This window comes from Providencia vermicola (assembly GCF_020381325.1).
Taxonomy (GTDB): Bacteria; Pseudomonadota; Gammaproteobacteria; order Enterobacterales; family Enterobacteriaceae; genus Providencia; species Providencia vermicola.
This window is the reverse complement of sequence record NZ_JAGSPI010000014.1, coordinates 1-51,495: the sequence shown is the minus strand read 5'-3', so window position 1 is coordinate 51,495 and position 51,495 is coordinate 1. Positions and strand designations below refer to the sequence as shown.

Genomic DNA, 51,495 nt, shown 5'->3' with positions numbered 1-51,495 from the left:
CTTATTGTGTAAGCATGATAAGCAGCCGAAAGGCGAAAGAATAAGTGGAGCGGTAGTTCAGTTGGTTAGAATACCTGCCTGTCACGCAGGGGGTCGCGGGTTCGAGTCCCGTCCGTTCCGCCACTTAATTTAGGGGCGTAGTTCAATTGGTAGAGCACCGGTCTCCAAAACCGGGTGTTGGGAGTTCGAGTCTCTCCGCCCCTGCCAGTTACCAATTAAGTAATAATAAAAGAAGTATCTATTGATAACCCGGTTATATTAATCGGGTTTTTCTTTATCTAAATTTTACGAACATCTTTTCATTATTGCACCTTATCTATTATTACCACTCTTGCTTTCTTCAAATTCTAACAAAAATGCTATTGATTATCACTTCTTAATGATTGATATATAATCAAATTATTCCATCGTATTAGTATGGCACTAAATTATTACTTATCTCTCTGGTCTGTTATATTTGAATACCAAGGAAAAGGGCGATATCAGAATAAAGAAATCCGCGCTTATGTATTTTGCTAAAAGGATTCAGAAAATTAAATTAAGGGTAAGGGTGCGATTGGAGTTGGTAGGCCCTTATTTATCAATAAAAACCTATCTTAGGCTCTATTTTAATAGCTTTTGAGTTCACCTTAAGCAGATAGAATATGTTTTAGGGTATTTAATACCATCATCGAGAAACAGAATGAGCAAATAATTCATTTTGCTTAATTAGTTTCGTGCAACGGCGCATTTTTTATTGGTGTTTTAATCAATTGATTAATAAGAGCCTGTTGATCATTTTTTTGTAACCATACTGCATAGAGTGGCTTACTTATAGGGGATTCTGACAGCGTTTTCAGTGCAGGATATTGATGTATCCAATGTGCGGGTAAAAATGCCGCTGAAAGTGATACAGGAAGTAATTGACGGGTAATATGAGCGGATGTCGTGATCATCACTGGTGTATCATCTTGAGTTAGTGCAGATTCATTTTTTGGATGAAAATCAGCCCCCCACTCTAGTTTTATGTAATTATAGTTTGTCAAAGCAATATTTTTTTGTGAAGCCATTAGTTGCAGCTCGATAGTTCCAATAATCGTACTTTCGAACTCATCCATTTTTGGCGGCTCAGTGGCAATGAGTAAATCTAATTCTCTTGAGTGTAGTTGTTTTACGAGAGACTGTCGGGTCGACACTCGCGCTTCTAATCGTAATTCATCATGCTGAGTATAAAGCGCTTCCACCCAGTCGGTGAGGTAGCCTTCCCACAGAGAAGCGGTAGCACCGACTGAAAGCTCTGTATGCTGTGATGCATGGGAAATTTCTTTTTTGGCTTGTAACCAGGTGTTCATCAACGATTCAGCATACGGCACTAATCGCTCACCAGCGGCAGTTAATCGAATATTATTTCTATGACGAGTGAATAAACTGGTGCCGAGTTGAGTCTCTAACTGTCGGATACGAAAGCTGACAGCAGATTGCGTTAAGTAGAGTGATTCCGCGGCTCTGCCAAAGTGCCTAGTCTTGCTAACCTCTAAAAAAGTTCTCAATAACTCGCTGTCCACATACATCTCCAATTATTTTTGTCGTGATGATTTAAATGTTTTGTTTTACAGATTGTCAATGCTGTCTAATACTCCGCGCCATATAGAGTTTGACTGCAATAAGTTAGGAGTGTGTCAGATGGCAGATAGCTTCATCACGACTAATCGTTTTTTTGATAATAAGCATTACCCACGTGGCTTTTCTCGTCATGGTGATTTCACCATTAAAGAAGCTCAGTTGCTTGAACGCCTAGGTCAAGCTTTTAACGAGCTTGATACCGGTAAACGAGCTGCACAAACTGACGAGGAAAAACTCTTCGTTGCTGTTTGCCGCGGTGAGCGTGAGCCAGTTACTCCAGAAGAAAAAGTTTGGGTAAAATACTCTAGTCGTATTAATCGTCCAAAACGCTTCCACACGCTATCTGGCGGTAAACCACAGATAGATCCATCGGAAGACTATACTGATACAGATGACTAATAACACCATCGTATAAGATAAGGGACTTCGGTCCCTTTATTTTGTACGGTGGATCATATCTTATTTCTCCTCTCCTCAGCTTACTTGTTTTTGCAAATGAAGCAATAACTTATCCATTGCTCTGTATCCAAGAGCTTCTAATAAATGCACTCGTTCAATATTTGAGCACTCTTTGAGATCTGCAATAGTTCGAGAAACCTTTAAAATCTTATGCCAAGCCCGGATAGAAAGACCTAATTTGTTTAGTGCATGTTCTAAGAATAAAGCATCTTTGGAGTTGAGAGCGCAAAACTGTGTAACTTCTCTTGATGTTAGTAAAGAATTGATTTTGCCTGCTCGTGCTAACTGTTTATTTCTTGCGTCAATGACGCGCTGTTGTATTTGCTCGCTAGTTTCTCCTTGAGGGTTTGGGGCGCTGAGTGAACCTATAGGCAACAAAGGAATTTCAATGGAAAGGTCAAATCGGTCCAAGAATGGGCCTGATATGCGGGAAAGGTAACGTAGAATAGATATTGGTGAGGAACGGCTCATTGCACCTTGATAGTGCCCTGTTGGACTTGGATTTAGTGCGGCAATAAGTTGAAAATTGGCAGGGTAACAGACTTTTGCTTTTGCCCTAGAGATACTAATTTCTTTTGATTCAAGAGGTTCTCTTAATGAATCTAAGACAGCGCGGCTAAACTCGGGTAATTCATCTAAAAATAAAATACCATGATGAGCGAGTGATATTTCCCCTGGTTTAGGTAGTGAGCCACCACCGATTAGCGCTGCCACTGATGCACTATGATGAGGAGCTCTAAATGGCCTTATTGGCCAATCTATAGCACTTTGAGTAGCATGACTTAAACTATGTAGCGAAGCGACTTCTAGTGCTTCCTGAGGCGTAAGAGCGGGTAATAGTGTAATGAGCCGGCTAGCTAACATTGTTTTACCTGTTCCAGGAGGCCCTAAAAGGAGTAAATGATGCCCTCCTGCAGCACAAATTTCGAGTGCTCGCTTCCCCTGTTCTTGGCCAATAATATCGTTGATATTATCTTCATTTTTAGCTGATGGGGATGGTTGATTTATCTGGCAGTTAAACTCAAGCTCATTGTTTTCATTAAAATAATGGCAGAGTTCTAGCAGTGAACTTACAAACTGAACGCTGTTATTGGGTAATAAATTTAATTGATGCCGATTTTTAGTTGAAATGATTAATATGCGTTGTTGTTTTAATGCGGCTTGTGCTGCAGGAATAGCACTGTTGACGTAACGAATATCGCCAGAAAGTGCCAGTTCACCTAAAAACTCATGTTTTTTTAACGCATCATGTGGGATCTGGCCTGATGAGGCGAGTATCGCAATTGCGATAGCAAGGTCGTAGCGACCACTTTCTTTTGGTAAATCAGCGGGTGCTAAATTTACCGTTATTTTTTTTGCGGGATATTCAAACCCACTATTGAGTAGCGCGCTCCTGACTCTATCCCTAGATTCTTTGACTGCTGTTTCGGGTAAACCGACTAATGTTAGCCCTGGAAGTCCATTACTAATATGTGCTTCAACAGTGACAAGTGGTGCTTCCATGCCTATCGAAGCTCTAGTGTAAACAATCGCTAGTGCCATAAAACCTCCGATATAAATAACAGAGTAATATTCTGTTAAAACTAGCTGACATTTAATGCATAAAAATACTATTTGCGAAGCCGCTCGATAATTTATTTGTTTAGTGACTTAGCTGTTTCATTTTTTTGGGGAGCGCTTTGGAGTGTTGGTATATCTAGCCTTGATGTTTATTTTGTCATTTTGTATTTTGATAAAGCATTGGATACGCTAAAGAAAAAATAATCAATTAGGTGACGTGAGATCGAACCATTTTCATTAAAAGGTCATGGGGGATGCCGCTGATTATGCTATCTAATTCATGGGTAATTACTGCTTTCTTATCATTTTTATAGCATATTATTTTGTTTTTTGCTTAATTGCATGAATTTGTTGAAGATAAATATTTTGATAATAAATAACCTAAATAAAAGTTGTCAAAATGATTTTAAAATGATACCTCTTTAATAAGGACAACAAATAAAGTTAAAAAAGTAAAACTCATGAACGCATTTATCCAAGCAGTTAGCCTAATTATTATTAGCGTGGTGGTGATTATTATCCCACCGTGCGGGGCTGCACTTGGACGACGAAGGCTAAAATAACAGCCAGATCTTACGAGAACCCCGCACCGAAAGGCGCGGGGTTTTTTTTGACACAAATTTTGTTAATCCAAAAAAAACATACAAAACATAATAAATACAAATAGATAAAAAGTAGGCAGACAGGAGAAAAGCATGAACGGAGCACAATGGTTAGTTCAAGCGTTGCGAACTCAGGGGGTTGATACGGTTTTTGGCTATCCTGGGGGAGCAATCATGCCAGTTTATGATGCATTGTATGATGGGGGGGTAGAACATTTACTGTGTAGACATGAACAAGGTGCGGTTATTGCGGCAATCGGATATGCACGCTCAACGGGTAAAACGGGAGTTTGTATCGCGACATCAGGCCCTGGTGCAACAAACGTCATAACAGGATTAGCGGATGCTTTGTTAGATTCCGTTCCCGTTGTCGCCATTACGGGTCAAGTGGCTTCTGAATTTATTGGGACGGATGCTTTTCAGGAAATTGATGTTTTAGGTTTATCTCTAGCTTGTACAAAACATAGCTTTTTAGTTGAATCGATAGAAGATTTGCCTCGCATTCTTGCTGAAGCTTTCGCAATCGCAAATAGTGGGCGTCCTGGACCTGTACTGATTGATATTCCGAAAGATATTCAGCTACAACACGCAGAGCTATCACCGTTCTTAATGCCAGTAGAGCAAGAAATGTCGTCCCCTGAGGTTGAGATACAGCAAGCGAGAACATTGTTGGAACAATCAGAAAAACCCATGTTATACATCGGTGGTGGTGTAGGGATGTCGGGTGCGGTTGCGGAGTTAAGGGAATTTATCGCCTACACTGGCTTACCCTCTGTTTCAACATTAAAAGGATTAGGCGCGGTAGACCCAGCAGATGAAAATTACTTGGGAATGTTAGGCATGCATGGCACGAAAGCCGCTAATATTTCTGTTCAACGCTGTGATTTGCTTATCGCCGTCGGAGCACGTTTTGATGATCGTGTCACTGGGAAATTAAATACCTTTGCACCAAATGCCAAAGTCATTCATATCGATATCGACCACGTTGAATTGGATAAATTGCGCCAAACCCATGTAGCCTTACACGGTGATGCAAAAGTGTTATTGCCAAAGTTAATGCTGAAAAAAGCCATTGCACCATGGCAAGCCGAGGTTCAGCAACTGAAAACAGAATTTGGTTGGCGTTATGACCACCCAGGTGAACCTATTTATGCACCACTCTTATTGAAACAATTGTCCGATAAAATGAAACCAAACACGGTTGTTACAACGGATGTAGGGCAACATCAAATGTGGTCAGCACAGCATATTACGGTGGATGCCCCTGAAAACTTCTTAACATCAAGCGGTTTGGGCACGATGGGTTTCGGTATTCCCGCGGCTATTGGCGCACAAGTAGCGCGACCTGAAGATACTGTTGTTTGCGTGTCTGGGGACGGCTCGTTCATGATGAATGTTCAAGAATTAGGCACCATCAAACGCAAACAATTACCCGTCAAAATTCTGTTATTGGATAACCAACGCTTAGGCATGGTTCGCCAATGGCAAGAGTTGTTCTTTGAACAACGTTACAGCGAAACGATATTAACAGATAACCCCGATTTTGTTGCTTTAGCCAGTGCGTTTGGCATTAAGGGGCAGCGTATTACGGATAAATCACAAGTAAATGCAGCATTAGATGAATTATTGAATAGCGAAGGTGCCTATCTATTACAGGTATCAATTAATGAATTAGAAAACGTCTGGCCACTGGTTCCACCAGGGGCGAGTAATGAAAAAATGATGGAGAAACCATTATGATGCAACATCAACTCTCGATATTGGCCCGTTTCCGTCCTGAGGTTTTAGAGCGTATATTAAGGGTCACTCGCCATCGTGGATTTAAGATAAATGCCATGAATATGGGACAATCATCCGATGGCGATAATGTTAATATTGAACTGACTGTAAGTAGTCAGAGGCCGTTAACCCAGCTTTGCGCTCAGTTAACGAAGCTTTCCGACATTACAGAAGTTGAAGTGCTACAACAAGAATCACGACTATTACGCACACAAAGTGCAATGTAAGGAAGATTAAAATGACTAAGAAAGCTGACTTTATTTGGTTTAACGGTGAAATGACGCCATGGGCTGATGCAAAGGTTCATGTTATGTCTCATGCTCTGCATTATGGTACATCAGTGTTTGAAGGCGTCCGTTGCTATGATTCTCACAAAGGGCCTGTCGTTTTCCGCCACCGTGAGCACATGCAACGTTTGCACGATTCTGCAAAAATTTACCGTATGCCTGTCAGCTATAGCGTAGAAGAGTTAATGGAAGCGTGTCGTGCGACTTTACGCAAAAACAACTTAGTCAGTGCGTATATCCGGCCATTAGTTTTTATTGGTGATGTTGGTATGGGGGTTAACCCACCAGATGGTTATAACACTGACGTCATCTTAGCTGCCTTCCCGTGGGGGGCTTATTTAGGTGAAGAAGCCCTAGATCAGGGGATTGATGCGATGGTTTCTTCGTGGAATCGCGTTGCACCGAATACCATTCCTACTGGCGCAAAAGCGGGTGGTAACTATTTATCATCTTTATTAGTGGGTAGCGAAGCACGTCGTCATGGTTATCAAGAAGGTATTGCTTTAGACGTTCATGGGTATCTCTCTGAAGGTGCTGGGGAAAATATCTTTGAAGTGAAAGATGGAATTTTATATACGCCTCCGTTCACATCATCTGCATTACCAGGCATTACTCGTGATGCGATCTTAACCTTAGCAAAAGATATGGGTATTGAAGTCCGTGAGCAAACACTATCACGTGAATCTCTCTACCTTGCGGATGAAGTCTTTATGACAGGGACTGCAGCAGAAATTACCCCTGTACGCAGCGTCGATGGTATCCAAGTAGGTATTGGTCGTTGTGGCCCAGTGACTAAACAAATTCAACAAGCATTCTTCGGCTTATTTAATGGTACAACGGAAGACAAATGGGGCTGGTTAGATCCAGTAAACCCTTAATAACTAAATTGAAATAGATGTTACAGGCGGACGTTCCCCGCCTGTTTTTAAACACGGGAGTTAAAGATATGCCTAAGTACCGTTCAGCAACAACAACACATGGTCGTAATATGGCGGGGGCACGCGCATTGTGGCGTGCAACTGGAATGACCGATGCTGATTTTGGAAAACCCATTATTGCAGTTGTTAACTCATTCACTCAGTTTGTGCCTGGTCACGTACATTTACGCGATCTTGGCAAACTGGTTGCAGAGCAAATTGAAAACGCAGGCGGCGTAGCGAAAGAGTTTAATACAATTGCGGTTGATGATGGGATTGCCATGGGGCATGGCGGAATGCTGTATTCCTTACCTTCCCGTGAGTTAATTGCTGATTCTGTCGAATATATGGTTAATGCGCACTGTGCGGACGCTATGGTGTGTATTTCTAACTGCGATAAAATTACCCCAGGTATGTTAATGGCGTCATTACGTCTTAATATCCCAGTTATTTTTGTTTCTGGTGGTCCGATGGAAGCAGGGAAAACCAAGCTTTCAGACCAAATTATTAAATTGGATTTAGTCGATGCGATGATTCAGGGGGCTAATCCAAATGTAAGTGATGCTGATAGCGAACAAATCGAACGTTCTGCTTGCCCAACCTGTGGTTCATGCTCTGGTATGTTTACGGCTAACTCCATGAACTGTTTAACTGAAGCATTAGGGTTATCTCAGCCAGGTAATGGCTCGTTATTAGCGACTCACGCTGACCGTGAGACCTTATTTATCAACGCAGGTAAACGTATTGTCGAGCTAACGAAACGCTATTACGAAAAAGATGATGAAAGTGCGTTACCTCGTAATATTGCCAATAAAGCGGCGTTTGAAAATGCCATGACCCTTGATATTGCGATGGGTGGCTCGACGAATACCGTTCTTCACTTGCTGGCCGCAGCACAAGAGGCCGATGTTGACTTTACGATGGAAGATATTGACCGTTTGTCTCGTCAAGTTCCGCACTTATGCAAAGTGGCACCAAGCACACAAAAATACCATATGGAAGATGTTCACCGTGCTGGTGGGGTTATTGGTATTTTAGGGGAGCTGAGTCGCGCAGGCTTGCTGCAAGAAAATGTCACTAATATTTTAGGGCTGACTTTCCAAGAAACATTGGCGCAGTATGACGTCATGTTGACGAAAGACGAAAGTGTTAAGTCTATGTTTTCCGCAGGCCCTGCGGGTATTCGTACTACTAAAGCATTCTCACAAAATTGCCGTTGGCCTTCGTTGGACACCGACCGTGAAAATGGCTGTATTCGTAACATTGAGAATGCATATAGCTTGGATGGTGGCCTGGCCGTACTGTCTGGAAATATTGCGGAAGATGGCTGTATCGTTAAAACAGCTGGGGTTGATGAGGGTAGCTTAACGTTCCGTGGCCCTGCAAAAGTATTTGAAAGTCAAGATGATGCAGTTGAATCCATCTTAGGCGGTAAAATCGTTGAAGGTGATGTGGTAGTGATCCGCTATGAAGGGCCAAAAGGTGGGCCAGGCATGCAGGAAATGTTGTACCCAACGTCCTACCTGAAATCAATGGGCTTGGGTAAAAGCTGCGCGCTTATCACTGATGGCCGTTTCTCGGGTGGAAGTTCAGGTCTTTCTATTGGCCATATTTCGCCAGAAGCAGCCAGTGGCGGCTTATTAGCGCTGGTTCAAGATGGCGATATTATTGATATCAATATTCCAAAAAGAACGATGGTGTTGGATGTTAGTGAGAGTGAGCTTAACCAGCGCCGTGAAGCGGAATTAGCCCGTGGTGATAAGGCCTTTACACCACGTGACCGTCAGCGTGAAGTGTCTTTTGCACTGCGTGCCTACGCTTCCTTAGCAACCAGTGCAGACAAAGGCGCTGTGCGCGATAAGTCAAAATTAGGGGGCTGATGTGGCAGCGGCAAAACCATTACCCGCAGCACCGACAAGTGCTGATTATTTAAAGGCGGCGCTCAGTGCGCCAGTCTATGAAGCGGCTCAAGTTACGCCGCTTCAGCAAATGGATAAATTATCTGCACGTTTAGGCAATACGATTTTAGTTAAACGTGAGGACAGGCAGCCTGTACACAGCTTTAAGTTACGTGGGGCTTACGCCATGATTGCCACGTTAACGGAAGAGCAAAAAGCCAAAGGCGTTGTGACGGCATCCGCGGGGAATCATGCTCAAGGTGTCGCCCTGTCGGCAAGCCGTGTGGGTGTTAAAGCCAAAATTGTTATGCCAGTGGCAACCGCGGATATCAAAGTGGATGCAGTTCGTAGCTTTGGTGGTGAAGCCATTTTACACGGTGCAAACTTTGATGAAGCGAAAGCGAAAGCGATCGCGATGGCGGCAGAAGAGGGGTATACCTTTGTCCCACCTTTTGATCACCCATCAGTAATTGCTGGGCAAGCCACGATTGCGCTGGAATTATTACAGCAAGATGTGCATCTCGACCGTATTTTCATTCCTGTTGGCGGGGGCGGTTTAATCGCGGGTGTGGCGGTTATCATCAAACAGTTAATGCCTGAAATTAAAATCATTGGTGTCGAAGCGGAAGATGCAGCGTGTTTGAAAGCGGCGTTAGAAGCGGGTCACCCCGTTGATTTACCTCGTGTCGGGTTATTTGCGGAAGGTGTTGCAGTTAAACGTATCGGTGATGAAACGTTTAGATTGTGCCAACAATATGTCGATGATGTCATCACGGTGGATAGCGACTCTATCTGTGCAGCATTGAAAGATATTTTTGAAGATGTTCGCGCAATTGCAGAACCATCAGGCGCTTTAGCGCTGGCAGGGCTGAAAAAATATGTCCAACAACATAACATCAAAGGTGAGCGTTTAGCGCATATTTTGTCTGGTGCGAACATGAATTTCCACGGGCTGCGTTATGTCTCTGAGCGCTGTGAGATTGGTGAACAACGCGAAGCGCTGTTGGCGGTGACGATCCCTGAGCAAAAAGGCAGTTTCTTACGCTTTTGCCAGCTATTAGGCCACCGAGCAATCACGGAGTTTAATTACCGTTATACGGATGCAGACCCTGACTGCGCCTGTATTTTCGTTGGGGTGCGCTTAAGTGGTCGTGATGGTGAACGCGCAGAAATTATCCAAGAACTCAGAAGCAATGGCTATGATGTTGATGATTTATCTGATGATGAAATGGCGAAGCTTCATGTACGTTACATGATTGGCGGTCGACCATCTAAACCGTTAGATGAAAGACTGTATAGCTTTGAATTTCCAGAGTCTCCAGGAGCGTTACTGCGATTTTTAGAAACGCTTGGAACCCACTGGAATATTACGCTTTTTCATTACCGTAGCCATGGCACGGATTATGGACGAGTGCTGGCGGCATTTGAACTTGCGGGGCCAGAAGTGCGCTTTGATAGGCACCTTGATGCACTAGGATATGAGTACCACGATGAGACGGGCAATCCTTCTTTTCGTTTTTTCCTAGCGCCACAAGATAGTCAAAAAACCTTAGATTGAGTTGTCTGGGAGTAGCTCCCAAAATGCTTTAATTAGTGGCTCACTTAGGCGTTTGCTTAATAGGCAAACGCCGAGTTCGAAGGGTTCCACCATTGAAATATTGTCGAGCTGTGAGATACGGCTACGGACAGGTTCAGGGCTATTATCCACGACGACACTTGGGATCAAGGCGATACCACAACCAAGGGCTACCATCGATACAATCGCTTCATGGCCAGACACCGTGGCGTAAATCACTGGGTTATTGATGTGATGGCGGCGAAACCATAATTCGATACGTTTTCGTGATGGGCCATGTTCTGGCAGGATAAACGGTACCGTTGACCAATCAGGTTCTGCTTCATTCACCATCGAACGTACAGCACAAGGCAGTGATGGCGCAATGAGCACCAATGGGATTTCACCAATTTTTGTGAAGCGCACATTGTCAGGTAAACGCTCAGGTTTGCCTGCAATACCAAGGTCTGCCTCGTGTGTTTCCACTTTTTCTACCGCATCCGCGGCATCGCCAGTGGTGAGCTTTATTTCGACTAATGGGTGCAAAGCACGGAATTTATCTAAAACTTGTGGTAAATGACTGTATGCTGCAGTGACTGAACAAAAAAGATGCAACTCACCACTGAGAGACGGGCTTTGTTGGTTAAGAGCATGCTGCAGTTGCTGATATTGCAACAAAGTTTGCTGGGCAAATTGTTTTAGGTGCTCCCCCGCTTGTGTGAGTTTGACCGAACGATTATCACGAACAAATAATGGGTGACCCAGTTGTTCTTCTAGGCGCTGGATTTGACGAGATAGCGTTGAAGGGCTGACATGCATGGCTTTAGAGGTGCGGCCAAAGTGGCAGCTCTGCGCTAAATGCAAAAAAAGTTTCAGATCACGAATATCCATTCTGCCCTCTGATAAAGTAATTAATCGTGTTGCGAATATTGCAACATTGTATTGTTAATATATCAATTTAAGCAATGCGAAACATCGCATATAGTAAATCCATAAACGCTTAAAAATAAGCGACAGGCAAATTAATGACCTGACATAATGAACACAACAGAACAATGGAGTATGACAATGGCGAATTATTTTAACACATTGAATTTGCGTGAGCAGTTAGCTCAGTTAGGCAAGTGCCGCTTTATGAAACGTGAAGAATTTGCGGACGAAGCTGGCTATCTGAAAGGGAAAAAAATCGTCATCGTCGGTTGTGGTGCACAAGGTCTGAACCAAGGCCTGAACATGCGTGACTCTGGTTTAGATATCGCTTATGCATTACGTGCAGAAGCGATCAGTGAAAAACGTGCTTCATGGCGCAAAGCAACTGAAAATGGTTTTAAAGTTGGCACATATGAAGAATTGATCCCAACGGCAGACTTAGTTGTTAACTTAACGCCAGACAAACAACACTCTACCGTTGTTCGTGCTGTTCAGCCTATGATGAAACAAGGTGCAGCTCTGGGTTACTCACACGGTTTCAATATTGTTGAAGTGGGTGAAGAAATCCGTAAAGACATTACTGTTGTGATGGTTGCACCAAAATGCCCAGGTACGGAAGTTCGTGAAGAATACAAACGTGGTTTCGGTGTTCCAACTCTGATTGCTGTTCACCCAGAAAATGACCCGAAAGGCGAGGGAATGGCGATTGCTAAAGCATGGGCTGCTGCGACAGGTGGTCATCGTGCAGGTGTTCTGGAATCGTCATTCGTTGCTGAAGTTAAGTCTGACCTGATGGGTGAGCAGACAATCCTGTGTGGTATGTTGCAAGCGGGCGCATTACTGAGCTACGACAAGATGGTTGCAGACGGTGTTGAACCAGGTTATGCAGGTAAATTGATTCAATTTGGTTGGGAAACTATTACAGAAGCGCTGAAACAAGGTGGTATCACGCTGATGATGGATCGTTTATCTAACTCTGCAAAGGTCCGTGCATATGCGTTATCTGAGCAACTGAAAACCATCATGGCACCACTGTTCCAAAAACACATGGATGACATCATTTCAGGTGAGTTCTCATCAACAATGATGGCTGACTGGGCAAATGACGATAAAAACTTGCTGACATGGCGTGAAGAGACAGGCAAAACAGCATTCGAAAATTACCCTGAATATGCAGACAAAATTGCAGAACAAGAATATTTTGACCATGGCGTTCTGTTAGTTGCAATGGTTAAAGCGGGTGTTGAGCTGGCGTTCGATACGATGTTAGAAGCGGGTATCTTAGAAGAATCAGCATACTACGAGTCTCTGCATGAACTGCCACTGATTGCGAACACCATCGCACGTAAGCGTTTATATGAAATGAACGTGGTTATTTCAGACACGGCGGAATATGGTAACTACCTGTTCTCATTTGCGGTTGTACCGATGCTGAAAGATTTTATGACCAAATTACAAGCGGGCGATTTAGCGAAGCCAGTTGCTGATAATGGCACAGATAACGCGCAGTTACGTGATATCAATGAAGCAATCCGTAATCATCCTATCGAGAAAATCGGTAAGACGTTACGGGGTTATATGACGGATATGAAGAAGATTTCAGTTGGAAGTTAATTTTTCGTCACTCTTCGCGTGATAGGTGCGTTGGCTGCATTCGGTTACCCTCAGGGATAACCTCTTTTGCCGCCTTCCTCTAACGCGGATAGTTTAGAAAAATGCATTATTGATATAACCACATCGCTCTGATGAATGATGTGGTTTTTTGTTTTTTATAAATAGAAAGGATCGTTGCTCAAGAGTTGGCTGGGTTTCTGCTACAATCGGTAGCGAGTTCCATTTTGAATAACTAAGTGATGTAGAGAAGCCATGCGATTAAACCCAAGCCAGCAACAGGCAGTTGAATTTGTCGATGGCCCTTGCCTTGTATTGGCAGGGGCTGGATCAGGTAAAACACGTGTTATTACCAACAAAATTGCACACTTGATCCGCCAGTGTGGTTATCAACCACGGCAAATTGCGGCTGTCACTTTTACCAACAAAGCCGCGCGGGAAATGAAAGAGCGCGTGGCACAAACATTAGGTAAAAAAGAGGCACGTGGGCTTATCATTTCAACCTTCCATACATTAGGTTTGGAAATTATTAAGCGTGAATATAAAGCATTGGGTATTAAAGCCAATTTTTCGCTGTTTGATGACCAAGACCAAATGGCATTACTTAAAGAACTAACGTTTGATTTACTTGAAGAAGACAAAGATCTGCTACAGCAGTTGATCTCTTCGATCTCAAACTGGAAAAACGATCTGATCTCACCACAACAAGTTGTTGGGCAAGCACGAACGGAAAAAGAACATCATTTTGCGGAGTGTTACCGCCGTTATGAATTACACCTAAAAAGCTGCAACGTATTGGATTTTGATGATTTAATCAGTAAGCCAACGCTTCTGTTATATCAAAATGAAGAAGTGCGAGAGCGATGGCAGCAAAAAATTCGTTATTTGCTGGTGGATGAATATCAAGATACCAATACCAGTCAATACCAACTTGTTAAGTTGCTGGTGGGACAACGCGCTCGTTTTACGGTGGTTGGGGATGATGACCAATCTATTTATTCATGGCGTGGCGCAAGGCCGCAAAACTTGGTGCTACTGAGCCAAGATTTTCCTAAGTTGAACGTGATTAAGCTTGAGCAAAATTACCGCTCTTCAGGCCGAATATTAAAAGCGGCGAATATCTTAATTGCAAATAACCCTCATGTATTTGAAAAGAAACTTTTCTCAGAGTTGGGCTACGGTGCGCCGCTAAAAGTTTTAACGGCAAACAATGAAGATCATGAAGCGGAGCGGGTGATTGGTGAGCTTATTGCCCATCACTTTATCAACAAAACAGAATACAAAGATTATGCGATTTTATATCGAGGTAATCACCAGTCGCGTATTTTTGAAAAAATGTTGATGCAAAACCGTATTCCATATCGTATCTCTGGCGGTACTTCATTTTTCTCACGTCCTGAGATTAAAGACTTACTGGCTTATTTACGAGTTCTGACTAACCCTGAAGATGACAGTGCTTTTTTGCGTATTGTGAATACCCCACGTCGGGAAATTGGCCCAAAAACGATTCAAAAGCTAGGGGAATGGGCGAATCAACGGGGAAAAAGCTTATACCAAGCCAGTTTTGATTTAGGGTTAGAGCAAACCCTAAAAGGAAAAGGATTAGAGGCATTACAACGGTTTACCCAGTGGATGGACAGTATTGTTCGAACGTCAGAGCGGGAGCCGCTGATTGCGGTGCGTGATTTACTGCGTGAAATGGATTACGAAAGTTGGTTGTATGAAACATCAACTAGCACTAAAGCTGCTGAAATGCGTATGAAAAACGTCAACCAATTATTTACATGGATGAGTGAAATGGTTGAGGGGGATGAACTGAACGACCCGATGACGCTTGGCCAAGTGGTCACGCGTTTTACATTACGGGATATGATGGAGCGTGGCGAAGATGATGAAGAATCAGATCAAGTTCAGTTAATGACATTGCATGCATCTAAAGGCCTTGAATTTCCTTATGTTTTTTTAGTCGGTATGGAAGAAGGGTTATTACCGCATCAAAGCAGTATTGACGAAAACAATATTGATGAAGAGCGTCGCTTAGCGTATGTGGGGATCACTAGAGCACAAAGAGAGTTGTTTTTCACTCATTGCCGTGAGCGCCGTCAATATGGTGAATTAATTCGACCTGAGCTTAGTCGTTTCCTACTTGAATTACCGCAAGATGATCTTGAATGGGAGCAACAGCGAAAAGTAGTGAGTGCCGAAGAGCGTATGCAAAAGGGACAATCTGCATTAGCTGATATCAAAGCGCGTTTAGGGCTAAATAAGAAAAGCGAGTCATAACCATTTATTGAGGTTCCACACTAGAGTGACTCTAGTGTGGAAATAATTAACAATTTGAACTGTTACGTTCTTCCAATTCTAGCATCCAATTTACATAACCTTGCCATTGCACTTCCTGTTGCAGGTTTTCTGCTCGCAGCGGATGTTCAGATAACCAGCGATATGGCAACACAATCGTGAGTCTATCTGCATTTGCATTCAATCTTAAAGCAGGCAATGTGTCATCGCGTCGACGGCTTGCAAAAATAATGGCTAACCGAAGTAAACGGCACAAAAAGTAGGCTTGTTGCATCGGTAGTGCATTTTGTTGGCTAAGCGGCGCTAAATCGACGGGGCCTTGCTGATTTTTTAATAAAGCCGCCAATAGCCGTTTTTGTGCAGGGGTATAGCCAGGTAAATCCAAGTGAGTGATCAAATAGCTGGCATGTTCAGAGCCTTTGCGAAAATCAACACTTAGGCCAATTTCATGCAACGCACATGCGCTTGATAATAAATCACGACAGCGGGTATCGAGTTGCCAATCTTTCGCCACTTGCAGATAAAAATATTCGGCTAACTGACGAACGCGGCTAGCTTGTTCGATATCCACTTGGAAACGACGCTGGATATTGCGTACAGTGCGAGCACGAATATCTTGCTCAATCGGCAATTCTAACATGCCATAAACGAGTCCTTCCCGTAGAGCACCGCCTGCAAGCGTCATATTATCAATATCTAGCGCTTCAAAAATGGCAATTAAAATGGATAAGCCGCTTGGAAATACTAAAGCACGCTCGAAGGTTAAACCTTCAATTTCAAGCTCTTCAAGTTTTTGGCATTGAATGGCTTTACGTTTTAGCTGCTGCAATTTAGGCAATGTAATAAGTTCATCCATGCCTTGTGCAATCATAATTTCTTGGATTGCTTGCACAGTACCTGATGCGCCAACACAGATTTTCCAGCCGTGAGCTTTTAAGGTATCGGCAACGGGTTCGATAACCTTTCTTGCTGCTGCTTGTGCGGCTGAAAAATTGTCTTCTGTTAAGCTTCTATCACTGAAATAGCGCTCAAGCCATGTCACACAGCCCATCTCAAGGCTATAGAGCTGCTGTGCTTTTGCGCCAGTTCCTGTTACAAGTTCAGTGCTTCCCCCTCCAATATCCACCACCAAGCGTTGGTCGGGGCCGCCTGTCGTATGTGCAACGCCTTGATAAATTAAGCGGGCTTCTTCTTCCCCTTGAATGACTTTAACGGGATTTCCTAGGATATTGCTGGCTTTTTCGATGAAAATATCGGCATTTTTCGCTAAGCGTAGTGTTGCAGTCGCGACCACACGAATTTGTGTTGTCGGAATATCTTGCAGATGTTCCGAAAAAAGTCGTAGACATTGCCAACCACGTTCCATCGCTTGTTCAGAAAGGTGATTGTTTTTATCTAACCCAGCAGCAAGACGGACTTTTCGTTTAACCCTAGAAATAACCTGTATGCTGCCAGCGGTTTCACGTACGACAAGCATGTGAAAACTGTTAGAACCTAAATCGATAGCAGCATAAAGAGAAGAAGATTTCAGCATAGCGTTTTTACTCAGCCTGGACGTTTATGGTTATTACGCGGACCATTGTGGCGGCGCGGTGCATTTGAATTGCGGCGCTGGCCTCCAGGGCGTGGGCGATGACGACGTTTAGGTGCGGGTAAGTCACTCAATAATGCATCGCTGTTATATTTACTCACTGGAATCGAATGTTGAATGTATTCTTCGATTGCAGGCAAGTTAAGTGCATATTCTTCACAAGCTAGGCTAATTGAATTACCACTTTCCCCTGCACGGCCAGTGCGGCCTATACGGTGAACGTAATCTTCACAGTCGTCAGGTAAATCGTAGTTAAAGACGTGGGTCACTGATGGAATGTGTAATCCACGTGCCGCGACGTCCGTCGCCACTAAAATATCTAAACTACCCTGTGTGAATTGTTCTAAAATACGTAAACGTTTTTTCTGCGCCACATCGCCAGTCAATAAGCCAACACGGTGGCCATCGGCTGCTAAATGTGCCCAAATATCATCACAACGGTGCTTAGTATTGGCGAAAATGATGCAACGCTCAGGCCACTCTTCTTCGAGAAGAGTCTGAAGTAAACGCATTTTTTCTTCATTTGAAGGATAAAAAAGCTCTTCTTTAATGCGATGGCCCGTTTTTTGTAAAGGCTCAACTTCAACGTATTCAGGGTTATTCATTTGCTCAAAGGCGAGTTCTCTCACACGATAAGACAGTGTGGCAGAAAATAACAGGTTTAGTCTGTCAGCGGCCTCTGGCATACGACGGAATAACCAACGAATATCTTTAATAAAACCAAGGTCGTACATGCGGTCAGCTTCATCAAGCACAACGACTTGAATGGCTGCTAAATCTACATGGCCTTGTTTCGCATAGTCAATAAGACGGCCAGTCGTTCCTATGAGGATATCGACACCGTTTTGTAACACTTTTAGCTGTTCATCGTAGCCATCTCCCCCATAAGCGAGCCCCATTTTCAGACCCGTATATTCTGCCAACTCTTTGGCATCAGAGTAAATCTGAACAGCGAGTTCACGAGTCGGTGCCATCATGAGTGCACGTGGCTGATTCGCTTTTTTCCCTTCAATGGCAGGGTGAGTTAATAGATAATGAAACGTTGACGTTAAGAATGCTAACGTTTTACCTGTACCTGTTTGCGCTTGTCCCGCAACGTCTTTGCCTTCGACAGTGAAAGGCAATGTTGACGCCTGTATAGGCGTGCAATAATTGAAGCCTTTCTTGTTCAGAGCTTCAATGACTTTAGGGTGCAATGCGAAGTCGGAAAACTTCTTTTCTGTCAAGTGTGCTTTACTCATAGTATGTTAGAATATCAGTTAACGGTTGGTTTACGAAAGTGTATCTTTTGAAATAAAGCATACTGCTGCCAATAATGTTACACTAAGTCTGCAAAAAGATGATTCTTTGGAGTACAACATGAGCGACAAAATTATACATATAACTGATGCAAGCTTTGAAACTGCAGTTCTGAAATCAAATTCACCTGTTCTCGTCGATTTCTGGGCAGCATGGTGTGGTCCTTGTAAAATGATCGCGCCTATTCTTGATGAAGTTGCTGAAGAATATACAGGCAAATTGACTATCGCAAAACTGAATATTGATGATAATCCGGCTACCGCTCCAAAATACGGAATTCGTGGTATCCCGACATTATTATTATTCAAAAATGGTAGTGTAGCAGCGACAAAAGTTGGTGCATTATCTAAAACGCAACTGAAAGAATTTCTAGACGAAAATCTGTAAGTTATCGTTATATGTGATCTAAAACGTTTAGCGGCGTATCTATTTTATCAAGAGAGTCGCTAGACGTCCTCATCTAAGCATGATAAGTTATCACTATTCCTCGTGTAGCACCCGTATGAATTACTCTGTATTCCATTGCTCTTATCTTATATATCAAGCTAGTTAGTTCAGTATTTTAATGATTTTTGATGATCAAAACTAATGGCACAATGATTTTAAATATGAAAACTGAGAACATAGACATTGAGTTAAGCACCCGCTAGATTCAATATTGTTGTTTCACATGAATTTTTCATATACCTTAAAGATAGCGCATAAGCAGTAGTATGACATAAGACGTAGTTAGATCTTCGGATGTAAAAACGTATCGGGAAAAATTTAGTGTGCAGGGAATGTGTTTTTAAATGCGAAACTGAACCTAAATTTGCGATCTTGGGATAGATGTTGTCCTAAATGTACAAAAAACTATTGCTAATGTTGTATGTGTTTCTAATAATATGCCAAACATCGTTCAGATGAGCTATGGTCATATGTTAAAACAGATTTAGCAGTAGCTAGCACAAATTTTTATGCATTGTTGTTGGCTTTATGGCTACCAACAGGGCAGTTAAGTTAAACTGGCACTTAATAAATAAGTTGCCGTCAATTAACGTTCATAGTTCGAGAATTACCCCGAGTTAAAGAACCCACCATTATGAATCTTACCGAATTAAAGAATACGCCAGTATCAGAATTGATTACGTTAGGCGAAAATATGGGGCTAGAGAACTTAGCCCGTATGAGAAAGCAGGATATTATTTTTTCCATTTTGAAGCAGCATGCGAAAAGTGGTGAAGATATTTTCGGCGATGGCGTACTGGAAATATTGCAGGATGGATTTGGTTTCCTCCGTTCCGCAGACAGTTCTTACCTCGCAGGTCCTGATGATATCTATGTTTCTCCTAGTCAAATCCGCCGTTTTAACCTACGCACAGGTGACACCATTTCAGGAAAAATTCGACCACCTAAAGAAGGTGAACGTTATTTTGCCCTCCTGAAAGTCAATGAAGTTAACTTCGACAAACCTGAAAACGCACGTAGTAAAATCCTTTTCGAAAACTTAACCCCATTACATGCAAACAATCGTCTGCGCATGGAGCGTGGTAACGGTTCAACAGAAGATTTAACGGCGCGAGTTTTGGACTTAGCTGCACCAATTGGCCGTGGTCAACGTGGGCTGATTGTTGCTCCGCCAAAAGCAGGTAAAACGATGTTGCTGCAAAATATTGCCGCTAACATTGCTCACAATTATCCAGATTGCGTTCTAATGGTTCTGTTGATCGATGAGCGCCCTGAAGAAGTAACAGAAATGCAGCGCTTAGTTAAAGGTGAAGTTATCGCTTCTACTTTTGATGAGCCAGCTGCGCGTCACGTTCAAGTGGCTGAAATGGTTATCGAGAAAGCAAAACGTCTGGTTGAACATAAAAAAGACGTCATTATCTTACTCGACTCCATTACACGTCTTGCTCGTGCGTATAACACCGTGGTTCCTTCATCTGGTAAAGTTTTAACAGGTGGTGTGGACGCAAACGCCTTACATCGCCCTAAACGTTTCTTCGGCGCTGCCCGTAATGTCGAAGAAGGCGGAAGCCTGACAATCATTGCAACTGCACTGGTTGATACAGGTTCGAAAATGGATGAAGTTATTTACGAGGAGTTTAAAGGTACAGGTAATATGGAACTGCATCTTTCTCGTAAAATTGCGGAAAAACGTGTATTCCCAGCGATTGATTACAACCGTTCTGGTACGCGTAAAGAAGAATTACTTACTTCACAAGACGAACTGCAAAAAATGTGGATCCTACGTAAAATTATTCATCCAATGGGTGAGATTGATGCGATGGAATTCCTCATTAGTAAGCTCGCAATGGCAAAAACTAACGAAGAGTTCTTTGATTTTATGAAGAGAGCTTAGTTGTTTTGATTTTTAGCTTCAACGAAAGGTGCCTACATGGCACCTTTTTTGTTTCTAGGTATCCGTATGACAGATTGGAATGAACACCGATATAAATATTAGTGTTCTTACAACAATGTTGATTCTGAAAGCTGGTAGATATTTTATTTCACATTTACTACCAATGTGAGTTTGGTGGACTAGTTTCTATTTAATATGTGAGTAATTGATTATTTACAATAAGTATTATTGGAATAATTTAACTTTATTTATCTGGTTTATGATTTCAATTGAAATTAATTTTTTGATTTATATTAAAAATATGAGGCGCTGTAGAAGTAACCAATTGATTAACTCCATTTCAGTGTATTGCTTTTATGGCATGCATCTTGCAGCTATTAAGTATAAAATGTGTCAGATTCCATTATTGAATGAGCAACACGAATAAAGTGTGTTTTTTAATAATGTTACAGTTATCTCTTTATGAATATAGATTCGTCTTATAGTAGATTTTATTACTAAGATGATAATGCAGTAGCGATTGCATTTTTATCGGCATTCGCCAATAAAAGTTTAGTATTGATAGTTAAATAAAAAATATTAAGAGAGTCAAACAGTGGACACCATACACTTTGTAACCAACCTCTTCTACGTCTTCTTGTTTTCGTTAGTTTTTATTTTCTTCGCCCGTATCGTTGCGATAAAAATCGGGTTAGTTGATAAACCTAACTTCAGAAAGAAACACGTAGGACTTATTCCTCTTGTTGGGGGAATATCCGTTTTCTTTGGGATCTGTTTTGCATTTTATATCACAGAGGAATATATCCCTCATAAGTGGTTATACATTGCAAGTGCGGGGTTATTGGTTTTTATCGGTGCATTAGATGACCGATTTGATATTAGCGTGAAGTTAAGAGCAGGGGTTCAGGCGATTGTTGCGGTCGTTATGATGACGGCTGCGGGGCTTAAACTGGAATCATTGGGTCATGCTTTTGGCCCGTGGGAATTAGTACTGGGTCCGTTTGGTTATATTGTCACTTTATTTGCAGTATGGGCGGCGATAAATGCCTTTAATATGGTGGATGGCATTGATGGGTTACTTGGTGGGCTTTCTTCAGTTTCCTTTGGAGCACTAGGTTTCTTATTGTATCAAAATGGTAACTATGCATTAGCATTTTGGTGTTTTGCTTTTATTGCAGCTATTCTTCCTTATATCCTTTTAAATTTAGGTGTATTAGGCCGTCGGTTTAAAGTCTTTATGGGGGATGCGGGAAGCACTTTAATTGGGTTTACGATTATTTGGATTTTGGTGGCTTCAACACAGGAAGAGGTTCACCCAATTAACCCAGTTACGGCACTGTGGATTATCGCTATCCCTCTGATGGATATGGTTGCAATTATGTATCGTCGAATCCGTAAAGGGATGAGTCCGTTTTCTCCAGACCGCCAGCACATTCATCATTTGATTATGCGCTCAGGTTTTACACCGAAAGGGGCTTTTGTTCTGATTACGTTGTCAGCCGCATTTTTAGCTTGCATTGGTATTATCGGCGAACGCTTATCATTTGTACCAGAATGGGTAATGTTGGCATTATTTTTGCTTGTATTTATGATGTATGGTTATTGCATCAAACGAGCTTGGAAAGTCGCCCGTTTTATTAAACGAGTTCGACGTAAAGCGCGCAGGGGTGCAGTACGGTAACGAAAAAACGAAAATAGAGGTTCTGTGCAGTGAATAACTCAGAAACACAACCGAGTCAGCATCAAACACCAATAGAGCCAGAGTTGGATATCCGTGGTTTATGTCGCTCCTTGTGGCAAGGCAAAGTTTGGATCGTTGCATTTGCCGTGATTTTTGCGGCAATTGCATTGGGAGCATCCTATTTTATGCAGCCCAAATGGAGTGCGACAGCGATTACGGACTTACCAACCGTAAATAATTTGGGAAGTTATTATTCTCAGCAACAGTTTCTGCGCAACCTCGATTCCCGTATTAATAGTACTGGGCAAGAAGGGCAATTGCCGACAATTGCAAAAGAAGCTTATCAAGAGTTTACTAAGCAACTCGGTTCTTACGATACCCGCCGCCAATTTTGGTTGAGCACAGATTATTACAAGCAACGGTTAGAAAATGATCCAAAAGCGGATGCTGCCTTATTGGATGAACTCATTAATGATATTGAGTTTACACCCGCTGATGAAGTGAAAAATCTAACGGATAGCATTAAATTAGTGGCTGAAACATCAACAGACGCAAACCAGTTGTTACGCCAATACACGCAATTTGCGAATCAACGTGCAACCGCGAATCTGAATGATGAAATTAAAGGCACTTGGGCAACTAAAATGCAATCAATGAAAGCGTTGGTTAAGCGTGAAGACATGGTGGCAACCGCCGCTTATGAAAGACGATTAAACGCGTTGGAACAAGCACTAAAAGTTGCTGAAAAACAAGGTATTGTGCGTAATCAAAGTGCAACACCAGTCGATGAAATCCCTGATTCTAAAATGTTTATGTTAGGTGCCCCATTATTACAGGCACAAATTGAAACATTAAAAGCAACGGGCCCAGATCATGACTCAGATTATGACCAGAACATCGCAATGTTATCAACATTAAGCGTTGGGCCTACTCTCCAAGATAATTTTCAAGCTTACCGTTATTTGCGTACGCCTGAAGATCCTGTCAAACGTGATAGCCCACGTCGAGCCTTTATGATGGTTCTATGGGGCGCTATAGGGTTATTAGTGGGTGCCGGAGTGGTACTTTCTCGCCGCCGTCCATCTTGATTTTGGGATAAGCCACTGACACATTTATCAGTGGCTTGATAAAGTCATTAAGATTAAATAAGCAGCACACTGCAAAAGATAAATATAAGAGAGTCATCGTGAAAGTATTGACTGTATTCGGCACTCGACCAGAAGCCATCAAGATGGCGCCGTTAGTTCATGCACTGGCGAACGATGCTGATTTTGAAGCAAAAGTTTGTGTCACTGCACAACATCGAGAAATGCTTGATCAAGTACTGAAATTATTTGAGATTACACCCGATTACGATCTCAACATTATGAAACCAGGGCAAGACTTAACGGATATTACCTGTCGTATTCTTGAAGGGCTGAAAGGTGTATTTGCCGATTTCCAGCCTGATGTTGTTCTTGTTCATGGCGACACTGCAACTACCATGGCTACGAGCCTTGCTGCGTTTTACCATCGTATTCCTGTTGGGCATGTTGAGGCAGGGCTACGTACGGGGAATCTTTATTCTCCATGGCCTGAAGAAGCTAACCGCAAAATTGCGGGGCACTTAGCAATGTATCACTTCGCCCCAACAGAAAACTCACGCCAAAATTTATTAAAAGAATCGATCCCTGATAGCCACATTTTTGTGACTGGCAATAGCGTGATTGATGCGCTGTTATGGGTGCGAGATAAAGTCATGAGCGACCAGCACATGATGGAAAAATTGGGTGCAAACTACCCATTTATTGACCCTAATAAGAAAATGATTTTAGTGACAGGCCACCGTCGAGAAAGTTTTGGTGGCGGTTTTGAGCGTATTTGCCACGCATTGGCTGACATCGCTCAGGCTCACCCAGATGTACAAGTTGTTTATCCTGTACATCTGAATCCAAATGTGAGTGAGCCTGTAAAACGTATTTTGCATGATATTGATAATATTATTTTAATTAGCCCCCAAGAGTATCTTCCATTTGTCTACTTAATGAATCATGCCTACTTGATTTTGACTGATTCAGGGGGAATTCAAGAAGAGGCGCCTTCTCTCGGCAAACCCGTTTTAGTCATGAGAGATACCACTGAGCGACCTGAAGCCGTTGACGCAGGGACAGTTCGCCTTGTGGGAACAGATACACAAAAAATTGTTAACGAAGTTAATCGGTTACTGACAGATGATGCGGAATATCATGAAATGAGCCGCGCACATAACCCGTATGGGGATGGTCATGCTTGTCAGCGTATTCTTACAGCATTAAAAAGTAATCAGGTGAAATTATGAGTTTTGAAACTATTTCTGTTATTGGCCTTGGTTATATTGGTTTACCAACAGCAGCAGCCTTCGCATCACGTAAAAAACAGGTTGTCGGTGTGGATGTTAACCAACATGCGGTGGATACCATTAATCAAGGGAAAATCCACATCGTGGAACCTGAACTCGATATCGTGGTGAAAAAAGCCGTTGAAGAAGGTCATTTAAAAGCTTTTACAAAGCCACAGCCTGCCGATGCTTATTTAATTGCTGTACCGACGCCATTTAAAGGTGACCACGAACCCGATTTAGCTTATGTCCGTTCTGCGGCAGAGTCGATTGCGCCTGTGCTGAAAAAAGGCGATTTAGTGATCCTTGAGTCTACCTCTCCAGTAGGTACAACGGAGCAAATGGCACAGTGGATGGCGGAAGCACGCCCAGATTTAACGTTCCCACATCAAGCGGGTGAAGAAGCGGATATTGATGTTGCTTACTGCCCAGAGCGTGTATTGCCAGGGCAAGTGATGGTCGAATTAATTAAAAATGACCGTGTTGTGGGCGGTATGACACCGAAATCTTCACTGCGAGCGAGTGAGTTATACAACATTTTCCTTGAAGGGGAATGCGTGATCACCAATTCAAGAACCGCAGAAATGTGCAAATTAACGGAAAACAGCTTCCGTGATGTTAATATCGCCTTTGCGAACGAATTATCATTAATTTGTGCAGAGCAAGATATCAATGTGTGGGAGCTGATCAGCCTAGCAAATCGCCACCCGCGCGTGAATATTTTACAACCAGGCCCTGGTGTTGGTGGCCACTGTATTGCTGTTGACCCATGGTTCATTGTTGCTCAAAACCCGAAACAATCACGTTTAATCCACACTGCACGTTTAGTGAATGATGGCAAGCCAATTTGGGTCGTTGATCAAGTGAAAGCGGCTGTTGCGGATTGCCTAGTGGAAACAGGCAAAAAAGCTAGCGAAGTGACGATTGCCTGTTTTGGTCTTTCGTTTAAACCGAATATTGATGATTTACGTGAAAGCCCAGCAATGCATATCACTAAAATGGTGGCGAACTGGAACCCAGGTAAAACTTATGCGGTTGAGCCACATATTGAAGAATTACCAACATCGCTGAAAGGCATTTCTGAATTAGTTTCAATTGAAAAAGCAGTGAATGAAGCGGATGTGATCCTAATGTTAGTTGACCACAATGTTTTTAAAGGCATTCAAGGTTCAGCAATCCCACAAAAATGGGTTGTGGATACAAAAGGAGTCTGGCGTTGAAACGCATTCTAATCACTGGAGGTGCGGGGTTTATTGGCTCCGCAGTGGTGCGTCATATTATTGAGAATACGAACGACAGTGCGATTGTTATTGACTGCCTGACTTATGCAGGCAACCTTGAATCCCTTGCGCCTGTCGCGAGCAGTGAACGCTATGCGTTTGAGCAAGTGAATATCTGCGACCGACAAGCACTTGACCGCGTTTTTGCTCAATATCAACCCGATGCCGTTATGCATCTGGCGGCGGAAAGCCACGTGGATCGCTCTATTGACGGCCCTGCCGCTTTTATTGAAACCAACATTGTGGGGACTTACACACTGTTAGAAGCCGCGCGTCATTATTGGTCTGCGTTAGATGAAGGGAAAAAAGCGGCATTCCGTTTCCACCACATCTCGACAGACGAAGTATACGGCGATTTGGATGGCCCTGAAGGTTTCTTTACAGAAACAACACCTTATGCACCAAGCAGTCCATATTCTGCCTCTAAAGCATCCAGCGACCATTTGGTGCGTGCATGGCAAAGAACTTATGGTTTGCCAACGATGATCACCAACTGCTCAAATAATTATGGGCCGTATCATTTCCCAGAGAAATTGATCCCCTTAATTATTTTAAACGCCTTAGCGGGCAAACCACTGCCAGTATATGGCAAAGGTGAGCAAATTCGTGATTGGCTGTTTGTGGAAGATCATGCACGCGCGTTACATTTAGTGGCAACAACGGCGCAGCCAGGCACAACTTACAATATCGGTGGGCATAACGAACGCCGTAATATTGAAGTTGTTGAAACCATTTGTGAGCTGCTTGAAGAGTTGCATCCGCAAAAACCACAAGGTGTAGCACATTATCGTGATTTAATTACCTATGTGAAAGACAGACCTGGTCACGACATGCGCTATGCTATTGATGCAGCAAAAATTGAGCGTGAATTGGGCTGGAAACCTGAAGAAACTTTCGAGTCTGGTATTCGCAAAACAGTGTTGTGGTATTTGAATAACGAAACGTGGTGGCGTCGTGTACAAGATGGCTCCTACGCAGGTGAACGCTTAGGCCTTGGCAATTAGGTGAAACCATGAAAGGTATTATTTTAGCAGGGGGATCGGGAACGCGTTTGCACCCAATTACCCGTGGTATTTCTAAACAATTATTGCCTATCTATGATAAGCCAATGATTTATTACCCGCTTTCAGTCTTGATGTTAGCGGGTATTCGCGACATTTTAATTATTTCGACTCCTGATGATTTACCGATGTTCAAGCGCCTATTGGGGGATGGACATGAGTTTGGTATTGAACTGAGTTATGCAGAGCAGCCATCACCAGATGGATTAGCACAAGCCTTTATTATTGGTGAAGAATTTATCAATGGTGATAGCTGTTGTTTAGTCTTAGGGGATAACATTTTCTTTGGCCATTCGTTTAGCCCAAAACTGAAATCAGTCGCAGAGCGCCCGCATGGGGCAACGGTATTCGGCTACCAAGTCATGGACCCAGAGCGTTTTGGCGTGGTGGAATTTGATGATAATTTTAAAGCGTTATCTATCGAAGAAAAACCGACAAAACCGAAATCAAACTGGGCGGTAACAGGGTTATATTTCTACGATTCTCAAGTGGTTGAATTTGCTAAGCAAGTCAAACCATCTGAACGCGGTGAATTGGAAATTACATCTATCAATCAAATGTATTTAGAGCGCGGGCAGTTAAATGTTGAACTGCTTGGCCGTGGTTTTGCTTGGTTGGATACGGGCACCCACGACAGCTTGATTGAGGCAGGTACATTTGTACAAACCGTTGAAAAACGACAAGGTTTTAAAGTTGCCTGCTTAGAAGAAATCGCATGGCGTAATGGTTGGCTAACCGACGAACAAGTCGCAGCTTCCGCGCAGCAACTGAAGAAAACGGGTTATGGGCAATATTTAGAGGATTTACTCCGTGTCCGTCCACGCCAGTATTGATGGTTTGCAGTGGGAGAGCGACTTCTTTCATCGCTCAACCGCAAAATTAAATTTCTCGGGGGAGAACCTCGAAACTGTCCTTGCTTATCAAATGGATGCGTACGATATCATCCAAGCCAAGGTGGCAGCATCTGAAACGTTATTGATTGATGACTTAACCAGTATGGGGTTTGCATTTGTCGAAGGTGAAATTGATTTTGCCCTCACTATTGGCACAGAAAATGCTTATCTAAAGGCGGGGTTAACGGTGGCAGATAGCATCGTTGCGGCGCAAGTGGATGACGTCCCTTTACTGCAACAAGCAGCTGCCTCTGTCTTTAGTAATAGCCGTTTTCGCGCGCCTTGGTATCGTGAAGGGGACAGCGGGCGGTTTTACGCGTTGTGGATAGAAAAAGCCGTGCTTGGTACGTTTGACCATACTTGCTTATTAGTCAAAGACGCCTCTGACCGCATTTTAGGTTTTGTGAGTTTGCGCCATATTGATGATGATACTGCACGCATCGGGCTTTTAGCGAAAGTGCCTGAGGCGCAAGGGCGAGGAATAGGTCGCAAGTTAATGTCTGCGGCATTCGACTGGTGTGTGCAACACCAAAAAAGACAGTTAAATGTTGCCACCCAAATCAGCAATGTTGCGGCATTAAATCTTTATTCACGTAGCGGTGCGGCGATTGCCAGTACCGCCTATTGGTTATACAGGGGACAACATGATTCCATTTAATAAACCACCCGTTGTAGGCACTGAATTAGAGTATATGAGACAAGCCATGGAAAGTGGCAAACTGTGTGGTGATGGTGGTTTCACAAAGCGTTGTGAAGAGTGGATGGAAAAACGTTTTAATTGCCCAAAAGTGCAGTTAACACCATCTTGTACCGCGTCATTAGAAATGGCGGCAATCCTGATTGATATTAAGCCTGGCGATGAAGTGATCATGCCAAGCTTTACCTTTGTATCAACCTCAAACGCATTTGTTCTGCGCGGCGCGAAAATTGTATTCGTTGATATCCGCCCAGATACCATGAACATTGACGAAACGAAAATCGAAGCGGCGATTACTGAGCGTACGCGTGCGATTGTACCTGTTCACTACGCAGGGGTTGCCTGTGAAATGGACACCATCATGGATATTGCCAAAAAACATGACCTATTCGTCATTGAAGATGCGGCACAAGGTGTGATGTCAACCTATAAAGGCAAGGCTTTAGGGACAATTGGCCACATTGGTTGTTACAGTTTTCATGAAACCAAAAACTACTCTTCCGGTGGGGAAGGTGGCGCGACGTTAATCAACGATAAAGACTTAATCAGCCGTGCTGAAGTGATCCGTGAAAAAGGGACAAACCGTAGCCAATTCTTCCGTGGGCAAGTGGATAAATACACGTGGCGTGATATCGGTTCAAGCTACCTGTTGTCTGATTTACAAGCGGCTTACCTGTGGGCTCAATTGGAAGAAGCAGACAAAATCAACGAACGCCGTTTATTGCTATGGAAACGTTACTACGAAGCGTTACAACCGCTGGCGGATGCAGGCCGTTTAGTATTAGCGACTGTGCCTGAAGGTTTAGAGCACAACGCCCATATGTTCTACATCAAACTGAAGGATGTGGAAGAACGTACTGAATTTAATGAGTTTATGAAATCCCACGGCATTTTAACCGTGTTCCACTACGTTGCACTACACACAAGTCCTGCGGGGCTCGAGTTTGGTCGTTTCCATGGTGAAGACAAATACACCACGAAAGAAAGTGACCGACTGGTGCGTTTGCCGATGTTCTACAACATGACGGATGCAGAACAACAAACCGTTATCGAACAGATTAAGGCGTTCTTTGCCTAATGTCGTTAGCTAGAGCTTCTGTTTGGACTGCTGGGTCTACCCTGATTAAAATTGGGGCAGGCCTGCTTATCGTTAAATTACTGGCGATTGCATTTGGCCCGAGCGGTGTTGGGTTGGCGGGGAACTTCCGCCAATTGATCACCGTTCTGGGTGTATTGTCTGGTGCGGGGATTTTCAATGGTGTCACAAAGTATGTGGCAGAGCACCATCAAGACCCCGCCAAGCTTCGTGCTGTTTTAGGGACATCATCAACGCTAATCCTCGGCTTTTCAACGTTATTAGCCATTGTTTTTTTATTATTCAGTGGTGCTATTAGTCAGGTATTATTTGATAGCCCTGATTATGCCTCTGTGATTTATGCCGTGGCATTTATTCAGATGGGGATAGCCTACGCAAACTACTTTTTAGCCATCCTAAAAGGTTATCGAGACGCATCGGGTAACGCTCAAGCTATCATTTTAGGGAGCTTAGTGGGTGTTGTTGCCTATTATTTGTGCTATACCTTGGGGGGATATGAAGGTGCGCTTGCTGGCTTAGCCCTTGTTCCAGCCTTAGTTGTCCTGCCCGCAGGCTTGATGATTATCCGCCGTAAACAATTTGCACTGTCAATGCTTAAACCCGCGTGGGACAAAGCTATTGCAACGCATTTAGGTAAATTCACTATTATGGCGTTATTGACGTCAGTGACGTTACCTGTTGCTTATATCATGATGCGAAATCTATTGGCGGAGCGTTATAGTTGGGATGATGTTGGGTTATGGGCGGGGGTTAGCACCATTTCAGATGCTTACTTGCAGTTTATTACCGCATCATTTTCAGTGTATTTGCTGCCAACACTTTCCCGTTTACAGCATAAAAGCGAAATTTCATCTGAAATTATCAAAGCATTAAAATTTGTCTTACCCGCTGTGGCGGTTGCCAGTTTTATGGTATGGCTCCTGCGTGATTTTGCCATTTGGCTGCTATTTTCTGAGAAGTTTACAGGAATGCGAGACCTTTTTGCTTGGCAGCTGGTGGGGGATGTCCTGAAAGTTGGCGCATATGTGTTTGGTTATTTGGTAATAGCCAAAGCCGCATTGCGTTTTTATGTTCTGACAGAAGTGAGTCAATTTGTGTTGCTGATGGGTTTTGCTCACTGGCTTATTCCTGAGCATGGCGCAGTTGGTGCGACACAGGCCTATATGGCCACTTATATCGTATACTTTATTTTATGTTGTTGCGTATTTTTGATTTACCGTAGGCGAGCATGACAACCTTAATACATGTACTGGGATCGAACCTCCCACACCATAATCAGACGGTTTTGACGTTTTTTAATAACGTAATTAGCCAGGAAATGGCGCCGTCACAAAAACTGCATTTTATGGTCGTAAGCGATGATGCGAGGATTGCTGACGCTTATCCGCAGCTCGAAATTGATGTTTTTGAGAGTAAAAAAGCCATTGCAAATAGTGTGATCACGCGGGCGAAAGCAGATCGCCGCACCCGTTTCTTCTTCCATGGGCAATTTAATGCACCGATTTGGTTGGCTCTGCTATTTGGCCAAATCAAACCTCACCAATTTTGGTGGCATATCTGGGGTGCAGACCTGTACGAAGAATCCAATTCGCTGAAATTTAAGCTTTTTTACGTTTTACGCCGTTTAGCACAAAAAAAAGTTGGGCATGTTTGTGCGACGCGTGGCGATTTATGTTATTTCCACCAGTCAAACCCTAAAGTACCAGCTTCGGTGCTGTATTTCCCAACACGCATGGATCCTGCTTTAACGATAAACGAGCGTAAGCCACGTGAAGGCGAGCAATTGACGATCCTACTCGGTAACTCAGGCGACCGTTCTAATCGTCATGTAGAGGCTTTAGGAGCGATTAAACAGCAGTTTGGTGATAAGGCTCGCGTGATTATCCCAATGGGGTATCCTGCGAACAACCACGTTTATATTCAACAAGTAGAAGACGCGGCAAATAGCCAATTTTCAGCAGGTCAGGTAGAAATCCTCAAAGAGCGTATGGAATTCAGTGATTATCTTAACGTGTTGAAGACCTGCGATCTCGGCTATTTCATTTTTAATCGCCAGCAAGGTGTTGGAACGGTTTGTTTATTAATTCAATTTGGCATCCCATTTGTGATCAGCCGCCAAAATACGTTTTGGCAGGATTTAACGGCACAAAACGTGCCTGTATTTTTTTATGGTGATGAATTGACGACCTCGCTGGTGGATGAAGCGCAGCGTCAAATGGCTTTGTTGGATAAAGCTAATATCGAATTTTTTGCGCCAAACTTTACTGAGGGGTGGAAAACCATTCTCAGTATCGCGGAGGGGCGAGCATGACGCTAATGGAATTAGGTGGCTTAGCGTTGGTCTACCTGATATCAATCATCTTTATTGGCACTTTGCTCTATAAAGAGTTTTTACGTGTTCGCTTTAACTTCAACATTTTCTTTTCAATGTTGTATTTATTGACATTTTATTTTGGTTTTCCGCTAACCTGCGCTTTAGTGTTTCAGTTTGATGTGGCGGTTGTGACAGCCGATTATCTTTTGTATGCGCAGCTTGCGGCGACCAGTTTTTATGCCATTTATTACGTGGCTTATAAAACGCGGCTATCGCGCAAAGTGGGGACTTCACGGCGTGCGCTGTTTAGTATGAACAAAGTCGAAACCAATCTCACGTGCATGTTATTAATCGCTATTGCGGTAGTAACAGTCGGCATCTTCTTTATGCAGAATGGTTTTTTACTATTTAAGTTAAAATCCTACAGCCAAATTTTCTCCAGCCAAGTTTCAGGGGTCGCATTGAAGCGGTTTTTCTACTTCTTTATTCCTGCAATGTTGATTGTATATTTCCTGCGGCCAACACAAAAACGCTGGATTTTCTTCCTTGTTAGCACTGTAGCCTTTGGTTTTTTAACCTATGTTATTGTGGGTGGGACAAGGGCGAATATCATTATCGCTTTCGCACTATTTTTATTTATCGGTATTGTCAGGGGGTGGATCACTCTGTGGATGCTGGGTGCGGCAGGTGTCGCCAGTATTGTTGGGATGTTCTGGCTGGCATTAAAACGCTATGGCTTGGATGTGAGCGGCTCTGAAGCGTATTACACCTTCTTGTACCTGACTCGAGATACGTTCTCGCCATGGGAAAACCTCGCTTTATTACTCAGCCATTATGATGAGATGGATTTCCAAGGGCTTGCACCGATTATTCGTGATTTTTATGTGTTTATCCCATCGTGGGTATGGCCAGAGCGGCCAGATACCGTATTAAACTCGGCGAACTACTTCACTTGGGAAGTGCTGAATAACCATTCAGGGTTAGCCATTTCACCGACTTTGATTGGTTCATTAGTGGTGATGGGTGGGGTGATTTTTATTCCGCTCGGAGCAATCGCGGTGGGGTTGATCATTAAGTGGTTTGACTGGATTTATGGCATGAGTTTGCAAGAGCCAAACCGCTATAAAGCCGCAATTATGCAGGCATTTTGCTTCGGTGCGATTTTTAACATTATCGTATTAGCGCGTGAAGGCGTCGATTCTTTTGTCTCACGGGTGGTTTTTTTCTGCTTAATTTTTGGGTTATGCCTGATTCTAGCAAAACTCTTGTATTGGTTATTTGAAAGTGCGGGGCTTATCCGCACAAAAACAGCTTCTTTCTTAAGAAGCCAACAACGTGAAAGTCGTTAAGGAAGCATCATGGAACCGTCATCAACTCAATCTTCATCTGTTCCTCAGTATTCGATTCGTGGACATAATATTTGGGGCTTCAAAGATATGGCCCACTTTTTGGATTATTTGTTTGCGAATGGTGAAACCAAAGCGGGTACTTTGGTCGCGATTAATGCGGAAAAAGTGATGATTGCGGAGAAAGACACCGCGTTAAATACCTTATTAGGCCAAGCCGAATATCTGTACGCAGACGGGATCAGCATTGTGCGTGCCATTCGCCGTAAATACCCAGAAGCTCAGGTTTCCCGTGTTGCAGGTGCAGATTTGTGGGAAGGACTGATGGAAAGAGCTGGGCGCGAAGGTACGCCCGTATTTTTAGTCGGTGGTAAGCCAGAAATCCTCGAACAAACCGAAAGTAAACTACGTGCTCAGTGGAATGTGAACATTGTTGGTTCGCAAAATGGTTATTTTACTGCCGAAGACCGCAGTGCTTTGTTTGAACGCATTCATGCGAGTGGCGCTAAAATTGTCACAGTCGCGATGGGGTCACCAAAGCAAGAACTCTTTATGCGTGATTGTCGTGTTATTCATCCAGACGCACTGTATATGGGTGTTGGTGGGACTTACGATGTTTTTACAGGTCATGTGAAGCGTGCTCCGAAAATGTGGCAAAATTTAGGCTTAGAATGGCTATATCGCCTATTATCACAACCTTCACGTATTACTCGCCAGTTTAAATTACTGAAGTTTTTAGGCTACTATTACGGTGGTAAGCTGTAAGTTTATTACTCAGGAATAACGTATTGATAAAGCGGGGTTTTTCCCGCTTTATTTTTGTTTTTTTATTATGTTGTTTATCTTTCCTTGCTGATTGCAAAATCACTCAGTGGCGTATTCGCTGGTCTCTTTCCTCAAATATTTCTATAATTCATCAAAAATAAATGTAGATCATGGTTTTTCTCTCTAATTTGGGTCTATGACATGCTTTTCAGTCGACGAGTCGGCTGTTTTTAATAAATTACAGTAATTATGACTAATTTCGTTCCAATTCACGCTGTGGTTTAACGATAATAATTGATGACAGGGGTATTTATGGGGAATCCACAACAGGGACTTCAGCGCGGGTTAGAAGCTCGGCATATTGAGCTTATTGCGCTAGGTGGAACAATTGGCGTTGGGCTATTTATGGGCTCTGCCAGTACGCTAAAATGGGCAGGGCCTTCTGTACTGCTTGCATACATCATTGCAGGTATTTTTGTTTTCTTCATCATGCGTTCCATGGGGGAGATGCTGTTTCTGGAGCCGGTCACTGGGTCGTTTGCTTCTTTTGGTTATAAGTATTTGAGCCCATTTTGGGGGTGCCTCACTGCATGGGGTTACTGGTTTATGTGGGTGGCTGTCGGGATCTCAGAAATTACCGCCATCGGTGTTTACGCCGAATATTGGTTCCCAGATGTGCCTCAGTGGGTATTTGCCATTGTTGCTGTGGTTTTGGTTGCACTAGCTAACCTTGCCGCCGTTCGTTTGTATGGCGAGTTAGAGTTTTGGTTTGCGATGATCAAAGTCACCACCATCGTGGTGATGATCCTGATTGGTTTAGGGTTAATCTTTTTTGGCCTTGGGAATAATTTCGAGCCGATAGGGCTGGCTAACCTGACGGAACATGGCGGCTTCTTTGCTGGGGGCTGGAAAGGATTTTTATTTGCGTTGTGTATCGTTGTGGCTTCTTATCAAGGTGTTGAATTAGTAGGGATCACCGCAGGCGAAGCGAAAAACCCGCAAGTCACGCTGAAAAAAGCGATCAATAACATTTTATGGCGCATTCTGATTTTTTATGTTGGCGCGATTTTTATTGTTGTTACCTTATTTCCGTGGACTGAAGTCGGGCAGCAAGGAAGTCCATTTGTCTTAACGTTTGCGAAAGTGGGGATTGTCTCTGCGGCAGCGGTGATCAACTTTGTGGTACTCACCGCGGCGCTGTCTGGGTGTAATAGTGGGATGTACAGTGGTGGCCGTATGTTGTACGCACTAGCGCAAAATAAGCAGCTTCCCAGCGGGCTACTGAAACTTACGAAAAACGGTGTTCCTGCACGTTGTGTTGGTTTTACAATATTGTGCCTCGTTGCGGGCTCTAGCTTAAATTATATTATCCCAAATCCAGAAAAAGTGTTTGTGTACGTGTACAGTGCAAGCGTTCTGCCTGGGATGGTTCCATGGTTGGTCTTGCTTACCAGTCAAATTCGTTTTCGCCAGCAAAATAAAGAAAAATTAGTGGGACACCCGTTTAAATCAATTTTATTTCCATGGGTTAACTATGCGACGTTACTCTTTTTGGCCTGTGTATTGGTGGGCATGGCGATAAACCCAGATACGCGGATGTCATTAATTGTCGGTGCACTCTTTTTAGGGGCAGTTTCCCTGCTTTATTTTTTAATTCAGGCGTTAAACGGTCGCAGTAAAAAAGCTTAGGCAAGATATTTTCTCGGTGATTTTATGCGTGTCGAGCAAAAAAGAGGGCAAAAATGCTCTCTTTCTCGGCGAAATGGATAAAAGGCAAGCAATCGATATTTTTATTTCAAAAAGGACTAGACAGCGGGTAGATAAATCCGTACTATCCTCTCCCGCAACGGCGTTAAGCGCCCGTAGCTCAGCTGGATAGAGCGCTGCCCTCCGGAGGCAGAGGTCTCAGGTTCGAATCCTGTCGGGCGCACCAGTTTTAGCACGTCGCTACGGTTGGCAAAATGACGTTGTATGTAGTATGATAGCAACGCTTTGAAAAAAGTGAAGTTATGGTGGCTATAGCTCAGTTGGTAGAGCCCTGGATTGTGATTCCAGTTGTCGTGGGTTCGAGTCCCATTAGCCACCCCATTTTTTTTGTGACATTGCGAGGGTGGCGGAATTGGTAGACGCGCTAGCTTCAGGTGTTAGTGTCCTATGGACGTGGGGGTTCAAGTCCCCCCTTTCGCACCACGAAAAAAATTGATGTGAAGCAGTACATTTCGGCGAGTAGCGCAGCTTGGTAGCGCAACTGGTTTGGGACCAGTGGGTCGGAGGTTCGAATCCTCTCTCGCCGACCAATTTAAAGAACCCCGCTTAATAGCGGGGTTTTTGCTTTTTAACGCGATGTTGATTTTTTCATACTCATTATTGGACGAGTTTACTCGCCATCTTTTAAACCCCTTCTTTTCTGTTCCTTTTGAGCGCATATTCGTCATTGATTCGCTATATCACACCATAATTTTTAACGCATTGTTTTTTATATGAAAAAATAAGTGTCGTAATTTTTATACAAACCTATACTTCCATGTCGCCAAAAAGAGACATTTTACCTGTTGATTTATAAGACTAAATTTATAAGTGGATTAAGGTGTCTCTATATTGAGACAAAGAAATACGCTTTCATTCATGCTAAAGATTAAAAAAGTGAAGTGAAGGGCTCGTGCAAATTTTCTGGGTTCAAAATACTCAGTAAAACTAAGATATACAGAAATGTTAGGAATGGCAGGGAAAAAATAGGATGATAGAAAAAGTTGGCACGCATCCTGCATTATTAAATATGTAGATGCTCATCTCACTTCTTATGATAGCAATGCTTCATAAACCCAGAGATGACGCAAAGCCGATTATCGGTGCCTATTGTCCAACTTAGATGATCAAGAGCTCATCCTCTTACCATCAACGAACGGGCGAAACGTTGAGTGAGGCACCATCCGTCTGTAGACCTGATTGTATTTTACACCTGCCTAGTGCAGGTGTTTTTTTTTGCATTTTTTATAGCAGGCCCCTTATTTATAGGAATAAGAGGCTGAAATCAAATAGGAAGACTAGTTTTTACCTTTGCTAAACCATTTGCTGAGCCAGCGAGTGATGTAGGTATAACAAAGAATAATAAACGTAATGATGAAAATATCTTTACTGAGATCTTCAGTATTAAAACCAATGATCATAATAAAAACAAAAGGTGATAAAACTAACAGAAGTAGGTCAAAAAAGATTTGCAAACGGTTTGGTGTCGCAATAATCCAGCGCCAAATAGCTTTAACTACATTCATATATATTTCCTAAATTCATTCAAGGCAAAAATGCATATAGTGTTTTATACACTATGTATTTGTTTTATGACATAGCTGAGCTTGTTTTGTTTGCAATGAATTGATTGTGTTTTTTTAGTGATATGCATTTCTTCACGCGGTATACCGACGATAATACTTTCTTTGTCTTTTTTAGATATTAATGGAGTCATAAAGCGGGGCGAAATAAAAACGCCACACACTGAAGTGGCGTTTTTATTTTGAGGAATAACTAAGTGCGTTCTTGTTTCAAGGAATGCGTTAGGGCCTCTTGGCGGATCTTAGCGGCTTCGTTTGGTTTATGTAGCTTATCGTAGGTATCGGCGAGCCATGAAGCATCTTGAACATCAAAGCGTTGTGCTAAAGCTGCTTTGAAGTAGGATTCTGCTTTTTCCCATTGGGCATTATGTAATGATAAAACACCTAATGTGCTGTTTAATAAAGGTGTAGCACCATTTTGCTTTTGCAGATGCAGTAACGTTTTCTCAATAGCTTCAGGGTGATCGCTGTTAACTTTTGGTATTAACAAGAGTAAGCGCTCATCATATTGTTGCTTTAAGCCATCAATAATCATTTTCTCTGCGCTTTTGGTATCACCACACTCAATCAAGTGTTCAGCCAAGAAGGCTTGAAGTGCGGTTTCGTGGCGGACACGGCGAGGTTGTGATTTCCACCAATTTTTAAGGCCATCACTTCCACCTTCAGCCATACATTGGTTCATTAACCCTTTGTAAGCTTTTAGTTTTAATGCATCAAGCTCGTCTTCATTATGAAACTGAACTTTTGCCATCACGGGAAGTAATTCGATCAATGCTTGGTAAGCGCCTGAACGTAAGTAAGCTTGTTCGGCAAGGCGTAGAACTTCGGGATGCCTTGGGGCTTTATCAATCAGTTTATCGATACCATTACGGGCAGCGTGGACTTCACCTTCAGCAAGCTGAATACGCACACGGCAAATATCGACAGGGAGTTGGTCACTACCAGCAGCTTCAGCCGCGCGGTCTAAATACTGGTGAGTGCGGAACTCATCACCACGTTGCTGCGCAGCTTCAGCGGCCATCAAATAGTTAATCACTGGCTGCTGAGAGAAATTAGCGTGCTTACTCATCAGCTTTTCAACTTGCTCAAAATCACCTTCAGCTAATTTCAGCAATGCTTTTTGAGTTTGAGTGTGGGCTTTATGGTATTTACGACCGCTTACCCATCCTTTCGTGCGTGAAGTGGTGCTCATAAAACGGCGATAACACCAGCCAAGGAATAGCAGTACAAATTGCAGCAAGATGAAGCCTAAAACTAAACTCGTGACGCTGGTAGTGATGTCATAATTATCTGTACGAATAAAGACATACCCTTGGTGACCCGCCAAGAGAGGGCCTAAGATCACACCTGCAATCAGGACCAGAAAGAGGATTAATACTTTAATCATCATTACCCCCTATTGCCCGCAGGCTCTGCGGATTCAAAAGGGTGCTCTGTATCCGACGTTTGTGCATCCGTAGCAGGTACAGCATCTTCCGCGGCTTTTGTGGTTTCTTTTACCGCTTCAGCAGCTGCATCAACTGCGCCATCAGTAGATGGGCTCGTTTCAGACTGTGAAAGCAAGCTGCGAACGCGTGTTTGCATCAGTTTTTCCAGCTTTTCTTGGCTTTCGAGTGCCTCTGGCATGTCAACATCAATAGGTTGATTGATGAGCTCATCAATGGTGGATAAAAACGCTTTCGTCGCTGGAGCCTCAGTATCAAAGTAAGCCCTTACCCATGTAGAAGCTTGTTCTAATGACTGCTTGTACGTTTCTTCTTGGTAACGAGGAACCGCTTGAGCGGCAATTAAAAGCTGAGAACGGATATTTTCACGTAAATAAATATCTTGGTTTGGCGCTAATAATGGTGCTTCTGAACCGTCACGTGCTCGGACCGTAATAAAGTCACTGGTAAAGCTTTTCCAACTACGCGACAAGTTTTGTTTCCAATCGGAAATATCATCACTCACATCACTGTTATTATCGTCTGTTGCATCACCGCTGTTTAAATCTGCGAGACGTAAGTTATCAACTTCATTACTGAGCTGGTTTAATTTTAAGATAATGCCGTCATAGTCAATTTGGTTAATCGCAGCCAGTTTTGCCATGTCATTATTGATGGATTTACGAATATCAAGCAGGCTTGGGTCGTTCATTTCCGCTAAGCTGGAGTCCGCGCTTTTTAGTAAAACAGCTGCAGTAACAGGGTCATGATCATTCCACAATTTACGGCCAGCCATTTTTACCATGAAATCCGCTTGGGCGATTAACCAGCTTTTGACATCTGTACTCGAAAGCGCCGTAACATGGGCTTGCAGCTCCTGCATACGGCGATTTAGCCTGTCTTCGTATTCAACTGCATGATTTTTGATATCTTTATTTGCGGCAATCAAGGCATCCACACGTTGCCTATCTGAGTTTTGCTGGTCAATTAAATCACTTAGCTGCTGTTTTAGTTCATTGTTTTCATTGACTAATTTTGCATTGCTTTGCTGAGTGAAATAATAGAGACCACCACCAATGGCGATGATAACCGCAATCGCAATAATCCCGCCTACGAGACCAGAACGTTTTTGTTCCGAAGAAGGCTTAGTTCCGCGATGAACTGTTGATTTTTCATCTGTTACTGGCGTCACCGTCTCGGTTGTTTTATCGTGTTCCGTCATAAATTAGCATCCCATATCGGTTGAGATTAATGCTTCAATTAAAGCATTATTATCTGCGCTATTCGCTACACAGACCTTCTGCCATCCACTTTGGCGGGCGAGATCTGCAATCCGTTCACTGACAACAAGCAGGCGGCGGGAAAACCACCATACCCGATATTCATCGGTGATTAATTCTTCAAGTAAGGCTAACATTTGCCCGCTGGTGATCACGACATCAGTAATATCGGTTTGCACCCATTTCTGATTGAATTGTGTTTTGTCGTAATGCACTGGCAACCTTGTGTAACACTCGCAATAATCAACGAGGGCACCACGTGAGCGTAATGTGGATGCGAGAAGCTCTCGCCCACCATTTCCCCGCAATAAAAGGGCGCGTTTACCCTCTAAAAATTGGAGTTCAGGAAGCGTTAGAAGTACTTCGCTGGTTTCCCCATGTTCAGCCCAACGCGCTATTTGCCCAGTCGTGTGCTGAAAATACTGCCCAGTAGAACGACCTATTCCATAGTAAGATAACTTATCAGACCAGCTACGTCCTATTTGTTCAAGTGTTAAATTTGCGTACTCGACTGCATTTTTGGACAAAAGAAAGACCAGGTCGTTCGTTTCTAAGGCATCTAGCTGGGTCGTTAAGGTATTGAGTTCAGCTCCTGGCCCAATACAAATTAAAGGAGCCGCATAAGCTTGCCCGCCTATTGAGGTAATTGCCGTTATCAGCTCTGAACCAGCGGGCTCAGGGCGTGTGACAAGGACTCTCATGCAGGTGGATTTCCTTTATAGACTTCAGCCAAAATTTCTCTCGCGCCTTGTGCTAACAGCTCTTCAGCTAATGAAATACCTGCTTGGCTAGCTTCTTGTGGCGCGATAAGGCGTTCACCGCGAATAATGACACTACCATCTGGCGCACCGACAAGGGCACGTAACCAAATCTTATCATCCTGCCAAATTGCATAGCTACCGATAGGCACTTGGCATCCACCTTCTAATCGCATATTCATCGCACGCTCTGCAAGTACACAAATAGAAGTATCATCATCGTTGAGTACCGCAAGTAATTCACGGGTTAGCACATCATCTAAGCGACATTCAATGCCAACAGCACCTTGCCCAACCGCTGGCAAACATTGTTCAGGTTCGAGCGCAGTACGAATACGCTCTTCAAGCCCTAAGCGTTTCAAACCAGCAACGGCGAGGATAATGGCATCGTATTCACCGTTATCAAGTTTTGACAACCGCGTGCCCACATTACCGCGTAAATCACGAATGGTTAAATCAGGGCGAAGCTCTCTGAGCTGGCATTGGCGGCGTAAGCTTGATGTGCCAACGATACTGCCTTTCGGCAAAGCGTCAATATTGTCATATTGGTTAGACACAAAAGCATCGCGAGGGTCTTCGCGTTCACAAATAGTGACTAAACCAAGCCCTTCAGGAAATTCAACGGGCACGTCTTTCATTGAATGAACGGCAATATCAGCACGTCCTTCTAATAGGGCAAGCTCTAGTTCTTTAACAAATAACCCTTTCCCACCGACTTTTGCCAGCGGGGTATCAAGAATGATGTCACCCTTGGTGACCATTGGGACAAGTTCAACCTGTAAGCCTGGGTGAAGCTGCTCTAATTTGTCTTTGACAAAGTGCGCTTGCCATAAGGCGAGAGGGCTTTTACGCGTAGCAATACGCACGATATTTGTTGATGTCATTTTGCTGTTTTCTCTGGCGAAAATTGCCGTGTATTAACCATACAATTGGCATTAGTTTTAACATGTTAAGGATTTTTTTTCCAGTTGGGCACAAAATCGCCATTCAGATTATTTGTAACAGATTTAGATTTGTAATCATGATGCAGGAAAGTGGTTCAAAAGATGATGACTTAAGATAGTTATTCGATCATTTCTTTAGCTTATCGTGCTATTTATTGCGTTGGCAGGAGGAAAAGTTATATAAATTTGTGTTGAAGCGTGCAAGCACAGGCTCTGTGCGTATTGTACTTAATATCGTTTTGAATTGTTGCTTTATTAAACAATTCACGTGAGTGATATTATTCCATTGAAAAACAAGGGATATTCTAGCGAGTTAAAAAATAAAAAGTCTTTTTATACAATATGTTGAAAAGCATTTTGTATCAAAAATAAGCGTATAAAATTATGTGATCTACTTTACCCTTTTGCTCCAAGGTGTTAAATTGATCACGTTTCCGACAATTCATTTGAAAACTTTTTTAAATCTATCTCTATCTGTTGGGTGCTGGGAAATTTCCAGATTTGTATTACATTCATTACAGTCAGGCGTAACCTTTGTATCTCTATATTGAAACCTTAAAGCAAAGACTTGATGCGATAAACCAATTACGGTTAGAGCGCGCGACGGCGTCTATGAGCGAGACTTTTTCTCAGGTTTATAGTTTGCTGCCAGTCTTGTTTCATTATCATCATCCAATGATGCCTGGTTTTATCGAAGGTAGTGTGCCCCATGGTGTGTGTTTTTTCTCCCCAGATACAGAACAAATGAAATGGTTAGGGCAATTTGAACGCTTCTTACCTATTGATTCAAGTGCAAATGGTGAATTACCGATCACTGGAATTTATTCGATGGGCAGCACATCTTCTGTTGGGCAGAGCCACTGTTCTGATATTGATGTGTGGGTTTGTCATCCATCATGGCTCGATCACGAAGAAAAACGTTTTTTGCAAAAAAAATGTACGTTAATTGAGCAGTGGGCGGCTTCTTTAGGCATTGATGTCACTATCTTTTTAATTGATGAAAACCGTTTTCGTCACCATGCAAGTGGGCATATTGGTGGGGAAAACTGTGGTTCAACGCAACATATCCTGTTATTAGATGAATTTTATCGCACAGCAGTGCGCATGGCGGGAAAACGTTTGCTATGGACGATGGTGCCTGTCGAAGAAGAGCAACATTACGATGAATACGTTATTGGGTTATATGCACAAGGTGTGTTGACGCCCAACGAGTGGTTAGATTTAGGGGGATTAGGCGAGCTATCCGCTGCCGAATACTTTGGTGCCAGCTTGTGGCAGCTATATAAAAGTGTCGATTCCCCATATAAAGCTGTCCTGAAAAGCATTTTGCTTGAGTCTTATTCTTGGGACTATCCGCATGGTAAATTGCTGGCAATGGAATTTAAACGCCATTTACATGCAGGTGAAATTGTTAGCTACGGTTTAGATTCATACTGTTTGATGTTAGACCGTGTTACGCGTTATCTCACTGAAATCAATGATTCTACCCGCCTTGATTTGATCCGCCGCTGTTTTTACCTCAAAGTCTGTGAAAAACTCTCTGAAGATGATGGCAATGCCTGCTCTGGTTGGCGCCGTGATGTGTTATCTCAACTCGTTGAGTCATGGGGATGGAGTGCGGAACGTTTAGCATTACTCGATTCGCGTAATCAATGGAAGATTGAACGGGTTCGTGAAGCGCACAATGAGTTACTCGATACGATGATGCAAAGCTATCGAAATCTTATTCGTTTTGCTCGTCGAAATAATTTAAGTGTTAGTGCAAGCCCACAGGATATTGGGGTATTAACACGTAAGTTATATGCGGCTTTTGAAGCCTTACCAGGTAAAGTAACATTGGTGAATCCACAAATTTCACCTGATTTAAGTGAATCTCACTTAACTTTTATTTACGTACCTGCAGGGCGCGCAAATCGCAGTGGTTGGTATTTGTATAACCAAGCTCCAAATATTGACGCGATTATTGGTCATCAGCCTCTTGAATATAACCGCTACTTGAATAAGTTGGTGGCGTGGGCGTATTTCAACGGGTTACTCACTGAAAATACGCAAGTGTATATGCACAATGGGCAGTCTCAGTGTGATGAGCGAAAACTGCTTGAGTTAATGCATGACGTTTCCAGCCACTTCCCGATCCGTTTGCCTGCACCCACACCAAAAGCGTTGTATAGCCCATGTGAAATTCGCCACCTTGCCATTATCGTTAACTTAGAAAAAGACCCAACGCAGGTTTATTCTGAACAAGTGGTACACGTGGATTTCAGAAAACTTGATATTTTTAGTTTTGGTGAGACACAACAATGCCTTATCGGCAGTATTGACTTGTTGTACCGCAATTCATGGAATGAGGTGAGAACCCTGCATTTCAGTGGTGAGCAGTGCATGTTAGAAGCGTTAAAAACCATCTTAGGTAAGATGCACCAAGATGCGGCACCGCCTGAAGCTGTTGAAGTTTTTTGTTATAGTGAGCACTTGCGTGGTCTGATTCGTACTCGTGTACAACAGTTAGTTTCTGAGTGTATTGAGTTGCGTTTATCCAGTAATCGCAATGATCCAGGACGCTTCAAAGCGTTGCGTATTGCGGGTCAAACATGGGGGCTGTTTTTTGAGCGCCTAAACGTTTCTGTACAAAAACTTGAAAATGCAGTCGAATTCTATGGTGCGATTTCGCATAATAAATTGCATGGTTGGCCAGTAAAACTGCAAGCAAAAAGTGATAATCATTTACCTGCAGTCGTTGATGGTTATGCAAGTGAAGGTATTGTGCAGTTTTTCTTTGAAAACACACCAGACAATACGGGCTTTAATATTTATGTTTTAGATGAAGCAAACCGTGTTGAAATCTATTCCCATTGCGAGGGGTCAAAAGAAGACTTAGTGCGTGATGTGAGTAAGTTTTACTCCTCTTCCCATGACCGTTTCACCTATGGTGCAAATTTCATTAATTTTAATCTACCTCAATTTTACCAAATTATTAATCAAGAAGGTAAAAACCAAGTGGTAGCGTTCTCTGGTGCGACGTGGCCGTTTGGTACAGAAGACGACAGTGATGAAACTGGGCATGATATGCGCTCAACGCTATTAGGGCAGCAACAAGCGCACTATTATTAAGGTGGATTGGTTCTTAATAACTAACCGGTTACCGTTTCTTAGAAAGAAAATGGCTCTTGGCTTTGAAATGCGATAGCCTCGGCTAATTTTGCTTTAAACTCATGACCTGAACGGTCACAAACCCAATTGCCATCTTGGTAATCATAGTGATACCCACCTTGTTTGGTCGCTAACCACATCTGGTGAAAGGCTTCCTGCTTATTAATAATGATCTTGCTGCCATCTTCGAAGCTCAAGGTCATCACGCCGCCATTAATCTCACAATCAATATCGGCATCGCCGTCATAATTATCTAAATGCTCTTCAATTGCGCTAAGCAGCGTTTCCGCTAGCTGGTGAAATTCACTATCATTCACGGTTAAGTTCCTGTTTGCTCACAATTATTTAATTGAAGTTATTATTGTTAATTGAAATTATAGGGGGGAACGAGCAGTGAGGGAAGCCCTTAAAATTTTCAGATTAAATTTAACCTAAAGTATATAATGTCAACATGCTTGATAAACGGACGTGATTTGCGGGTTCACTCCTGCTATTGTGTAAAAATATCAGATGTTAAAAGTGAGTATTACAGGCGAAAAAGAATGAAAAAAAGTTTAATTGGGCTGAGCGCACTTGTTGTTTTATTTACCCTTTCTGGCTGTGGCTTAAAAGGCCCACTTTATTTCCCACCAGAAGACAATGCTGCACCTACGCAAGCGTCTGATGTGCAACCTAGCGCTCCAAGCAGCTCGGCAAAAGAGCCTGCCCAAGCCACTAGTCAGCAGTAAGTTGTCGCTATGGAGCGTGAAATGCAATTCTCTAAAATGCATGGCTTAGGCAATGACTTTATGGTGGTTGATGGAGTAACCCAAAATGTGTACTTCTCCCCAGAAATGATTTGTCGCTTAGCCGACAGGCATACAGGAGTTGGCTTTGATCAGCTTTTGTTGGTCGAAGCGCCTTATGATCCCGATCTCGACTTCCATTATCGTATTTTTAATGCCGATGGTAGTGAAGTCTCACAATGCGGTAATGGGGCGCGTTGTTTTGCACGTTTTGTTCGCCTTAAGGGTTTAACTAATAAGCAAAAAATTAAAGTTAGCACCCAATCTGGACGTATGACATTAACCATTAATGAAAATGATGATGTTAGCGTTAATATGGGTGAGCCTGATTTCGAGCCGCAAAGAGTCCCATTTCGCGCTGTTAAAGAAGAAAAAACCTATATTATCCGCGCTCAAGAACGTACAGTATTATGCGGTGTAGTTTCCATGGGTAACCCGCATTGCGTTATTCAAGTGGAAAGCATCCATACTGCTGAGGTCGAAATTTTAGGACCTGCACTTGAAAGTCATGAGCGTTTTCCTGAGCGTGCTAATATTGGTTTTATGGAAATAGTTAGCGCAGAACATATCCGTTTGCGTGTGTATGAACGTGGTGCAGGGGAAACTCAAGCGTGTGGTAGTGGTGCGTGTGCCGCCGTTGCTGTTGGGATTTCTCAAGGTTTATTGGCTAAGCGAGTCAGAGTTGATTTACCAGGGGGGTCCCTTGCTATTTCTTGGGATGGACCTGGAACGCCTTTGTATATGACGGGCCCTGCGGCACATGTTTATGATGGAGTGATCCACGTCTAATCTTGAAAGGGCTAAGAGGATAGTATGGATAAAACTGAAAAAGCATCCGAACAAATTCATCAAATGGATGAACATAGTGTGATGCAGTATTTAAAGGAAAATCCTTATTTTTTTCTGCGCCATCCAACGCTTGTTGAGCAAATAAATGTGCCCCACGTAGTGAACGGAGCGGTTTCCTTGCCTGAGTTAGTGATGAGCCGTCAACGGATCAAAATTAAACAGCTTGAGCAAGATATCCGTTTTATGGTTGAACAAGCACATGAAAATGTGGAGCTTTTTGATGAGTTATTACTACTGGTGATTGAAATGTCATCATCAAAAAGTTTACAAGAAATGCTACAAGCGCTAAATCGTTGGGCAAAAAAGCTCGGCTTATCAGGTGCTTCGGTTCGTTTATTTAGTGATAGCTGGCGCTTGTCAGCCCCCCTCGATGCGCATCAATTAGTCATTTCCCGTCGCGTTTTTGAACCTGTGAGAATTCAACGGTTTGGTGAACGACGCAATTACCTTGGTCGCTTAAATGGCCCTGAAATTCAGTTGTTATTACCTGATGCGTTAAATGTCCGCTCTGTTGCGATTTCACTATTTGGCCAGCATGGTGAATCGGGAATGGTCATTTTTACTAGTCGTAACCGTGAACATTATCAGCATGGTATGGGTACCGTTATGTTAGAAAAAGTCGCGCAAATTCTTCCGAGGTTATTATGCCAATGGATAGAGCGCCTGTAGGTGTTCAGCCAGAAGGGCTGATGATCCAAATTGAAGCCTTTTTACGTTACCTGCGCGTTGAGCGTAGATTAAGCCCTGTAACGATAACAAACTATCGACGTCAGCTTAGTGTCATTGTTGAAATGTTGGTTTCGTTGAAAATTGATGAGTGGCAGAAACTCGATACTACGTTAGTTCGCAACATTGCAGCAAAAAGTCGAAAAGCTGGCCTTCAAGCAGCGAGCATGGCGCTACGGCTTTCTGCCTTAAGAAGTTTTTGTGATTGGATGGTTCATCAAGGTGAGCTGCCAGCAAACCCAGCAAAGGCGATTCAAGCGCCGAAGGCAAAAAAACGCCTACCGAAGAACATGGATGTGGATGAGGTTTCCCAGCTTCTCAATATGGATAGTGGTGACCCACTGGTTGTTCGAGACAGAACCATGCTCGAAGTGATGTATGGTGCAGGGTTGCGTTTGTCGGAATTGGTCGGGTTAAATCTCCGTCATCTTGATTTAACAACGGGTGAAGTCTGGGTGATGGGTAAGGGCAGTAAAGAACGCAAAATTCCACTGGGAAAAACGGCCGTAAGTTGGTTACAGCGCTGGTTAGAAATGCGTGAATTGTACGAACCTGAAGACGATGCTGTATTTATTTCAACCCAAAGTGGCAAGCGAATTTCAAATCGAAATGTTCAAAAACGGTTTGAGCAATGGGGCATCAAGCAAGGGGTTAATAGCCACATTAACCCGCACAAATTACGCCACTCTTTTGCAACACATATTCTTGAATCAAGTGGTAATTTACGTGGAGTGCAGGAACTTTTAGGTCATGCGAATTTATCAACAACACAAATCTATACGCACTTAGACTTCCAGCACTTAGCAAACGTTTATGATGTGGCTCATCCGAGAGCAAAGAGGGAGAAACCTTAATGCATTTTTACCGTCCGCTATCGCCAATTAAAGCGATTACGTTTGATTTGGATGACACGCTTTACGATAACCACCCTGTTATTGATAAAACGGAAGAAGAAGTTTTACGTTTTGTACGTGAATACGACCCGCAATTCAATCATTTTAGTAACGATGATTTATATGCTTTTCGTCGTTTAGTGGAAGAGCAAGAACCTGAAATTTTCCACGATATTTCACGTTGGCGCTGGCTTTCATCGAAAATGATGTTTTGCCATTATGGTTATTCGCGGGAAAATGCCGAAAAAGGTGCGGATGATATTATGGCGCACTTTACCTATTGGCGTAATCAAATAGATATCCCTGAATCAACACACAGAACATTGCTTCAGCTAGCGAAGAAAGTCCCACTTGTTGCTATTACTAACGGCAATGCACAGCCAGAAGCGTGTGGTCTGGGTGAGTATTTTCAGTTTGTTTTAAAAGCGGGTCCCGATGGGCGTTCCAAGCCTTTTTGTGATATGTACCGGTTAGCGGCACAGCGCTTAGATATCGAACCACAATTTATTTTACATGTGGGGGATAATTTACTCACAGATGTTGAGGGGGCGATTAATAGTGGCATGCAAGCTTGCTGGATAAACCCAAGTCAAAAAACACTGATGGAAGAAAAAGACGTTCGTTTATTGCCGCACGTTGAAATTTCCCAGTTGGAATCTCTCTTATCATTGGTATAATCATTTTTCATGTATAAAAACACAGTGGTGTTTGCCACTGTTTTGCTTTGATGGTAACTATGGACGTCTCTTATCTGCTTGAAGGTCTAAACGACAAACAGCGCGAAGCGGTTGCAGCCCCGCGTACCAATTTACTTGTTCTTGCGGGAGCAGGGAGTGGGAAAACGCGCGTATTGGTGCACCGAATTGCATGGTTGATGTCTGTTGAAAATGCTTCACCATTTTCAATTATGGCGGTGACATTTACCAACAAAGCCGCGGCTGAAATGCGTCATCGAATCAATCAATTGATTGGAAGCAGTGAAGGCGGTATGTGGATTGGAACATTCCATGGTTTAGCGCACCGTTTATTACGCCAACATTATATGGATGCTAATTTACCGCAAGATTTTCAAATTTTAGATAGCGATGACCAGTACCGGTTAATTCGTCGCTTGCTTAAAGCGATGAACCTTGACGAAAAGCAATGGCCTCCTCGCCAAGGCATGTGGTACATCAATGGCAAAAAAGATGAAGGCCTTCGTCCGCAACATATTGAAAGTTATGGTAACCCTGTTGAGGCAACATGGTTAAAAGTCTACCAGGCTTATCAAGAAGCGTGTGACCGCGCAGGGCTGGTGGATTTTGCTGAATTGTTGCTACGTGCTCACGAGTTATGGCTGAATAAACCCCATGTACTGCAACATTATCGTGAACGTTTCACCAATATTTTAGTGGACGAATTCCAAGATACAAATAGCATTCAATATGCGTGGATCCGTGTGCTGGCGGGTGAAACGGGCAAAGTCATGATCGTTGGGGATGATGACCAATCAATTTATGGCTGGCGTGGTGCGCAAGTTGAAAATATTCAGCGCTTCCTCAATGATTTTCCAGGTGCAGAAACTATCCGTCTTGAACAAAACTACCGTTCAACCAACAATATTCTAAAAGCCGCAAATACGTTAATTGCCAATAATAGCGACCGTTTAGGGAAAAATTTATGGACTGAAGGCGGAGACGGCGAACCGATTTCTCTTTATTGTGCATTTAATGAATTAGATGAAGCTCGTTATGTGGTTGGGCGTATTAAACAATGGCAAGAAAATGGCGGTGCTTTGCAAGATTGCGCTATGTTATACCGCAGCAATGCCCAATCTCGTGTACTTGAAGAAGCCTTAATTCAAAGTGCGATGCCATATCGTATTTATGGTGGCCAGCGCTTCTTCGAGCGCCAAGAAATTAAAGATGCGCTTTCCTATTTGAGGTTGATTGCGAATCGTAATGATGATGCTTCGTTCGAGCGTGTTGTGAATACGCCTACGCGTGGGATTGGCGAGCGTACGCTGGATACCGTTCGACAGACTGCGCGGGATCAGAAGCTAACACTATGGGAAAGTTGTGAGTACTTACTTCGTGAGCAAGTCCTTGGTGGTCGCGCAGCGGCTTCTATCGAGCGCTTTTTAGAGCTTATTGATGCGCTAGCGAAAGAAACCCAAGAAATGCCATTGCATGTTCAGGCAGATAGAGTGATTAATGACTCAGGCCTACGTGCAATGTATGAACAAGAAAAAGGTGAAAAAGCACAGGCTAGAATTGAAAACTTGGAAGAGCTTGTCAATGCGACTCGTGACTTCAGTTATCAAGAAGAAGACCAAGATCTCATGCCATTACAGGCTTTCTTATCTCATGCTGCACTGGAGTCGGGCGAAGGCCAAGCAGATGCTAACCAAGATGCGGTGCAATTGATGACACTGCATTCAGCAAAAGGGCTTGAGTTTCCAGTAGTGTTTATGGTGGGGGTGGAAGAGGGTATGTTCCCAAGCCAAATGTCGATGGATGAAAGTGGGCGCTTAGAAGAAGAGCGCCGCCTTGCTTATGTGGGGATCACCCGCGCTATGGTGAAATTGACAATTACCTATGCGGAAAGCCGTCGATTATATGGCAAGGAAGTTTACCATCGCCCGTCTCGTTTTATTGGCGAGCTACCGACTGAGTGTGTTGAGGAAGTGCGCTTAAGAGCAACGGTTTCCCGCCCTGTGAGCCATCAGCGGCTTGGTACACCTATTAGCCAAAATGATTCTGGTTATGCGTTAGGGCAGCGAGTGATGCATCCAAAATTTGGTGAGGGCACGATTATTAACCTTGAGGGAAGCGGGGAACACTGTCGCTTACAAATTGCGTTTCAAGGTCAAGGTATTAAGTGGTTAGTGGCATCATATGCGCGGCTAGAGAACTTATAGGGCTATTTTATTGGTATCAATACTGTCATATATATTTGGTAGTATTGGTATCTTTCAATAAATCCACATTATAAATACGTTAATTGAGATAATAAAAAAGTTTTATAGTATTTATATTAAGCTTACCTTTTCCTTTAATATATTAATACTATATTAGTATATTACCTCTACATGAGATAATGTCTGTCTCTTATACACATCCTGTCTCTTATACACATCTGACGCTGCCGACGAAGT

42 protein-coding genes and 6 tRNA genes are annotated in these 51,495 nt (G+C 43.1%); 37 read left to right on the top strand and 11 right to left on the bottom strand.

Features of this window, described 5'->3' with window-relative positions:
- Positions 1 to 46: 46 nt before the first annotated feature.
- Together KDJ85_RS18535 and KDJ85_RS18530 are read left to right on the top strand one after the other, a co-directional pair.
- Positions 47 to 123 (top strand) — tRNA-Asp (locus tag KDJ85_RS18535).
- An 8-nt stretch (positions 124 to 131) separates the two neighbouring features.
- Positions 132 to 207: transfer RNA gene (locus KDJ85_RS18530), tRNA-Trp, on the top strand.
- A gap of 497 nt (positions 208 to 704) precedes the next feature.
- On the opposite strand, the gene hdfR is transcribed toward KDJ85_RS18530, so the two are convergent.
- Positions 705 to 1,550, bottom strand: a complete 846-nt coding sequence (hdfR, locus tag KDJ85_RS18525; RefSeq protein WP_225820896.1) for an HTH-type transcriptional regulator HdfR — start codon at positions 1,548 to 1,550, stop codon at positions 705 to 707.
- 112 nt (positions 1,551 to 1,662) lie between these two features.
- Here hdfR and KDJ85_RS18520 point away from each other — a divergent pair, with 112 nt between their 5' ends.
- The gene (locus KDJ85_RS18520) at positions 1,663 to 2,001 is read left to right on the top strand and encodes a MaoP family protein (RefSeq protein ID WP_206083048.1); all 339 of its coding nucleotides are present in this window, start codon (positions 1,663 to 1,665) and stop codon (positions 1,999 to 2,001) included.
- Positions 2,002 to 2,076: 75 nt separating this feature from the next.
- On the opposite strand, the gene KDJ85_RS18515 is transcribed toward KDJ85_RS18520, so the two are convergent.
- Positions 2,077 to 3,603, bottom strand: coding sequence for a YifB family Mg chelatase-like AAA ATPase (locus KDJ85_RS18515; RefSeq protein ID WP_225820895.1), 1,527 nt, complete (start codon positions 3,601 to 3,603; stop codon positions 2,077 to 2,079).
- A gap of 479 nt (positions 3,604 to 4,082) precedes the next feature.
- Between KDJ85_RS18515 and ilvL the strand changes: the two genes are divergently transcribed.
- The 6 genes from ilvL (at position 4,083) to ilvA (ending at position 10,662) form a co-directional block, all read left to right on the top strand.
- The gene (gene ilvL, locus KDJ85_RS18510) at positions 4,083 to 4,184 is read left to right on the top strand and encodes an ilv operon leader peptide (RefSeq protein ID WP_071524553.1); all 102 of its coding nucleotides are present in this window, start codon (positions 4,083 to 4,085) and stop codon (positions 4,182 to 4,184) included.
- A gap of 132 nt (positions 4,185 to 4,316) precedes the next feature.
- Positions 4,317 to 5,963, top strand: a complete 1,647-nt coding sequence (ilvG, locus tag KDJ85_RS18505; RefSeq protein ID WP_225820894.1) for an acetolactate synthase 2 catalytic subunit — start codon at positions 4,317 to 4,319, stop codon at positions 5,961 to 5,963.
- The gene (gene ilvM, locus KDJ85_RS18500) at positions 5,960 to 6,229 is read left to right on the top strand and encodes an acetolactate synthase 2 small subunit (protein ID WP_206083054.1); all 270 of its coding nucleotides are present in this window, start codon (positions 5,960 to 5,962) and stop codon (positions 6,227 to 6,229) included. The genes ilvG and ilvM overlap by 4 nt, the downstream gene beginning before the upstream one ends.
- A gap of 11 nt (positions 6,230 to 6,240) precedes the next feature.
- On the top strand, positions 6,241 to 7,167 hold the full coding sequence (locus KDJ85_RS18495) for a branched-chain amino acid transaminase (RefSeq protein WP_219244983.1): 927 nt from the start codon (positions 6,241 to 6,243) through the stop codon (positions 7,165 to 7,167).
- Positions 7,168 to 7,235: 68 nt separating this feature from the next.
- Positions 7,236 to 9,086 carry a dihydroxy-acid dehydratase gene (gene ilvD, locus KDJ85_RS18490; protein WP_225820893.1) on the top strand — a complete coding sequence of 617 codons (1,851 nt, stop codon included), beginning with the start codon at positions 7,236 to 7,238 and terminating at the stop codon, positions 9,084 to 9,086.
- Position 9,087: 1 nt separating this feature from the next.
- Positions 9,088 to 10,662, top strand: coding sequence for a threonine ammonia-lyase, biosynthetic (ilvA, locus tag KDJ85_RS18485; RefSeq protein ID WP_225820892.1), 1,575 nt, complete (start codon positions 9,088 to 9,090; stop codon positions 10,660 to 10,662).
- Here the strand turns inward: ilvA and ilvY are convergent.
- Positions 10,654 to 11,550 carry an HTH-type transcriptional activator IlvY gene (ilvY, locus tag KDJ85_RS18480; protein ID WP_225820891.1) on the bottom strand — a complete coding sequence of 299 codons (897 nt, stop codon included), beginning with the start codon at positions 11,548 to 11,550 and terminating at the stop codon, positions 10,654 to 10,656. The genes ilvA and ilvY overlap by 9 nt on opposite strands.
- A gap of 177 nt (positions 11,551 to 11,727) precedes the next feature.
- On the opposite strand from ilvY, the gene ilvC reads away from it, so the two are divergent.
- Both ilvC and rep read left to right on the top strand, forming a co-directional pair.
- Positions 11,728 to 13,203, top strand: coding sequence for a ketol-acid reductoisomerase (gene ilvC, locus KDJ85_RS18475; protein ID WP_225820890.1), 1,476 nt, complete (start codon positions 11,728 to 11,730; stop codon positions 13,201 to 13,203).
- Between the two features lie 252 nt (positions 13,204 to 13,455).
- Entirely contained in the window at positions 13,456 to 15,483 is a 2,028-nt protein-coding gene (gene rep, locus KDJ85_RS18470) for a DNA helicase Rep (protein ID WP_225820889.1), read from the top strand.
- A gap of 46 nt (positions 15,484 to 15,529) precedes the next feature.
- On the opposite strand, the gene gppA is transcribed toward rep, so the two are convergent.
- Positions 15,530 to 17,035, bottom strand: coding sequence for a guanosine-5'-triphosphate,3'-diphosphate diphosphatase (gene gppA, locus KDJ85_RS18465; protein WP_225820888.1), 1,506 nt, complete (start codon positions 17,033 to 17,035; stop codon positions 15,530 to 15,532).
- Between the two features lie 11 nt (positions 17,036 to 17,046).
- A complete protein-coding gene (rhlB, locus tag KDJ85_RS18460; RefSeq protein WP_225820887.1) occupies positions 17,047 to 18,333 on the bottom strand; it encodes an ATP-dependent RNA helicase RhlB in 1,287 nt (428 codons plus the stop codon).
- 118 nt (positions 18,334 to 18,451) lie between these two features.
- On the opposite strand from rhlB, the gene trxA reads away from it, so the two are divergent.
- From trxA to KDJ85_RS18365, 19 genes are all read left to right on the top strand, one after another.
- Entirely contained in the window at positions 18,452 to 18,778 is a 327-nt protein-coding gene (gene trxA, locus KDJ85_RS18455) for a thioredoxin TrxA (RefSeq protein ID WP_206083068.1), read from the top strand.
- A gap of 694 nt (positions 18,779 to 19,472) precedes the next feature.
- A complete protein-coding gene (rho, locus tag KDJ85_RS18450) occupies positions 19,473 to 20,732 on the top strand; it encodes a transcription termination factor Rho (protein WP_219244974.1) in 1,260 nt (419 codons plus the stop codon).
- A gap of 595 nt (positions 20,733 to 21,327) precedes the next feature.
- Positions 21,328 to 22,413 (top strand): UDP-N-acetylglucosamine--undecaprenyl-phosphate N-acetylglucosaminephosphotransferase, encoded by a 1,086-nt coding sequence (gene wecA, locus KDJ85_RS18445; RefSeq protein ID WP_225820886.1) that lies wholly within the window; start codon positions 21,328 to 21,330, stop codon positions 22,411 to 22,413.
- A gap of 29 nt (positions 22,414 to 22,442) precedes the next feature.
- Positions 22,443 to 23,501, top strand: coding sequence for an ECA polysaccharide chain length modulation protein (wzzE, locus tag KDJ85_RS18440; RefSeq protein ID WP_047755910.1), 1,059 nt, complete (start codon positions 22,443 to 22,445; stop codon positions 23,499 to 23,501).
- 98 nt (positions 23,502 to 23,599) lie between these two features.
- Positions 23,600 to 24,730, top strand: a complete 1,131-nt coding sequence (gene wecB, locus KDJ85_RS18435; RefSeq protein ID WP_225820885.1) for a non-hydrolyzing UDP-N-acetylglucosamine 2-epimerase — start codon at positions 23,600 to 23,602, stop codon at positions 24,728 to 24,730.
- Entirely contained in the window at positions 24,727 to 25,989 is a 1,263-nt protein-coding gene (gene wecC / locus KDJ85_RS18430) for a UDP-N-acetyl-D-mannosamine dehydrogenase (RefSeq protein WP_225820884.1), read from the top strand. The genes wecB and wecC overlap by 4 nt, the downstream gene beginning before the upstream one ends.
- Complete coding sequence (gene rffG / locus KDJ85_RS18425; protein ID WP_225820883.1) at positions 25,986 to 27,053, top strand: dTDP-glucose 4,6-dehydratase; 1,068 nt, start codon at positions 25,986 to 25,988, stop codon at positions 27,051 to 27,053. The genes wecC and rffG overlap by 4 nt, the downstream gene beginning before the upstream one ends.
- Before the next feature lie 8 nt (positions 27,054 to 27,061).
- A complete protein-coding gene (rfbA, locus tag KDJ85_RS18420) occupies positions 27,062 to 27,943 on the top strand; it encodes a glucose-1-phosphate thymidylyltransferase RfbA (RefSeq protein ID WP_225820882.1) in 882 nt (293 codons plus the stop codon).
- The gene (gene rffC, locus KDJ85_RS18415; protein WP_225820881.1) at positions 27,921 to 28,661 is read left to right on the top strand and encodes a dTDP-4-amino-4,6-dideoxy-D-galactose acyltransferase; all 741 of its coding nucleotides are present in this window, start codon (positions 27,921 to 27,923) and stop codon (positions 28,659 to 28,661) included. Before rfbA ends, rffC begins: the two co-directional genes overlap by 23 nt.
- Positions 28,648 to 29,778, top strand: a complete 1,131-nt coding sequence (gene rffA, locus KDJ85_RS18410; RefSeq protein ID WP_225820880.1) for a dTDP-4-amino-4,6-dideoxygalactose transaminase — start codon at positions 28,648 to 28,650, stop codon at positions 29,776 to 29,778. The genes rffC and rffA overlap by 14 nt, the downstream gene beginning before the upstream one ends.
- Entirely contained in the window at positions 29,778 to 31,028 is a 1,251-nt protein-coding gene (gene wzxE / locus KDJ85_RS18405) for a lipid III flippase WzxE (RefSeq protein ID WP_225820879.1), read from the top strand. The genes rffA and wzxE overlap by 1 nt, the downstream gene beginning before the upstream one ends.
- Positions 31,025 to 32,107 (top strand): TDP-N-acetylfucosamine:lipid II N-acetylfucosaminyltransferase, encoded by a 1,083-nt coding sequence (locus KDJ85_RS18400; RefSeq protein WP_225820878.1) that lies wholly within the window; start codon positions 31,025 to 31,027, stop codon positions 32,105 to 32,107. The genes wzxE and KDJ85_RS18400 overlap by 4 nt, the downstream gene beginning before the upstream one ends.
- A complete protein-coding gene (gene wzyE, locus KDJ85_RS18395) occupies positions 32,104 to 33,459 on the top strand; it encodes an ECA oligosaccharide polymerase (RefSeq protein ID WP_225820877.1) in 1,356 nt (451 codons plus the stop codon). Before KDJ85_RS18400 ends, wzyE begins: the two co-directional genes overlap by 4 nt.
- Positions 33,460 to 33,468: 9 nt before the next feature.
- Positions 33,469 to 34,221, top strand: coding sequence for a lipopolysaccharide N-acetylmannosaminouronosyltransferase (gene wecG / locus KDJ85_RS18390; RefSeq protein ID WP_225820876.1), 753 nt, complete (start codon positions 33,469 to 33,471; stop codon positions 34,219 to 34,221).
- A gap of 312 nt (positions 34,222 to 34,533) precedes the next feature.
- On the top strand, positions 34,534 to 35,910 hold the full coding sequence (gene thrP, locus KDJ85_RS18385) for a bifunctional threonine/serine APC transporter ThrP (protein ID WP_225820875.1): 1,377 nt from the start codon (positions 34,534 to 34,536) through the stop codon (positions 35,908 to 35,910).
- Between the two features lie 167 nt (positions 35,911 to 36,077).
- Positions 36,078 to 36,154, top strand: a tRNA-Arg gene (locus tag KDJ85_RS18380).
- A gap of 79 nt (positions 36,155 to 36,233) precedes the next feature.
- A tRNA-His gene (locus KDJ85_RS18375) sits at positions 36,234 to 36,309 on the top strand.
- Between the two features lie 16 nt (positions 36,310 to 36,325).
- Positions 36,326 to 36,411, top strand: a tRNA-Leu gene (locus tag KDJ85_RS18370).
- A gap of 30 nt (positions 36,412 to 36,441) precedes the next feature.
- Positions 36,442 to 36,518: transfer RNA gene (locus KDJ85_RS18365), tRNA-Pro, on the top strand.
- A gap of 747 nt (positions 36,519 to 37,265) precedes the next feature.
- On the opposite strand, the gene KDJ85_RS18360 is transcribed toward KDJ85_RS18365, so the two are convergent.
- From KDJ85_RS18360 to hemC, 5 genes are all read right to left on the bottom strand, one after another.
- Positions 37,266 to 37,493 (bottom strand): hypothetical protein, encoded by a 228-nt coding sequence (locus KDJ85_RS18360; protein ID WP_206083089.1) that lies wholly within the window; start codon positions 37,491 to 37,493, stop codon positions 37,266 to 37,268.
- Positions 37,494 to 37,743: 250 nt separating this feature from the next.
- Positions 37,744 to 38,937: a protoheme IX biogenesis protein HemY gene (hemY, locus tag KDJ85_RS18355; RefSeq protein ID WP_225820874.1), complete on the bottom strand. Its 1,194-nt coding sequence runs from the start codon at positions 38,935 to 38,937 to the stop codon at positions 37,744 to 37,746.
- A gap of 2 nt (positions 38,938 to 38,939) precedes the next feature.
- Positions 38,940 to 40,196, bottom strand: coding sequence for a uroporphyrinogen-III C-methyltransferase (hemX, locus tag KDJ85_RS18350; protein WP_225820873.1), 1,257 nt, complete (start codon positions 40,194 to 40,196; stop codon positions 38,940 to 38,942).
- Positions 40,197 to 40,199: 3 nt separating this feature from the next.
- Positions 40,200 to 40,955 carry a uroporphyrinogen-III synthase gene (locus KDJ85_RS18345; RefSeq protein ID WP_225820872.1) on the bottom strand — a complete coding sequence of 252 codons (756 nt, stop codon included), beginning with the start codon at positions 40,953 to 40,955 and terminating at the stop codon, positions 40,200 to 40,202.
- Positions 40,952 to 41,896, bottom strand: a complete 945-nt coding sequence (gene hemC / locus KDJ85_RS18340; protein ID WP_225820871.1) for a hydroxymethylbilane synthase — start codon at positions 41,894 to 41,896, stop codon at positions 40,952 to 40,954. Before hemC ends, KDJ85_RS18345 begins: the two co-directional genes overlap by 4 nt.
- Before the next feature lie 594 nt (positions 41,897 to 42,490).
- On the opposite strand from hemC, the gene KDJ85_RS18335 reads away from it, so the two are divergent.
- Positions 42,491 to 45,067 (top strand): class I adenylate cyclase, encoded by a 2,577-nt coding sequence (locus KDJ85_RS18335; protein WP_225820870.1) that lies wholly within the window; start codon positions 42,491 to 42,493, stop codon positions 45,065 to 45,067.
- A gap of 38 nt (positions 45,068 to 45,105) precedes the next feature.
- On the opposite strand, the gene cyaY is transcribed toward KDJ85_RS18335, so the two are convergent.
- Positions 45,106 to 45,423 (bottom strand): iron donor protein CyaY, encoded by a 318-nt coding sequence (cyaY, locus tag KDJ85_RS18330; protein WP_225820869.1) that lies wholly within the window; start codon positions 45,421 to 45,423, stop codon positions 45,106 to 45,108.
- Between the two features lie 225 nt (positions 45,424 to 45,648).
- Here cyaY and lptM point away from each other — a divergent pair, with 225 nt between their 5' ends.
- Genes lptM through uvrD form a run of 6 tightly spaced genes read left to right on the top strand, consistent with a single transcriptional unit; the run spans position 45,649 to position 51,258 of the window.
- Entirely contained in the window at positions 45,649 to 45,834 is a 186-nt protein-coding gene (gene lptM, locus KDJ85_RS18325) for an LPS translocon maturation chaperone LptM (protein WP_225820868.1), read from the top strand.
- A gap of 21 nt (positions 45,835 to 45,855) precedes the next feature.
- The gene (dapF, locus tag KDJ85_RS18320) at positions 45,856 to 46,680 is read left to right on the top strand and encodes a diaminopimelate epimerase (protein WP_206083105.1); all 825 of its coding nucleotides are present in this window, start codon (positions 45,856 to 45,858) and stop codon (positions 46,678 to 46,680) included.
- Positions 46,681 to 46,704: 24 nt separating this feature from the next.
- On the top strand, positions 46,705 to 47,409 hold the full coding sequence (locus tag KDJ85_RS18315; protein ID WP_225820867.1) for a DUF484 family protein: 705 nt from the start codon (positions 46,705 to 46,707) through the stop codon (positions 47,407 to 47,409).
- Entirely contained in the window at positions 47,391 to 48,320 is a 930-nt protein-coding gene (gene xerC, locus KDJ85_RS18310; protein WP_206083777.1) for a tyrosine recombinase XerC, read from the top strand. The genes KDJ85_RS18315 and xerC overlap by 19 nt, the downstream gene beginning before the upstream one ends.
- Positions 48,320 to 49,036 (top strand): 5-amino-6-(5-phospho-D-ribitylamino)uracil phosphatase YigB, encoded by a 717-nt coding sequence (yigB, locus tag KDJ85_RS18305; RefSeq protein ID WP_225820866.1) that lies wholly within the window; start codon positions 48,320 to 48,322, stop codon positions 49,034 to 49,036. Before xerC ends, yigB begins: the two co-directional genes overlap by 1 nt.
- 59 nt (positions 49,037 to 49,095) lie before the next feature.
- Positions 49,096 to 51,258 carry a DNA helicase II gene (gene uvrD / locus KDJ85_RS18300; protein ID WP_225820865.1) on the top strand — a complete coding sequence of 721 codons (2,163 nt, stop codon included), beginning with the start codon at positions 49,096 to 49,098 and terminating at the stop codon, positions 51,256 to 51,258.
- Positions 51,259 to 51,495: the final 237 nt, after the last annotated feature.

Bases quoted from the DNA above. Each gene is read 5' to 3' on its own strand.
- ilvL (WP_071524553.1), top strand. From the start codon at position 4,083: ATGAACGCATTTATCCAAGCAGTTAGCCTAATTATTATTAGCGTGGTG.
- lptM (WP_225820868.1), top strand. From the start codon at position 45,649: ATGAAAAAAAGTTTAATTGGGCTGAGCGCACTTGTTGTTTTATTTACC.
- KDJ85_RS18515 (WP_225820895.1), bottom strand. From the start codon at position 3,603: ATGGCACTAGCGATTGTTTACACTAGAGCTTCGATAGGCATGGAAGCA.
- hdfR (WP_225820896.1), bottom strand. From the start codon at position 1,550: ATGTATGTGGACAGCGAGTTATTGAGAACTTTTTTAGAGGTTAGCAAG.
- ilvD (WP_225820893.1), top strand. From the start codon at position 7,236: ATGCCTAAGTACCGTTCAGCAACAACAACACATGGTCGTAATATGGCG.
- KDJ85_RS18495 (WP_219244983.1), top strand. From the start codon at position 6,241: ATGACTAAGAAAGCTGACTTTATTTGGTTTAACGGTGAAATGACGCCA.
- rhlB (WP_225820887.1), bottom strand. From the start codon at position 18,333: ATGAGTAAAGCACACTTGACAGAAAAGAAGTTTTCCGACTTCGCATTG.
- KDJ85_RS18345 (WP_225820872.1), bottom strand. From the start codon at position 40,955: ATGAGAGTCCTTGTCACACGCCCTGAGCCCGCTGGTTCAGAGCTGATA.
- ilvC (WP_225820890.1), top strand. From the start codon at position 11,728: ATGGCGAATTATTTTAACACATTGAATTTGCGTGAGCAGTTAGCTCAG.
- rffA (WP_225820880.1), top strand. From the start codon at position 28,648: ATGATTCCATTTAATAAACCACCCGTTGTAGGCACTGAATTAGAGTAT.
- hemY (WP_225820874.1), bottom strand. From the start codon at position 38,937: ATGATTAAAGTATTAATCCTCTTTCTGGTCCTGATTGCAGGTGTGATC.
- rfbA (WP_225820882.1), top strand. From the start codon at position 27,062: ATGAAAGGTATTATTTTAGCAGGGGGATCGGGAACGCGTTTGCACCCA.
- xerC (WP_206083777.1), top strand. From the start codon at position 47,391: ATGGATAGAGCGCCTGTAGGTGTTCAGCCAGAAGGGCTGATGATCCAA.
- KDJ85_RS18520 (WP_206083048.1), top strand. From the start codon at position 1,663: ATGGCAGATAGCTTCATCACGACTAATCGTTTTTTTGATAATAAGCAT.
- dapF (WP_206083105.1), top strand. From the start codon at position 45,856: ATGCAATTCTCTAAAATGCATGGCTTAGGCAATGACTTTATGGTGGTT.
- yigB (WP_225820866.1), top strand. From the start codon at position 48,320: ATGCATTTTTACCGTCCGCTATCGCCAATTAAAGCGATTACGTTTGAT.
- trxA (WP_206083068.1), top strand. From the start codon at position 18,452: ATGAGCGACAAAATTATACATATAACTGATGCAAGCTTTGAAACTGCA.
- wzxE (WP_225820879.1), top strand. From the start codon at position 29,778: ATGTCGTTAGCTAGAGCTTCTGTTTGGACTGCTGGGTCTACCCTGATT.
- ilvG (WP_225820894.1), top strand. From the start codon at position 4,317: ATGAACGGAGCACAATGGTTAGTTCAAGCGTTGCGAACTCAGGGGGTT.
- wecG (WP_225820876.1), top strand. From the start codon at position 33,469: ATGGAACCGTCATCAACTCAATCTTCATCTGTTCCTCAGTATTCGATT.
- ilvY (WP_225820891.1), bottom strand. From the start codon at position 11,550: ATGGATATTCGTGATCTGAAACTTTTTTTGCATTTAGCGCAGAGCTGC.
- rho (WP_219244974.1), top strand. From the start codon at position 19,473: ATGAATCTTACCGAATTAAAGAATACGCCAGTATCAGAATTGATTACG.
- rep (WP_225820889.1), top strand. From the start codon at position 13,456: ATGCGATTAAACCCAAGCCAGCAACAGGCAGTTGAATTTGTCGATGGC.
- KDJ85_RS18400 (WP_225820878.1), top strand. From the start codon at position 31,025: ATGACAACCTTAATACATGTACTGGGATCGAACCTCCCACACCATAAT.
- hemX (WP_225820873.1), bottom strand. From the start codon at position 40,196: ATGACGGAACACGATAAAACAACCGAGACGGTGACGCCAGTAACAGAT.
- thrP (WP_225820875.1), top strand. From the start codon at position 34,534: ATGGGGAATCCACAACAGGGACTTCAGCGCGGGTTAGAAGCTCGGCAT.
- KDJ85_RS18360 (WP_206083089.1), bottom strand. From the start codon at position 37,493: ATGAATGTAGTTAAAGCTATTTGGCGCTGGATTATTGCGACACCAAAC.
- wzyE (WP_225820877.1), top strand. From the start codon at position 32,104: ATGACGCTAATGGAATTAGGTGGCTTAGCGTTGGTCTACCTGATATCA.
- wecC (WP_225820884.1), top strand. From the start codon at position 24,727: ATGAGTTTTGAAACTATTTCTGTTATTGGCCTTGGTTATATTGGTTTA.
- ilvM (WP_206083054.1), top strand. From the start codon at position 5,960: ATGATGCAACATCAACTCTCGATATTGGCCCGTTTCCGTCCTGAGGTT.
- KDJ85_RS18315 (WP_225820867.1), top strand. From the start codon at position 46,705: ATGGATAAAACTGAAAAAGCATCCGAACAAATTCATCAAATGGATGAA.
- hemC (WP_225820871.1), bottom strand. From the start codon at position 41,896: ATGACATCAACAAATATCGTGCGTATTGCTACGCGTAAAAGCCCTCTC.
- gppA (WP_225820888.1), bottom strand. From the start codon at position 17,035: ATGCTGAAATCTTCTTCTCTTTATGCTGCTATCGATTTAGGTTCTAAC.
- uvrD (WP_225820865.1), top strand. From the start codon at position 49,096: ATGGACGTCTCTTATCTGCTTGAAGGTCTAAACGACAAACAGCGCGAA.